Here is a 41,135-nt window from a genome sequence, read left to right on the forward strand (position 1 = left end):
CCCGCGCACTGGCTGGACAGCTGCGCCGGCGACTGAGTCGTACGCACGCCGCCTCGAACCCCTTGTCTCAAGGAGTGTCATGAAACACCGCATCGTCATCGCCGGGACCTGCCTGCTCACGGGGCTTGCCGGTGTGCCCCCCTGCTGGGCGCAGCCGTCGCTGGTGGATGGCGAGGCCTTCGTCCTTCGTTGTGGGGGGATCGGTGCCGACGAGTCCACGCGCATGCGCGCCGAAGTATCGATGTACGCCCTCACCTTGCTGTACGCCACCGCGGGTGGCGTTTATCTTGCCGATGTCCATACACGGGTCGAGGAGCCTCTGGGCGGCCGTAGTGTCGAGGCCCCCTGCGGCCCTGTTGGCCAGGTGAACGTGCCCGAGGCCGGGACCTACCGTGTCATCGCCACCCATGAAGGGGTGCGCCAGGAGCATTGGGTGGAGCTGCGCCCGGGCGGCGGTGCAACCCTGTCCTTGCGCTGGGCGGATTGAGACGCAGGGAAAGTGCAGCCGCTGTGAGTCTGCTTGGGGAGGGTTGTGGCTGCGGCCTTCAGACCCTCGCGGCTGGCGCCGCTCCTACGCAGAACCCCGCGCTGCTGCCCTCGCTGTGGGAGCGGCGCCAGCCGCGAGCCTCCCAAGGCGGCACTCCATGTGGCGCCCTCGATGTCGTGATACGCCACGCGAATGCCGCGTGTTGAGACGCAAGCGCCTTATGCAACGCGTGCCAAGCCGTTAAACTCGCGGTCTTTGTCCAGTTTCAGCCGGAGCCAGCCATGACTGTGCAGCGCGTCCTCACCGGGATCACCACCTCGGGCACCCCCCACCTCGGCAACTACGCCGGCGCCATCAGGCCGGCGATCGCCGCCAGCCGCCACCCGGGCGTGGAGAGCTTCTATTTCCTGGCCGACTATCATGCGCTGATCAAGACGACCGACCCGCTGCGCGTGCAGCGCTCGACCCTGGAGATCGCCGCCACCTGGCTCGCCGCAGGGCTCGACACCGACCGCGTGTGGTTCTACCGCCAGTCGGACATCCCCGAGATCCCCGAGCTCGCCTGGTTGCTCACCTGCATTGCCGGCAAGGGCCTGCTCAACCGCGCCCACGCCTACAAGGCCGCAGTCGACAAGAACACCGCTGATGGCCTGGACCCGGATGCCGGCGTCAACATGGGTCTCTACATGTACCCGGTGCTGATGGCGGCAGACATCCTGATGTTCAAGGCGCATTCCGTTCCGGTCGGCCGCGACCAGATTCAGCACATCGAGATGGCGCGCGACATCGCTGGCAGTTTCAACCACCTCTACGGCGAGCACTTCGTGCTGCCCGAGGCGGCGATCGATGCCTCGGTGGCGACGTTGCCCGGCCTGGACGGGCGCAAGATGAGCAAGAGCTACGACAACACCATCCCGCTGTTCGCGCCCACGGCCGAGCTCAGGAAGCTCGTGTTCTCGATCGTCACCGATTCGCGGGCCCCCGGCGAACCGAAGGACGCTGACGGCTCCGCCCTGTTCGAGCTCTATCAGGCCTTCTCCCGGCCAGAGGAGGCGCGGGCGATGCGCACGGCCTTCGAGGAGGGGATCGCCTGGGGCGAGGCCAAGCAGGCGCTGTTCGACAAGATCGAGGCTACGGTGGCGCCGATGCGTGCGCGCTACGAGGAGCTGATCGCCGACCCGGCACAGATCGAGACGCACCTGCTCGAGGGCGCGGCCAAGGCGCGCGCGATCGCCACCCCCTTCATCGCCGAACTGCGTCACGCCGTCGGCCTGCGCCGGCTCACGACGATGGCCCAGCCCGCCAAGGCCGCCAAGGCCAAGGCGACTACCCAGCCCCAGTTCAAGCAGTACCGCGAGGGCGACGGCCGCTTCCACTTCAAGCTCGTCGCTGCCGACGGCGCCACCCTGGTCGTCAGCGAGGGTTTCGCAACGCCGCGCGAGGCCGGCGCGCTCGTGACCTATCTCAAGCAGGGGGGCGAGTTCGAGGTCGCAGGCGACGGCGTGTTCGTCAGCGGTGAGCGCGTGGCCGCGCTTGTCGGCGGCTGCGCGGCGACCGGACTGCGTGCTGCGCTCGCGAGCTTCGCCGAGTGATACGTAGCGCGGCGGCGCTCGGGTGAGGTGGCTGTCCAGAAGCGGTGGTTTGGTGGCCATGGGCGGTGTGGCGCAGCTGTAACAGTGTGCTTTCCCAGCCTTGAAATCGGGATAATTGGTGCGATGCAATATCCTGCCCCTCAGCCGTGAAGCGCCACCCACCGAAAGCCAACAAAGCCCCTCAGTCCGCACGCGCACCCGCCCTGGCGCCAGCGCCGATGTCGTCCGCGCCGGCGCAGGAACCGGCGCTCGCCGCGCGCCGGCGGCGCCCCTGGCGCTTGTTTGGTGCGGCGGCCTTCCTGCTGCTTGTCGTCGCCCTGGTCGCGGGCGGCATCCTGCTCCGCCACGAACTCGACACCTCCCGCCTGCAGGCGCGCGAGATCGCGCGCTTTGCCGCCCGCCTGGACTACGAACGCATTGCGGGGCCGAGTGAGGCTGTGCTGTATCCGCAGCATGGCCCCTTCGATCAGCGCTTGGGCTACACCGAACTGCCACGCTTCATTGAACGCCTGGGTGCGCGCGGCTTCGCGCTCACCGCACAGACGCGCTTCAGCGATGCCTTGCTCGATTACGTCGGCCAGGGTTTCTTCCCGCCCTATCGCGAGAAGGCGCGCGCCGGGCTCGACGTGCTCGACTGCCGCGGCGACGCGCTGTACGACTTCCGCTATCCCTACCGTGGCTATGCCAGCTTCGAGGCGGTGCCGCCAGTCGTCGCGGAGGCGCTGCTGTTCATCGAGAACCGCGGCCTGCTCGACGAGTCGCGGCCGCTGCTCAATCCGGCGGTGGATTGGGTGCGCTTTGCGCGTGCCGCCCTCGGCCAGCTCGGCCGCATGGTCAGCGCCGACCTCGACGCGCCTGGCGGCAGCACGCTGGCGACGCAGATCGAGAAGTATCGCCACTCGCCCGACGGCATCACCCACGATGCGCGCGAGAAGCTGCGCCAGATGGTGTCGGCCAGTGTGCGCGCCTACCGCGAGGGTGAGCACACCCTGCCGGTGCGCCGCCAGCTCGTGCTCGACTACCTCAACACCGTGCCGCTGTCGGCGGCGCCCGGCCATGGCGAGGTCAACGGCGTGGGCGACGGGTTGTGGGTGTGGTTCGCGAGCGATTTCGAGCGCGTCAATGCGCTGCTGTCCGCGCCTGAGGCGCTCGACGAGCCCGAGACACTGCAAGCCCAGGGCATGGCGCTGCGCCAGATGGTGGCGCTGATGATCGCCCATCGCCGCCCGTCGTGGTACCTGATGGGTGGGCGCGAGGTGCTCACCCGCACCACCGACGCGTACCTGCGCCTGCTCGCCGAGGCCGGCACGATCAGTGCCGCGCTGCGCGACGCGGCGCTGGCGCAGCCCCTGGTGTACCGCGACCTGCGCGCCAACCCACCGCTGCGCCCGGCCAACCCGGGCAAGGGCACGACCGCTGTCCGCGCGCGCCTGGCCGGTATGCTCGGCACCTCGCTGTACAGCCTGGACCGGCTCGATGCCGAGGTGGATACCACGCTGCACGCCGGGCTGCAGCAGGCCGTCAGCGGCTACCTTGGCCGCCTGTCCGAACCGGCCTTCGCGCGCAGCCAGGGCCTGGTTGCCGACCGCATGCTGAACCCCGCCACGCTCGGCGCCGTGCGCTACAGCTTCACCCTGGTCGAGCGCACACCCGGTGGCAACCGCGTACGCGTGCAGACCGATACCACCGACCAGCCCCTCGACATCAACGAAGGCAGCAAGCTCGAGCTTGGCTCCACCGCCAAGCTGCGCGTGCTCACCACCTATCTCGAAATCGTTGCTGAGCTGCATGGCCGCCTGGCCGAGCTCGATGTGCCGGCGTTGCGCCGTGTCGAGGTTGACCGCCAGGACAACCTCACGCGCTGGGCGATCGACTATCTCGCCACGGCCCCAGACCGCAGCCTGCCGCTGATGCTCGAGGCTGCGCTCGAACGCCGCTTCTCGGCCAATCCGGGCGAGGGCTTCTTCACCGGCGGCGGGCGGCATACCTTCGGCAACTTCAACAGCAGCGACAACCTGCGCGAGCCCACCTTGCGCGAAGCGCTGCAGGCCTCGATCAATCTGCCATTCGTACGCCTGATGCGCGAGATCGTGCGCCACACCATGTACCAGGTGCCCGGCAGTACCGCGCGCCTGCTCGAGGACAATGACGACCCGCGCCGCATGGAGTACCTCGCCCGCTTTGCCGATCGCGAGGGGCAGACCTTCCTGCGCCGCTTCTGGCGCAAGTACCAGGGCCGTACGCCGGAGGAAATGCGCACGATGCTGCTCGACGGCCTGCGTCCCACCGCCGAGCGCTTGGCCGCGGTGTACCGCTACCTCGAGCCCGAGGCGCCGCCCGAGGCGCTGGCGACCTTCCTCGCCCAGCGCCTGGGCGATGCCCGCCTCACCGAGGGGCGGGTCGCCCAGCTTTACAGTCGCCATGCGCCCGAGGCCTGGGACCTGCCTGACCGCGGCTACGTCGCCCGTGTCCATCCGCTCGAGCTGTGGCTGGTCGCCCACCGCCTGCACAACCCGGACGGCACCTTCGCCGAGGCCGTGGCCGCAAGCGCCGAAGAGCGCCAGGAGGTGTACCGCTGGCTGTTCCGCACGCGCTCGCGCAGTGCCCAGGACGTGCGCATCTTCACCATGCTCGAGGTCGAGGCCTTCCTCGACATTCATCGCCGCTGGGCGCGGCTGGGCTACCCCTTCGGCCACCTCGTGCCCTCGCTGGCCACCGCGCTCGGCAGCTCGGGCGACCGTCCGGCGGCGCTCGCCGAGCTCATGGGCATCATCGTCAATGATGGTGTGCGGCTGCCGACGCAGCGCATCGACCGCGTGCGCTTCGCCGTCGACACCCCTTACGAGACCGGTTTTGCGGTGCGGCCCTCGGCGGGGGACCAGGTCATGCCGGTGGAAGTCGCCGCGGCCTTGCGCGGCGCACTGTCCGAGGTCGTCGAGGGCGGCACGGCGCGCCGCCTGGCGGGCACCTTCCGCCTCGCCGACGGCAGCGAGCTCGCGCTGGGTGGCAAGACCGGCACCGGCGACAACCGCATCGTCGTCGGCGGCCGTGCTGGTGTGGCGCTCAATCGTACGGCCACCTTCGTCTTCTATCTGGGGCCGCGCCACTTCGGCTCGCTCACCGCCTACGTGATCGGGCCCAACGCGGCATCCTACCGTTTCACGTCGGCGCTGCCGGTGCAGATCCTCAAGTCGATGGCGCCGGTGCTGCTGCCTCACCTGGAGTCTGAGCCCGAACTGGCGTGCGCGCCTGTCGACGATCTGGCCCTGCCGGCTCCTGCCGTGCCTGCGCCCGATGACGCCACGACAGCGGACCGCGTTACGCCCCGCGAAAGCGAGGCGCTGGACGGGGAGGCTTTGCACGATGAGGATGGGCTGCGGGAGGATGACTCGAGCCTGCCCGTCAATGGCGATGACACGGCGCCGCCCGCCGACTACGAGGCGCCCGAGCCCGACCCGCCGACGCTCGCCCCCGAGGGGGACGAGGGTGTGACTGCGGCGCCAGGCCTCACCGATGCCGCCGACTACGAACCCACCCGCCTGCGCGTCGGTCGCATCGGTGGTGCCGAGCTCAGCGCCGCGCCGCAGTCAGCCGGGCTTGCGCCGTCCGGTTCAGCTCCGGCGCCCGCGCCTGCAGGAAGCGCAGGAAGGCTGCAGCGAGGGGGCTGAGGCGCTTGCCGGCAGGGTAGACCACCTGCCATTGCGACATCACCGGTGTGTCGACGACCTGTAGCACGGCGATGCCTTCGTCCGCAGCGTGCGCCAGCGCATGGGCCGACAGCACCGACAGCCCCAGCCCGCCCGCGACGGCCTGCTTCACCGCCTCGTTGCTACCCAGCTCGAGGCGGGGGCGCAGCGCCATGTCGTGCGCAGCGAAGAAGTGTTCCGCCGCCTGCCGCGTGCCCGAACCCTGTTCGCGCAGCACGAATTCCTCATCCTCCAGCGCACGCACGGCGATGTCGATGTGCCCGGCAAGAGCGTGGTGGGTCGGGGCGATCACCACCAGCGGGTTGCTCAGGAAAGGGGTCGCCACCACCACGGGCACCTCCGGCGGCCGGCTCATGATGTAGAGGTCGTCCAGGTTGTCGGCGAGGCGGCGGACCACCGCATCGCGGTTGAGCACCACCAGCGACACCTCGACCGCCGGCCGCTCGCGGCGGAAGTCGCCCAGCAGGCGCGGGATGAAGGTCTCCGCGGTGCTCACCACGGCCAGGCGCAGGCGGCCGACCACGTCGCCGCGCAGTTCGGCGAGCGTCTCGTCGAGGTTTTCCAGTTCCTGCTCGACACGCTGCGCGGCACCCACCACGGCATCGCCCGCTGTGGTCAGGTGCAGGCGGCGTCCGACACGCTCGAACAGGGGCAACCCGACCTGCTCGGACAACTGGCGAAGCTGCCCCGACAGCGTGGGCTGGGTCAGGTGCAGGCGCTGGGCCGCGCGCGTGACGCTGCCTTCGCGCGACACGGCGAGCAGCAGGCGGAGCTGGTGGAGAGTGAGACGCATGGCTGAGGTGACCGGCGCAGTAGCATAGATAAAAGACTATGTTAAACCTAAAAAGATACGATTTTTATCCATGTGTGCACTGCGGCAGAATGTGTCCGCTCGCTGCCTCTCGCCAGGTGAGGCGGGCCGCAGCCCAGATCACCAGGATGCACGCCTAGCGAGCATCTCCACAGGAAGCCACAACATGGTCGATGCCGTACCCTTCTTCTTCGCCCTCGGCGTTGTCGCCTCGCTGGTGCGCAGCGGGCTGCGCCTGCCGGCGGCAGTGTTCGAGACGCTGTCGATCTACCTGCTGCTGGCCATCGGCCTCAAGGGCGGCATGGAGATCGCGCGCTCCGAGAGCGCCACGCTGTGGGTCGATGCGCTGCTCGCGATCGGACTCGGCGCGGTGATCCCGCTCTTCGTCTTCCCGCTCTTTCGCCTGCGCTTCGGTCGCGCTGATTCGGCCTCGCTGGCGGCGCACTACGGCTCGGTAAGCATCGTCACCTTCGCCGTCGGCGCGTCGATCCTCGGCAGCCGCGGCATCGAGGTCGAGGGGCACCTCGCCCTGCTCGCCGCCCTCATGGAGGCGCCGGCGCTGATCGTCGCCACCCTGATGGCGCGTCTCGGCACCCAGGGTGCGGACGGGCGCACGACGACCGCGGCGCTGGTGCACGAGGTCTTCGCCAACAAGAGCGTCGTGCTGCTCGGCGGCGGCATCATCATCGGCTGGGTTGCCGGTCCCCAGGGTCTGGAGCCGATGTCGCCGCTGTTCGTCGATCTGTTCAAGGGCGCGCTCTGCCTGTTCCTGCTCGAGATGGGCCTGATCGCGGCCGACCGCCTGCCCGACCTGAAGAAGGCCGGTCTCTTCCTCGTCGGCTGCGGCCTTGCCCTGCCGCCGGTGCTGGCCCTGGGTGGCTGGGGTGTTGCCCAGCTGATGGGTCTGGGCGTGGGCGGTACGGTGCTGATGATGACGCTGGCCGGCAGCGCCTCGTACATCGCCGCGCCTACCGCAATGCGCATCGCCGTGCCCGAGGCCAACCCGGCACTGGGCGTCGCCGCCGCACTGGCGGTGACCTTCCCCTTCAACCTGCTGGTCGGGATTCCGCTGTATCTGTGGTGGGCGCAGGCGATGGCGTGAGGTCCTCGGCGCCGGTTGCCGACGGCAGGTCCGCAGCAAGGGCCTGTTCGGCGCCGTCCGCGCCGCCCTCGCCCGGATCTCCGTTCCGGTTCTCCGCGGTGGCTGAACGCTCCTCCGGGGCCACCATCTCGAGCACGGTGGGCGAGGTGCGCATCATGGCAGTGAATTGGGCGGGCTCATCGACGATCTCGTCCCGGGTGCGGCGGTACAGCAGCAGGGCGTAGATCGCCAGCGGGACAAAGGCGAGGCCCAGGTGCAGGGGCAGGGCGATGCTGCCGAACACCCCCATCAGGGCGCCGGCGACGGCAGGTCCGACTGCTGCGCCGAGCCCATGCAGGAATAGCACGCCAGTGTTGCCGGCGAGTATCTCGTCCTTGTGCAGGTGGTCGACGAGGTGCGCGACCACGATGGGATAGACGGCGAACGCCGCCCCGCCGAACACGAACAGGCCTGCCAGCGATACATGCTCGAGGTGGCCGAGCAGGGCGACCACGAGCCCGGCCGAGGCTGCGCCGATGGCCGCTACCGCGAGCGCCAGGCGGCGGTCGCCGGCGTCCGAGAAGCGCCCCATCGGCCACTGCAGCAGGGCGCCGCCGATGATCGCCGTGCTCATCAGCAGGCCCACCCCGGCCGCGTCCAGGCCGATGCCTTCGGCGTACAGCGGGGTCAGGCTCCAGAACGCCCCCATCGACAGCCCGGACGACAGCGCGCCGACGAAAGCTGCGGGCGCCGCACGCCAGATCAGGCCCAGGTCGAGCCGCGGTCGGGCGCCGATCTGCGGCTGTGGCAAGCGTGTCATCGTCACCGGCAGCAGCGACAGGCAGACGAAGATGGCCGCCACCGCAAACAGGGTGAACGCCGCCGGCGTGTCCAGGCGCAGCAACTGTTGGGCGCCGGCGAGCGCAGCGAGGTTGACCACCATGTAGATCGCGAACACCTGGCCGCGGCGCTCGGCCGCGGTCTGGTCGTTGAGCCAGCTCTCGATCACGGCATAGAAGCCGACCAGGCCGACGCCGGTCAGCACGCGCAGCCCCATCCATACCCCGGCATCGACAATGAGGGTGTGGAGCAGGATGCAACTCGCCACCGTCGCGCCGAAGAAGGCGAATGCGCGGATGTGGCCCATGCGGCGGATCAGGCGTGGCGCGATGAAGGTGCCGAGAAAGAAGCCCAGGAAGTAGGTCGAGCCGATGAGCCCGAGGGTGTTTGCCGAGAAGCCTTCCAGGCTTCCGCGCAGCGGGATGACCGTGTTGACCAGGCCCGAGCCGAGCAGCAGCAGGGCAATGCCCGACAGCAGGGCGCCGATGGGAACGAGGGTAGGGAGCATGGCAGCACAGGCTCGACTGTCCGCGCCGGATGGGTGCAGTCGCCGGAGCCTGCCGTTTGCATTTGGACAAAATAGTCTACCAGCCTCGCGCGGGTGGCGCTGCCTGTCCGTCCCACAGCATGTCGCGCCAAGCTGATCCCGCATATCAGCTTGGCGCGCTTGCCAAGGCCGGTGCTGCCGAGTCTAATAGCGCCCGAAACCCATTCGACGCGGGGACGACCCCGCCCGCCGTGCGTCCTGCATGGCGACCGTCGATGAACGGCGGGACGACCCGCCCTTCAGGTCTGTCGCCTCAGCGCGGCGGGCCGCAGGATTCCACCGTGTCTGCCAAACCCAAGCTTCGCTCCTTCCGGGACCGCCTGCGTCAGATTGCTTTGTTCGAGGTCGGCGGCCTGCTCCTGATCACCCCGCCCTTTGCCTGGCTGAGCGGCGTGCCGGTGACCGAGTCGATCGGCCTGCTCGCCCTCCTGGCACTCATCGCCGCGATCTGGAACGGGTGCTACAACACGAGCTTCGACTGGGTCGAGGGCCGGCTCACCGGCCGTACCGCAGACCGCCGGCCGTTCCGCCTGCGCTGCGCGCACGCGGTTGGCTTCGAGACCGGACTGCTGATGCTGACCTTGCCGGTGATCATGTGGTGGACCGGCATGGGCTGGCTCGAGGCCCTGATTGCGGACATCGTGCTGGCGATCACCTATACGGTGTATGCGTTGCTGTTCAACCTCGGCTACGACCGTGCCTTCCCCATCCAGCCCACCACCGCACCGCGTGCCGGGGCCGAGGACATGGGCACGGCCGTCGCGGCGGAGCGCTGAGATGGGCGAGGACGTGCGCAACGCCGACCTGGCAGGCCTCAACACTTTCGGCCTGCCGGCGCGCGCTGCGCGCCTCGTCCACGTGCGCAGTGCCGCGCAGCTGAAGGCCCTGATCGCCGAGCCGGCGTGGGCTGCCACACCGCGCCTCGTGCTCGGCAGTGGCAGCAACCTGGTACTCGCCGGTGACTTCGCCGGCACCGTGCTCAAGGTCGAACTCGCCGGCCGCCGCCTGGTGGCCGAGCACGCCGACGCCTGGGTCGTCGAGGCCGGTGCAGGGGAGAACTGGCATGCCTTCGTGCGCTGGACGTTGGAGCACGGCTGGCCGGGGCTGGAGAACCTGTCGCTGATTCCGGGCACGGTAGGCGCGGCGCCGATCCAGAACATCGGCGCCTACGGGCTGGAGCTGGCCGAGCGCTTCGACGCGCTCGATGCCATCGATCTCGACAGCGGTCAGGTGCGTACCTTCAGCCTGGCCGACTGCGGCTTTGCCTACCGTGACAGCGTGTTCAAGCGCGCCCCCGGGCGCTGGCTGGTCAGCGCAGTGCGGTTCCGCCTGCCGCGGCCGTGGCGGGCCGTCACCCGCTATGCGGACGTGATGCAGGAGCTGGGAGAGCGGTCCATTGCCACCCCCGCTGCGCTCGACATCTCCGATGCGGTAGTCGCCATCCGCCGCCGCAAGCTGCCCGATCCCGCGTTGCTCGGCAACGCCGGCAGCTTCTTCAAGAACCCGGTGGTGGATGCGGGGCTGTGCGCGCACTTGCTTGCCGCACACCCCGCAATGCCGCATTACCCGCAAGCCGACGGCAGCGAGAAGCTGGCGGCCGGCTGGTTGATCGAGCAAGCCGGCTGGAAGGGCCGCGACCTCGGGCCGGTCGGCTGCTACGAGCGCCAGGCCCTGGTGCTGGTCAACCGTGGCGGCGCAACCGGGGCCGACGTCGAGCGCATCGCGTGCGCCATCATGGCCGATGTCGAAGCCCGCTTTGGTGTCCGCCTGGAGCCGGAGCCGGTGTTCGTCCGCGCCTAGCCGCCTTCGACCTCTCGCGGCTTGCGCCGCTCCTACAGGGGGAGACGCGCGTTGGGTTTGCTGTAGGAGCGGCGCCAGCCGCGAGCTTTGCAAGGTCCGTCGTGTCTTGCCGGCTGCATTAGAATCCGACCTCGTCCTCAGCTCACCGGAGCCCTCATGTCCCAGTCTGCGCCCGCCGTCCCGCCTGTCATCGTCGCCCTGCGTGCGGCGCTTGGTGCCGACGAGGTGCTGGCGGGCGATGCCAGCCCCCGTCACCTCAAGGACTGGAGCGGCGTCGCCGGCGGCCTGCCGCTCGCCATCCTGCGCCCGCGCAGCACCGACGAATTGTCGCGCATGCTGGCGATCTGCCATGCACACGACCAGGCGGTGGTGCCGCAGGGCGGGCTGTCAGGCCTGTGCGGCGGTGCGGTGCCCGGCGCGGGCGAGGTGGTGGTGTCGCTGGAACGCATGAACCGCATCGAGCGCATCGACATCGACTCCGGTACCGTCACCGTCGAGGCCGGGGCCATCCTGCAGAACGTGCAGGAGGCCTGCCGCGAGGCCGGCGCGCTGCTGGCGGTGGATCTGGGCGCGCGCGGCTCCTGCCAGGTCGGCGGCAACGTCGCCACCAACGCTGGCGGTAACCGCGTGATCCGCTACGGCAACACGCGCGACCTGGTGCTTGGGCTGGAAGTGGTGCTCGCCGACGGCACCGTGCTGAGCATGATGAACCAGATGGTCAAGAACAACGCCGGCATGGACCTCAAGCACCTGTTCATCGGCAGCGAGGGCCTGCTGGGCGTGGTGACGCGCATCGTCTTCAAGCTGCAGCCGCTGCCGCGTGGGGTGAGCACCGCCATCGTCGCGCTCGACGACTACGCCGCCGCGCTGCGCTTCCTGCGTCACGCGCAGCAGAGCCTGTCGGGCCAGGTCAGCGCCTTCGAGATCATGTGGCGCGACTACCTGCAGACCGCGGTCGAGGCCGGGCGGCTGCGTGCGCCGCTGGCGGGTGACTACCCGGTGTATGTGCTCATCGACATGCACTGCGGCCAGCCCGACACCGACGCCCGCCGCTTCGAGGCCATGCTCGAGCAGGCGATCGAGGCGGGCTGGATCCTGGATGCGGCGATCGCCCAGTCGGTGGCCGACGCCGAGGCCTTCTGGGCGATCCGCGACGGCGTTGCCGAAGTGCTGCGCGACTACGCGCCTACGCTCAACTTCGACGTCTCGGTGCCGGTCGCCCACATCGGCGACTGCGCGCAGCGCGTGCGCGCAAACCTCGAGCGTGACTGGCCGCAGCTGAAGGCCTTGTTCTTCGGTCACGTCGGTGACGGCAACCTGCATGTGGTGGTGTGCAAGGTGCCGCAGGACCACGACAGCCTCGAGCGCATCGAAGAGGCGGTGTATGGGGTGGTACGCGACTACGGCGGCTCGATCTCGGCCGAGCACGGCATCGGCCTGCTGAAGAAGCCCTGGCTGGGGTATTCGCGCTCCGCGGCCGAGATCGCGCTCATGCACAGCCTCAAGCAGGCGCTCGACCCCAAGGGGCTGCTCAACCCCGGCAAGGTGCTGTAAGCCGCCAGCCGCGCCTAGATCACATGGCGCGGCTGCTCGATGATGGTCTGGTAGACGAAGCTGCTGATCAGCATGCGCGTTCTAGGTACGTTGTCGCGGAAATCCAGGCCGTAGTAGTACTCGATGCCGTCGGCGTCGATGGCCTGTTCCACATTGCGTATCTCGGCAACGACGGTGAGCTCATTGTCGACATCGTGCAGCTTCAGCGTGAAGCGCAGCACCACGGCAGCGCCCTTGTCGCCTAGTGCGGTCTTGGTGTGCAGCAGCACGCCGGTGGCGCTCATGTTGAGCAGCACGCCGGGCACCGTTTCCGCCCCGGCGGCTTCGGGCCCCGTGTCCGCGGGGAGCTGCGTGCGCACACGTGTTGCCTTGCGGATGATGCTGCCCTGGATCAGGGTGGGGAAGCTGAGGTGCAGGTATTCGAAAGGCAGCCTGCATACGCGCAGCACATGGGCGCGGAATGCGAACGCGCTCTGACGCGAGAACACGCGCACCACCAGCAGGTCGCCTTCGACAAGGCCGATGCGCTTGCCGCCCGCGGTGGGCGTGGTGACGATCAGGCTGGTGTCCTGCATGTAGCCCACCACGCGCACGAAGCTGCGGTGGCCCCCTGTGGCGACAGGGCATTCGACCTGCAGGCGGTCGCCAACCCCCAGGCGCATGTCATCGAAGCTGAAGCCCTTTGCTGCGCGGGGCTCGGCGGCAGTGCCTTCCTGGTCTGCGCCGTCAGTGCCTACGTCGTCGTCTTCTTCTGTTTGTAATCGCATGGGTATGCAGGCCGACCGGGATACGTAGCCGTGGATTCTAGCGTGTGCCGAAGGTGGCAGGGCCGCATGATGCTTGCGTCCGTGCACTATCGCACTGCATGGCCCGATATCGGCGGTGCATGTTCAGTTGATGCTCAGATCCCTGTGACAGGCGCGCAAGGCCCTGCCGAGCATGGCCGTGCGCGTGAGGATGCGGTGGCCGTTGATGCCGAAGATGCGCCGGGCGGCCTCGCGGCCGTCCTCGCCGAGCATGAGTCCGGCGCAACGCACGCCGGACCGGCGCGCCTCGCTGACGGCTACACGTGCATCCTCGACGAGGTGCTGCGGGTCGAACACGTCGATGTCGGCCGGGCTGCCGTCGGACACCACGATCAGGGCCGGCATCGGGCGGCTGCGCAGGAGGGAGGTGGCGTGGCGGATCGCGGCGCCGAGGCGGGTGGATTGGCCGGGCCTCAGGCCCTGCAGGGGGCTGGGGTGGTTGTGGGCGTGCGCCGTGTCGAAGTCGACCAGGCGGTGGTAGCGCACCGCGTGCCGGCCGTCGGAGTCGAACCCGGCCACGGCAATGCGGCCGCGCTGGCGATGCAGGGCCGCGACAAGCGCGCGTGCCGCCTCGCATTCCACGTCCAGAATGCTGCGGCCGTCGTCGAGGCGGTCGGCGGTGGAGGCGGACAGGTCGAGCAGGATGAGCAGGTCCAGCGCCGGCTCGCCGGGACGGTTGCGGCGGAACAGGCGTGGGTCGGGCGCCCGCCCCAGGCGCAGGTCGAGCGCAGCGGCGGTGGCGGCATCCAGATCGAGCTCTTCGCCGTCCCACTGCCGGCGTTGCCGCAGGGCAGGGCGCAGGCGCGGCGCAGTGTGAATGCGCAGTGGCGCGTCGCGGCGGCTGCCGTCGTCGGCGTCCGCAGAGGTGGTGCGTGCCGGCGCCGGGGCGATCTCGGCTACGGTGCACCAGTCGCTGCGGTAGCGCCCGAGGCGGTAATGCCATTCTGCATGGGCGTGCAGGCTGTGCGCGGGCGTTGCGGCCGCAGCTTCGCCTTCGCCGGCGGGGCGGTGCGCCGCCGTCCCCGCCAGCACCCCTTCCTGGCGCACGTGGGTTTCGGCCTGGTGCGCATCCTCGGGGTGCTGCCAGAGGTGGCTGTTGTCGTCGTGCCAGGGCAGCGGCGGCGCGTAGGCCTGCAGGTTTATGCGCACGCGCAACTGGCCAAGGTCGTTGGCGAGCACGGCGGCGATACGGCGGAACACGGCGGGCTGTTCGAGCTCGTCGAGGGCGGCCTCGAACAGCCCGCGTGCCTTGGTTACCCAGGGGTGGTCGTCGGCGAGCCCGGGGTCTATCAGGGCGCGCTGCAGGCGTTCGACCAGGTGCTCGAAGCCGACGCCGTCGGCTGCCGGGTGCCGGGCGAGCAGCGTGCGGAACAGGCGCTCCAGGCCGGGGTGGCTGCGCATGAGCAGGCGGTCGCAGCGGCAGTCCTCGACTGCGGCGGCAATGGCCAGGCCGATGGGCTTGAGCCGGCCGGTGGCCTGGCGGCGCGGCGAATGCAGCAGATGGCCCAGGGCATGGGCGCTTGCCGCCAGGGCAAGGTCGGGGTCCGGGTGGGTGGTGAGCGTGTCCGGCAGCAGCAGCACCTTGCCGTGCAGCACCGGGCGCGGCGGCGGGCCGTCCTGCGGTGGGCGGTCGAGGGTCTGCACGCTCGCCTGGTCGACGCCGAAGGCGTGCAGCAGGTGGCCGAGCGCGCGCAGCCGGGTATCGTCCGGCGCGGGCGCCGGGCAAGGCGGCAGCCGTTCAGAAGGCCGCGTCAAGGATCGCCTCCAGCGCCTGCGCCATGTCGGGTTCGTCGGTGAGGGCGGCCGTCATCGCCATGCGGCAGCTGTCGCGCGGCGGCAGGCCGTCGTGGATGAGGGTGCCGGCGTAGATCAGCATGCGCGTGGAGATGCCCTCTTCCAGCCCGCGCTCACGTAGCCGGCGCGACTTGTGCGCGATGTCGACCAGGCGGGCGGCGAGGCTGCGCTCGATGCCTGACTCATGGGCGACGATGTCGGTCTCGACCGCGGCCTCGGGGTAGTCGAACTCGAGTGCGGCGAAGCGCTGCCGGGTGGAGGGCTTGAGCTGCTTGCCGTGGCTCTGGTAACCGGGGTTGTAGGAGACGACGAGCTGGAAGTCGGGGTGTGCCTTGAGGATCTCGCCCTTCTTGTCGAGCGGCAGGATGCGGCGGCCGTCGGTGAGCGGGTGGATCACCACCGTGGTGTCCTGGCGCGCTTCCACGATCTCGTCCAGGTAGCAGATGGCGCCGTGGCGCACCGCGGTGGTCAGTGGGCCGTCGTGCCAGTGCGTGCCGTCGGCGTCGAGCAGGTAGCGGCCGACGAGGTCGGCGGCGGTCATGTCCTCGTTGCAGGCCAGCGTGATCAGCGGCTTGCCCAGGCGCCAGGCCATGTGTTCGACGAAGCGCGTCTTGCCGCAGCCGGTCGGGCCCTTGAGCATCAGCGGCAGGCGGTGGGCGTAGGCGTGTTCGTAGAGGGCGATCTCGTGGCCGGTGGGGTGGTAGTAGGGCTCGGTGGTGATGCGGTAGGGGCTGAGATCCATGGCGGGAATCCGGGTGAGGCACCGGTGATGCAGTGAGGGCAGGGAGGGGGTGGGCGCGGGCGCTCCCACCCCGTTGGCCCTGGGTCAGCGGTGCGCCGACGGCTGGTTGGGGATGCCCTCGATCGGGCATTCCGGCGTGCCTACGGTGGAACGGGTGATTGCCTCCACCTTCTTGCGCGTGCCTTCCGGGTCGTTGATCCACTCGCCGTAGAAGCTGTAGGGGCAGGCGGCGACGCCGGTGGGTTCCTCGCCGGAGTTGATCTTGCCGGTGTAGCCGCGGTGCAGCAGCTTGAAGAGGTGGTTCTGCGACTGCGCGTTCTTGCGGAAGTCGCGGATCAGGCTGGTGGAGAGCTCGGCGTACTGGATGCCCATCTCCTCCTCGCCGCATTCGCCCAGCGTGCGGCCGTCGAAGCCGACGATGGCCGAGTGGCCGAAGTAGGAATACACGCCGTCGAAGCCGGTGGCGTTGGCCACGGCCACGTAGCAGTTGTTCATCCACGCCATCGCCTTGGCCACCATCACCTGCTGGTCCTTGGCGGGGTACATGTAGCCCTGGCAGCGCACGATCAGTTCGGCGCCCTTCATCGCGCAGTCGCGCCAGATCTCGGGGTAGTTGCCGTCGTCGCAGATGATGAGGCTGATCTTCATCCCCTTCGGGCCGTCGGACACATAGGTGCAGTCGCCCGGATACCAGCCCTCGATCGGCACCCAGGGCATGATCTTGCGGTACTTCTGCACGATCTCGCCCTGGTCGTTCATCAGGATCAGCGTGTTGTAGGGCGCCTTGTTGGGGTGGTCTTCATGGCGCTCGCCGGTCAGCGAGAACACCCCCCACACCTTGGCCTTGCGGCAGGCGGCGGCGAAGATCTCGGTCTCCTCGCCCGGCACCGTGGCGGCGGTGTCGTACATTTCCTTGGCGTCGTACATGATCCCGTGGGTCGAATACTCGGGAAAGATCACCAGGTCCATGCCCGGCAGGCCCTGCTTCATGCCCACCACCATGTCGGCAATCTTGCGCGCGTTGTCCAGCACCTCGGCCTTGGTGTGCAGGCGCGGCATCTTGTAGTTGACCACCGCAACGCCCACGCAATCGGCGCTGCTCGAAATATCTCCGTGTCTCATGGATTGGGTCTCCCGGTGAGGCGGGTTGCAAAGGGTGTGGCCTCATTGTCGGGAGGGTGGTGCGCTGCACAAATACGTTGTTTGACGTATCGGGCGCCAGGGCGGGACGACGCCGTTGAGAGATCTCGTGTCAGCTCGTCCACGGGTTGAAGACCTCGACGGGCAGGCCGGCGAAATCCTTGGTGTTGCGTGTCACCAGTACCAGATCGTGTTCCAGGGCGGTCGCTGCGAGCAGGCTGTCAATCGTGGGCAGCGGTCGTCCGGCTGCAGCGACCAGACGCCCCCAGCGACCGGCCACTGCGCCATTGACGTCGAGGATGCGCCCGGTGAAGAAGGTGGGGAGATCCGTTTCGAGCCAATCGATCAGCGTCTGCTTTCGAACTTCGTCACCCACGCCTTCAATGCCCTTGCGGATCTCGCCGAGCGTCAGCACAGAGAGATGCAGGGTGGTGGGCGGCCGCTGCGAAAACCAGGCGACCACGCCGGGGTCTGGAGACTTGCGCCGCAGTTCGGACAACACGTTGGTGTCGATCAGATAGCTCAAAACGAGACCTCGCGCGTCAGGCTCTGCTCGCGTTCGAGGGCGATGTCGTCTGTTCCGAACAAGGGTGAGCGTCGCATGAAGTCCACCAACGAGTCCTGTGCCTGTGACAACCGATCAAAAGTTTCGCGCGAGATCACCACTGCGACCGACTTGCCGTGCAGGGTGATGTCCTGGGGCTGGGTCTGGGCGCGCTTGACCAGCTCCGACATGCGCGCCTTAGCTTCCTGCATCTGCCAAGTCTGCATTGTTTTGCCTCTCTTTCCGACTAGTATGGTCAGATTTTAGTGGCGGTCCGATCAATACTCAAGTCGCGACGCAGGCGCTTTCCCGGCATGGCCCCAGTAGAGCGGCTCCAGCATCTTCCTCAAGCGTGCCCCCGATCTAGGAGGTGAGTGCCTCCGGACCCTTGCAGATGGTGTCCGGGTCGTTGAATCGCCCGCCGTCGGGGCGCTGTCTGCGGCGGCGTCGTTTGTAGAGTGATGCTCTGGGGCGCAGGCGGAGGGTTGTCGGCCTCAGCCGACCTTGGGTCTGACGCCGACGTCGGGCGGCAATGCGTCGGTCACCGGCCGCTCACCTGTTTTCGGCGGTGAACGACCGCTTCCTGTGTCTGGCTATAGCCGGACCGGACCCTCACCCGTCGGTCGCGGAAGCGAAGCTTATGCGCCTCCTTTCGGAGCAAACCGGCCTGCCGTCTGCGGGCGATCCCGCAGTCGTTCGCGGATACGCCATCGCTTGCACGGGCTCGCCAGAGATCAAGGGGGAAGGCATAGAGACCTTGCATCAGTGATGAGTGTGTAGTATTAATTACACATGCTACATTTTGGTGAACACATAAGACAGGCTCGTGAAGCACTACAGGAGCAGGACCGGACGTTCTCGCTACGCCAGGTTGCTGCTCGCGTGGGTATCGAACCAGCCTACCTTTCCAAGATCGAGCGGGGCATTTTTCAGCCACCGTCAGAGGACGTCATCGTGAAACTGGCCGGGGTCCTAGGAGAAGACAAGGACGTCCTGCTCGCCTTGGCGGGCAAGCTCTCCAGCGACTTGCAGCAAATAATCATTCAGCGGCCCAAGCTCTTCGCGGAACTTCTTCGCCAACTGAGAGAGGTTCCTGATTACGCAATTCTTCGCGTGGTTCGGGAGGTCAGAGACGGACAGTGGTAACAACGTTCAGGAGCGAGGACCATGATCGAATTAAAGAACGACGAGCTTCTCATTCAGTTCCCCGATGTGCATGAGGATGCAGTTTGCCGTGTGGACTTTCAGCGGACGCTGCGCATTCCCGACGACAACCGGGACTATCCCCTGCCGCCAGGTTTGGGGCGCTTTTCAGTAGAGCACGTTGAAGATCACTCATCACGATTGCCTGCCGCATGGGTCGAGCGTGGCGGGGTCCTACTTCCGATGTACCAGGCAGAGGCGCTGTGGATTAACTTTTCCAGTGGGAGCAGTTCCCGACGGAGCATCAGTTATCCGTTCGCAGTAAAAATTGCAGCAGGAAAGATTAACGCGGTGACTGGGGATGAATGGGCCAACGGTCTCGCCAAGGATCCGCAGGACTATCTCGTGGTACCTGACCAACCTTGGCTAGACGGATTCTGCGTCCAGAAGGGTCTAATTAGACAGTTTGTTGCGATGCCCATGGGAGCGGGTTACACGGCGGAAGAACAGATCTCTGGCTTCGCTGCACATGGAGGCATTCAGATCATCGTCTATCCGATGAAGCGAGATCGCTATGAAAAGTTGGTGAATCGGACCACGCCCTTATTCGATCCAGACATTTGCTACAGCCTTGCCGACCCATGCGAGTCGGTATCGATGGGATTGGCGCCCGGCGGCCTGATGCGGCAGGAGATCTATGAAGACAAGTATGGTTACGACGCTTGGGATACGTCCAGATCAAGTCGCTGCTTCATTCATATACTCAACAGCGCCCAGTGGGAGATCGTCACTGGCAAGTCTGTGCCACGAAAGCCACCGTCGGCGGCCGACTATACAAAAGCGGCGTTGCCTTGGTTCGAGTATTACGATGAAAAGCTCTGTCCGCTGAGTGGAGCAAAGAGCCTTGCAGGACTAGATAGTATTGGAGCCAAGAGCGTGAAACTCTCCGAGAAACCACTATCTGAGAATGCGCCTATACCTGAACAGAAAGTTATACAGATCAATTCTCCATCGCATCAGATTAAGGAAGGAAATTGGTAATCGATAACTGGAAGTCGCTTTTGCCTTCCGCAATGTACTGCACTCCCACTCACTCATCAACTCGCTTCACTGCTGACTCTTCAGTCGGAGTTTACGATGCCTGTACTCGAACCCTGGCTAGACTACGCCCTGATCTTTGTAATCCTCTTTTTTCCTCCGACTCTTATTCGGCTCGTCTGGCGTCGCTCGTTACCCAAGGCTACTGCGATCGTCCTGTGCGTTGCCTCATACTTCCCGTATCACATACTCTTCGCCGCGATCGGTGCTTCACCCTACACAAATCTCATAATGCTCGCTACCATCGCGAACTACTTCGTGTACAGATACAAGACTGGAACGGAAGCCCGCAAAGATGCGGTTGCAGCGCGCAGTAAGCTTGGATATGAGGAATAAAGACAACATGCGACTCACCCCTGTCACTTTGCACGCGCGCGGCGACAGCTAATTCAAATGATTAGACGTAAGATATGCAGTAATTGGCCTCAGGAGGTTTGCCATCATGAATGGCGCACAGAGAGTTATCCTGCTAATTGCGGCACTTTTTTTCGTCGCAATGCTACTTTATCCGCCTTATCACCTAATCGCGAAAGAAGTTGTGATCAACCAGGGTTATCGCTGGATTTTCTCGCAGCCAGCGGGCTCAACTGTCAATGTTGGAATGCTAGTCACTCAATGGCTGATAGTGCTTACAGTTACGGGCCTCGCCTTCTTCATCGCCAAGACCGACCCACCGACTTGATAGTCTTCTTGACTTTGAAGTCGACTTAAGATTGGCGACGACCTCTTGAAGGCGAGCCAGACGATGAATGTCAATACGGTGACTGCGGAATCTACCCGCACGATAAGAACCATTGCAACGTGAACCTGGTGAAAGTATCGTCTGGCAGTTCCCAGGGCAATCGCACCGACTTCGCATAAGCAAATGCAATAACGCTTTTACTTTCATGACCTTGCGAGACTCCTGTTCACATTGTCATAAGTTGTGTAGTTTCCTACCTTTTTGGGTATCCCATGAAGGCAGGAAACGTCATGCCGCTGACGCAGGTGTTCGTCTCGATTTCCGACCCGCGCAGCGCGCGGCATGCGCGCCACGTCCTGGCCGAGTTGCTGACGGTGGCGGTGTGCGCGGTGCTCTCGGGTGTCGACGACTTCGTCGACATCGAGTTGTGGGCCGAGGCCAAGATCGACTGGTTGCGAGGCTTCATGAAGCTTGAGCATGGCATCCCGTCTCACGACACGATCGGACGCGTGTTCGGCCTGATCGCGCCCGACGAGTTCGAGTCCGCGTTCCGGCGCTGGGTGGGCATGGTGGTGCCGGCGCTGGCCGGGGATACGGTCGTGGCGATCGACGGCAAGACGAGCCGGCGCTCGGGCGGCAAGAGCAAGACTGACGCCAGTCCGTTGCACCTGGTGAGCGCGTTTGCGGCCGGCATGGGCGTCGTGCTGGGCCAGACGGCGACCGCCGAGAAGTCGAACGAGATCACCGCGATTCCCGAACTGCTTGCCAAGTTGGCGATCGAGGGCTGCGTGGTGACGATCGACGCGATGGGCACCCAGACAAAGATCGCCCGCACGATCCGCGAGCGCGGCGCGCATTACGTGCTGTGTGTGAAGGAGAACCATCCGAACCTGCACGATTCGATCCTGTTTGCCGACATCGATCCGCGAGGGCCGCTGACGCCGAGCTCGACCCATGAGACCACGATCAAGGACCACGGTCGCATCGAGATCCGCCGATGCCGCGCCTACGCCGCGATCGATCGCCTCTACAAGTCCGAGGACTGGCAGGATCTGGCAAGCTTCGCGGTGGTCGAGCGCATTCGCACCGTGGGCGATCACACCAGCACCGAGCGCGTCTTCTACATCAGCAGCCTGCCCGCCGACGCCGAGCGCATCGCTCGGGCCGTACGCAGTCACTGGGAGGTGGAGAATCGGCTTCACTGGTGTCTGGACGTGCAGTTCAACGAGGATCAGTCACGGGTGCGCAGCGGCTATGCCGCCAACAACCTGGCCATCGTTCGCCACATTGTGATGAACCTGCTGCGGCTCAACACGACGCGCAAGGCGAGCATCAAGTCCAAGCGCATGCTGGCGGCGACTATCGACGAATTTCGTGCCGAGTTGCTTGGGGTTATGACATGAAGGTGCGATTGCCCTGTGGCAGTTCCCGCCGCCTCGAAATCAAATCGTGCGGGAACTGCGCAAGGGGCGAACACTTTACCAGTGAAGACTTGAAAGTCGTCCGTACTCGATATCGGCTGCTTCGCACGCCTCCTGGATGACGGTCTCCATAACGGTCTGATTCAGATTCGTCGCAAGCCATACTCCAGCGACGGGCCGGGCGTAGCAAGCTAGGTGGCTGCTGGCAGAGCAGTACAATCCGCTCTTTTCCCTGTGGATGTAGCGACGAGTTCGACACTCGTTGCTTCGGTGGCGGACCTCGTCTAACGCGAGGAATTTCTCCAAGAATGGCGAGTCTTCGTCCGATAAGGATTGAATTGCGATAACTACGCCGCTGATTCTATCCTTTGGCCGGAAAACTTCGTATTGACTCCAGCGTGCTGTAATGCGACGGCGAAGGACAACTCTCAGGGGCCGGTTGTTCAGATTTGTGAATATGCCGTTGATCGTCGGCTTGGTCATTTGATTTACTCCTGTAGTAACGATGTGGCTGTAGTTTTATCATGCAGGGGAATTAAATCAAGGTTAACGCGGGCGTCCTTATTCGGACGACCAAGTAGACTGGTCTGCGTCGCCTTTCGAAGAAGGTCTGCGAGGTAAACGCGGCTGAATGTGGTAAACCGTTGGGTGAAGGCTTTTCTTGCCAGTATCCATTTGGGCTAGATTTTGCCTAATGGAGCTACGTTTGCCGCTCCACGATGAAATGCAAAGCCGGACCCATTGGAAGGGGCGGCGCAAAGCCTTTGCGTGATGAGGTCGCGGTCGTTTATGGAGACGGCACCACACGATAGGAAGAAGCGAACCACTCTGTCTAACAGCAGTATGGGAACCTCAGCAACAGCGCGGCTTCGAGGCACTTCTTGATGCCGCCAATTGGACAAGAGCACGATAGGACACAGACGGAAGGGCGGCAGATCAAGGGTAGCCGCCATTCGAACGGCCGGCCCACCTTCAGGCCGAGCGACAGCAACTGGCCGTGAGCGTGAGTACGAGGCCGTGCCAAGAAGCTGACATTCGATACGCGCGCCAAGCAGGCCAAGGTCCGCTGTCAGCGAAGTCCGGAAACTCACACTGCCGGCCAGGACCTGCCACTGGAATGGAGCTCCGGTAAGCGGACCGTGAGAACTTGCCCTTGGAGGGCCGAGCGATTGCGTCAGGCGAAGGCGTCAGGGCCCTGCATCCAGACGGGAATGTCGCGCTGGCCGTGGAGCACGCGCCAGACATCGATGTGGTCCGGTCGTTCGACGTAGAAGACGAGGTAGGGGTAGGGCGACAGCGTCCAGGCGCGCAGGCCAGGAAGGTCCAACTCATGCCCATAGCGCGGCGAGCCCGTGCCAGGATGGTGGGCGATGTGGGTATAGCTCTGTTCCAGTGCGTCGATGAAGCCGAGCGCAACAGATGAGGAAGCCTCTTCGAGGTAGTAGGCTATCGCGTCGTCGACGTCCTGGTTGGTCTGCTCACGCGGAACGACGGGTTTGACCTTCACCCGTGAGAAACCGGCTTGGCAGCCCTACGTACCCGGTCACGCAGACCTTCGAAGTAAGCGGAATCAGCCGGCGATGCCGGCGCAGCGGCTGCGCCGGCCAGCAGCACTCGACGCAAGCGCTGACGATCCTGATCCTTACGGATCAGTTCGCGAACGTATTCGCTGCTGGTGCTATAGCCCCGTTCGTCCACCTGCTCATCCACGAAGGATTTCAGACTGTCGGGCAAGGAAATGTTCATCGTGCTCATGGGCGCAGATTAGCTGGCTTGGCAAAATTTGCCAAGACGGCGCATCCGACTTGGCCCCGCCAGTCACGCTGCACGACCGCTTCCCTTTCCCCTCAGTGACTAATCATCCACGGCCTCTTCGTCGGAAACGCCTTCGACCCATCGGCCGCCCTGACCGTCGATTTCGACGGTTTCCCGCTGCAACACCCGCACCCCGGCCCGTGCTTGTGGCGCGCCGCGTACTCCGCGCTGGTCATCGGCGCATTGGCTGCGCGTTCGTTGGTGGCGTGGGCGCTGCGGGTGGCGCCGTCCATCGTGGCCAGCGTTGGGGCGCTGAGCATGACGCGGTAGGACGCGGCGCCGCAGTGGGGGCAGGCGCAGGGTTCGTTGCGGGCGCTCATGGGGCGCAGGGCGGAGAAGTCGCCGCAGTCTTCGCAGAAGTATTCGTAGGTCGGCATGGTGGGATCCCGGTGGCGGGGCCCGCCGCGCGGGCTACGGCGGCGGGCGGGCTGCGGTGGAAGGGGCCGCGGTTGATGCGGGCTCAGACCTTGTCGTAGGCGATGGGCATGTCGACGCCGCCGCTGATGAACTTGGTGGGCCCTTCGGCGGTGGGGTTGATGTCGAAGTCGAAGATCTCGGTGGGCAGCCACAGCGTGGCGCAGGCGTTGGGGATGTCGACCACGCCGCTGATGTGGCCCTGCACCGGCGCCGTGCCGAGGATGGAGTAGGCCTGGGCGCCGGAGTAGCCGAACTTCTTCAGGTATTCGATGGCGTTGAGGCAGGCCTGGCGGTAGGCGACGTGCACGTCCAGGTAGTGCTGCTTGCCCTGCTCGTCGACCGAGATGCCTTCGAAGATCACGTAGTCCTTGTAGTTGGGCGTGATCGGGCTGGGCTTGAAGATCGGGTTCTTGATGCCGTACTTGGCCATGCCGCCCTTGATGAGGCTGACCTTCATGTGCACCCAGCCGGCCATCTCGATGGCGCCGCAGAAGGTGATTTCGCCGTCGCCCTGCGAGAAGTGCAGGTCGCCCACCGACAGGCCGGCGCCCTTCACGTACACCGGGAAGAACACGCGCGAGCCGCGCGAGAGGTCCTTGATGTCGCAGTTGCCGCCGTGTTCGCGCGGCGGCACGGTGCGGGCGCCTTCCATCGCGGCCTTGTCGCGGGCCTCGCCCTGGAGTTTGCCCATGTGCGCGGTGGGGGCGCAGGGCGGGTTGGCCAGCGGCGGCACGCGGTCGGGCTGGGTGGCGATGAAGTCGACCTCGCGCTCGTTCCACATGTCGAGCATCTTCTGGTCGGGCAGGCAGCCGATGAGGCCAGGGTGGATGAGGCCGGCGAAGCGCACGCCGGGGATGTGGCGGCTCTTGGTGAACATGCCTTCGAAGTCCCAGATGGACTTCTGCGCATGCGGGAAGTGTTCGGTGAGGAAGCCGCCGCCGTTGTTCTTGGAGAAGAAGCCGTTGAAGCCCCACAGGCTGTCGTCCTTGGCGCCGATGTCGAGCAGGTCGACCACCAGCAGGTCGCCGGGCTCGGCGCCTTCCACGCCCACCGGGCCGGACAGGAAGTGCACGGTGGAGAGGTCCACGTCGCGCACGTCGGCTGCGTCGTCGTCGTTCTTGATGGCGCCGCCGGTCCAGTCGTAGGTCTCGAGGATGAAGTCGTCGCCGGGCTTCACCCAGCACGCCATCGGGATGTCCGGGTGCCAGCGGTTGTGCACCATCTCGTTTTCGTAGGGGGACTGCTTCAGGTCGACCTTGATCAGTGTTTCAGGCATGGCACACCTCTTTTTGGTGGGTTACACGGAGAGGAACTGCTTGATGTGGGCCTCGTCGGTGTCGGCGCGCGCGCTTTCATGGACGAGGCGTCCGCCTTCGATGACGAACAGGCGGTCGGCCACGTCCATCGCGAAGGAGAGGACCTGTTCGGACACGACGATGGTGATCTTGCGGATCTTGCGGATCTCGTTGAGCGCCTTGGCGATGTCCTTGATGATCGAGGGCTGGATGCCCTCGGTGGGCTCGTCGAGCAGCAGTACCTTGGGGTCGGTGACGAGCGCGCGCGCAATCGCCAGCTGCTGCTGCTGGCCGCCCGAGAGGTTGCCACCCTTGCGCTTGCGCATCTCCCACAGCACCGGGAAGAGCGAATAGATCTCGTCCGGCACCCGGCGCGAGCGTGCGTTCTCCAGCCCGGTCTGGATGTTTTCCTCGACGGTGAGGGTGGGGAAGATCATCCGCCCCTGCGGTACGTAGGCGATGCCCTTGGCCACGCGGCGGAAGCTCTCGTCCTTGCCGACTTCAAGGCCGTCGATCTCGACGCTGCCCGACTTCAGCGGCAGCACGCCCATCAGCGACTTGAACAGCGTGGTCTTGCCCATGCCGTTGCGGCCCATGATGGCGACGGCTTCATTGCGTTCGGCGGCGAACGAGATGCCGTGCAGGGCCTCGCTCTGGCCGTAGTTCACGACGAGGTTGGATACCTTGAGCATGGTGTTCTCCGGTGAGACTCAGTGGCCTAGATAGACGTCGATGACCTTGGGATCGGACTGGACCTTGTCCATCGAGCCTTCGGCGAGGATCTTGCCCTGGTGCATCACCGTGACCTTGTGGGCGATGCGGGCGACGAAATCCATGTCGTGCTCGATGACGATCACCGAGCGGTTCTGGCAGATGCGGTTGAGCAGGTCGGCGGTGAGCTCGCGCTCGCGTGCGCTCATGCCGGCGATGGGCTCGTCCAGCATCAGCAGCTCGGGGTCCTGCATCAGCAGCATGCCGATCTCCAGCCACTGCTTCTGGCCGTGGGAGAGCAGGCCGGCCTCGAGGTCGAGGCGGTCGGCCAGCCCGATCATTGCGGCGACCTCGTCGACCTTGGCCTGCACGGCGTCGTCGCACTTGAAACCGAGCGCGCCGAACACGCCGCGGCCACGCGGGAAGGACACCTCCAGGTTCTTGAACACGCTGAGGTTCTCGTAGATGGACGGGGTCTGGAACTTCCGCCCGATGCCGGCGCGCACGATCATGTGCTCGGGCAGCCGGGTCATCTCGGTGTTCTTGAACTTGATGCTGCCGGCCGAGGCCTTGGTCTTGCCGCAGATCAGGTCGAGCAGGGTGGTCTTGCCGGCGCCGTTGGGGCCGATGACCACGCGCAGTTCGCCGCGATCGACATAGAGGTTGAGGTCGTCGATGGCCTTGAAGCCGTCGAAGGACACGGTCAGGCCTTCCACTGCGAGTACGAAGTCGGTATTGCTCATGGTGCTGTGCTCCCTGGTTCGTCAGGCGGACTGGCTGCTGACCTTGGTGCTGATACTGATCTTGCTGGTCGGGCTGGCGGTGCCGGAGGAAGTCGGGCTGGCGATGTTGGCCGTCGTTTCCGCACCGGGTGCAGGCGGTTCCGGGGTCGTGGCAGGCGCCGCCTTGCGCCTCGTCAGCCAGGGCTTGACGTGGCTCTCATACAGGCCGGCCAGACCGTTGGGGAAGGCCATCACCACGCTGATGAACAGTGCCGCCATCAGGAACAGCCACAGGTCGGGGAAGCTCTCGGAGAAGTAGGTCTTGCCGAAATTCACCAGCAGCGCGCCATACACCGCACCGACCAGACTCATGCGCCCGCCCACCGCGGCGAAGATCACCATCTCGATCGAGGGCACGATGCCGACGAAGGACGGCGACATGAAGCCGACCTGCAGCGTGAACATTGCGCCGCCGATTGCCGACAGTGCCGCGGCGAGGCAGAAGGCGAAGACCTTGAACATGGACACGTCGTAGCCCGAGAAGCGCACGCGGTCTTCCTTGTCGCGCATGGCCAGCAGCAGGGTGCCGAGCTTGCTGAGCTGGATCCAGCGGCACAGCATGATCGAGCCGAGCAGCAGGAACACGGTGACGAAGTAGAGCGTGTACTTGGCCTCGTCGGTGCGGATGTCCCAGCCCAACAGGGTGCGCAGGTCCGTCATGCCGTTTACACCGCCGGTGTAGCCTTGCTGGCCGATGATGAGCACGGTCAGGATCAGCGCCACCGCCTGGGTGATGATGGCGAAGTACACCCCGCCCACCCGGCGCTTGAACATGGCGTAGCCGATGATGAAGGCGAGCAGCGTGGGTACCGCGACCACTGCGAACAGCGCAAAGGGCAGGGAGTTGAACGGTTCCCACCACCACGGCAGCTCGGTGAGCTGGTTCCAGTCCATGAAGTCGGGGATGCCCGGCGTGGATTGGATCTTGGTGCTCTCCGGGTCGGACGCCTCGAGCTTCAGGAACATCGCCATCGCGTAGCCGCCGAGGCCGAAGAACACGCCCTGGCCCAGGCTGAGCACGCCGCCGTAGCCCCACAACATCACCAGGCCGATGGCGACGAAGCCGTAGGTCAGGTACTTGCCCACCAGGTTCAGGCGGAAGAGGTCCATCGCCAGCGGGAACACCACCAGCAGCAGGACGGCGAGAATCAGGAGGCTGCCGTAGCCGCCTCGTGTCAGCCAGTGTTTGATTGCATCCATTTTCAGGCTCTCCGAACGGGTATGCGGTTATGCAGCCAGGCTCAGCGACGCACTTTGGCGGCGAACAGGCCTTGCGGTCGCATCATCAGGATGCCGACGATGAGCAGCAGGGTGAGGACCTTGGCCATCGAGCCGGACAGGAAGAACTCCGAGATCGACTGCGTCTGGGCGATGCCGAAGGCCGAGACCACCGTGCCCCACAGGCTGGCCGCACCGCCGAAGGTGACCACCAGGAAGGCGTCGACGATGTACAGCGAGCCGCTCGTCGGCCCGGTCGAGCCGATGGTGGTGAAGGCGGCGCCGGCCACGCCGGCAATGCCGCAGCCGATGGCGAAGGTGAGGCGGTCGGTCTTGCGCGTGTCGATGCCGATGGCGTTGGCCATGGTTCGGTTCGACACCGTGGCGCGCACGCGCAGCCCCCAGCGCGACTTGTACATGGCCAGCAGCACGCCGCCGGTGACGACCAGGGTGAGGCCGAGCACGAACATGCCGTTGATCGGGATGTCGAGGCCCTCGGTGATCTCCCACGACCCCATCAGCCAGTCGGGCAGGGTGGGGCTGACTTCCTTCGGCCCGAACACCGAGCGGAAGGTCTGCTGCATGGCCAGCGACAGGCCCCAGGTGGCGAGCAGGGTGTCGAGCGGGCGCTTGTAGAGGTGGCGTATCAGCGCCCATTCCGCCAGCCAGCCGAAGGCGAAGGCGGCGAGGAAGGCGCACACGATGGCGAGCGGGAAATAGGCCTGCATCAGCCCGGGCGCGTAGGCTTCGGTGAGTGCAGACATCAGGAAGATGGTGTAGGCGCCGATGGTCATGAACTCGCCGTGCGCCATGTTGATGACGCCCATCTGGCCGAAGATGATCGCGAGCCCGAGGCCCATCAGCAGCAGCACTGCGAACAGGCTCAGGCCGGCGAAACCCTGCATCAGGGTGATGTGGAAGATTTCGTCGAATGTCATGACGGACCTCTGGAGGGAAGGTGCGGTGTGGCGCGGGCCTGGCAGGCGGCGCCGGTCACCGGGTACCGGGGCCGCGGCCGGTGCAGGTCGCGACCCCGCGGAGCGGGCTTACTGGTAGCCCTTGGGGAAGGGATCCGGCTCGATCAGCTCGGGCGACTCGGCGACCACCTTGAACTGGCCGTCGGCCTGGCCCATGCCGATGCGCGCCTTGCTCCACAGGTGATGGTTCTCGTGGATCTTCACGAAGCCCTCGGGCGCGGTCGGCAGCTCGATGCCCGGCGATGCGGCCGTGACCTTGGCAACGTCGAAGCTGCCCGCCTTTTCCACCGCGGCCTTCCACAGCCACGGGCCGAGGTAGGCGGCCTGGGTCACGTCGCCGATCACCGCGCGCGGCCCGTACTTGGCCTTGAACGCTTCGACGAAGGCCTTGTTGTTGGGGTTGTCGAGCGACTGGAAGTACTTCATCGAGGCATAGAAGCCTTCGAAGTTTTCGCCGCCGATACCCAGCATCTCGTCCTCGGTCACCGACAGCGTGAGCAGGAACTGGCGGTTGGCGGTGATGCCCGCGGCCTTGAGCTGCTTGTAGAAGGCGACGTTGGAGCCGCCCACCACCGCGGCGAAGATGCAGTCCGGCTTGGCGATCTTGATCTTGTTGATCAGCGAGTTGAAGTTGGTGTTGCCGAGCGGGTAGTACTCCTCGCCGACCACCTTGCCGCCCTGGAAGGCCTCGATGTGCTTGCGCGCGATCTTCATCGAGGTGCGCGGCCAGATGTAGTCGGAGCCGACCAGGAAGAAGGTCTTCGCGCCCTTCTCCTGCTTGGCCCAGTCGAGGCCGTAGAGAATCTGCTGGGTGGCCTCCTGGCCGGTGTAGATGACGTTCTTCGACTGCTCCAGGCCTTCGTAGAAGGTGGGGTAGTAGAGCAGGCCGTTCTCGCGTTCGAACACCGGCAGCACCGCCTTGCGCGAGGCCGAGGTCCAGCATCCGAACACCGCGGCGACCTTGTCGTTGACCAGCAGCTTGCGTGACTTCTCGGCGAAGGTCGGCCAGTCGGAGGCGCCGTCTTCCTTGATGACGCGGATGGTGCGGCCGAGGATGCCGCCCATCTGGTTGATCTGGTCGATGGCCAGCTGCTCGGCCTGGATCGAGCCGGTTTCGGAGATCGCCATGGTGCCGGTGGCCGAGTGCAGCTGACCGACCACGACCTCGGTGTCGGTGATCGCGAGCCCGGTGGTGTTGACCTGGGCGGTCGGCAGTGCGGCAGCGTGGCCCATGCGCGACATCGCAAGGGCAAGCGGGAGGGCGGCGGCGCCGAGCATGAACTTGCGGCGCTGGGAGGATTGCAGGTGCTTGTCGGACATGGATCGCTCCTTGGTCGGTAGGCGTATGGGCAGGGGTAGCGGGTCGTGTCGGGCGGGGCTCGACGTTTCGTCTCGCTGCGGTGCACAAGCTAATGAGCCGGGCCCTGCGTGCGAATACGTCAAACGACGTATAGGGATGCGCAGGGCGGAGGAGGAGGATCAGGTGGCGGGTGCTGCGCTGCAGCATTCAGGGCGCAGGCGGTTTCGATGCACCGTGATGGTGCGCCGCCTGCACGGCCGTGGTGACTGCTGGCGCAGGCGGCGCGCGGCAGCCCTTGTCGCGTCTGTGCATCGCGCGGTCGGGTCCAGTCGGAATGGTCCTTGCTTATAGTCAAGGATGAGCCCTAGCCCCGCCACCGACGCCGCCCCTATCGCGTCCCAGCGCATCATCCACATCCGCCGCGAGTACAACGGCTGGGTGGCCAATGAGACGCTGGAGGACTACGCGTTGCGCTACGCGCCGCAGACCTTCCGCAGGTGGTCGTTCTCGCGCATCTCCAACACCGCGCTCGGGGCGGTGTCCTTCCTGGCGCTCGAGGCCATCGGTGCCACCATCGCGATGAACTGGGGCTTCATCAACATGATGTGGTCGGTCGGGCTGGTCGCGCTGGTGCTCTTCCTCACCGGGCTACCGATTGCCTACTACGCCGCGCGCTACGCGCTCGACATGGACCTGCTGACGCGCGGGGCCGGCTTCGGCTACATCGGTTCGACCGTCACCTCGCTGATCTACGCCTCGTTCACCTTCATCTTCTTCGCCATCGAGGCGGCGATCATGGCGCTCGCGCTCGAGCTCTGGTTCGACATGCCGATCATGTGGGCCTACCTGGTGAGCGCGCTGATCGTGATCCCGTTCGTCACCCACGGCATCACCTGGATCAGCCGCCTGCAGGCGTGGACGCAGCCGGTGTTCGTGGTGCTGTTGCTGGCGCCGTTCTTCTTCGTGCTGGTGTCCGACCCGGCGCTGTATGCGACCTTCACCACCTTCGGCGGGCGCCACGGCAACGACTTCAACCTGCTCGCGGTGGGCGCCGGCTGTGCGGTCGCCTTTGCGCTCATCTGCCAGATCGGCGAGCAGGTGGACTTCCTGCGCTTCCTGCCCCACCCGGTGCCGGGCAACCGGGTGCGCTGGTGGGCCGCGGTGGTGGCCGCCGGGCCAGGCTGGATCATCCCCGGTGCGGTAAAGATGGTGGGCGGCGCCTTCCTGGCCTTCGTCGCCCTGCAGTCGATGATTCCGCCCGAGAAGGCGGTGCAGCCCACCCAGATGTACCTGGCCGGCTTCCAGCACGTGATCGACGACCCGCGCGCGGCGATCATGCTCACTGCGATCTTCGTCATCATCTGCCAGGTCAAGATCAACGTGACCAATGCCTACGCCGGCTCGCTGGCGTGGTCCAACTTCTTCTCGCGCCTCACCCACAGCCATCCGGGGCGGGTGGTGTGGCTGATCTTCAACGTGCTGATCGCGCTCATGTTGATGATGCTGGGCGTGTTCGAGGCGCTCGAGCACGTGCTCAGCGTGTACGCCAACGTCGCCGTGGCCTGGATCGGCGCGGTGGTGGCCGACCTCGTCATCAACAAGCCGCTCGGGCTGTCGCCGCGCGGCATCGAGTTCAAGCGCGCGCACCTGTACGACGTCAATCCGGTGGGGGTGGGGGCGATGCTTGCCGGCTCGGTGCTCGGCATCGTCGCCTTCGGCGGCTCGCTTGGGCCGTTCGCGCAGGCGTTCGCGCCCTTCATATCGCTGCTCACCGCCTTCGCGCTGGCGCCGCTGATCGCCTGGGCCACGCGCGGCCGCTTCTATCTGGCGCGGCCGCGCGAGATGCGCTGGCAGGCCGCCCAGCCGCTGCGCTGCGTGGTGTGCGAGAACCACTTCGAGTCCGAGGACATGGCGCAGTGTCCGGCCTACGGCGGCGCCATCTGCTCGCTGTGCTGCACGCTGGATGCGCGCTGCGGCGACCGCTGCAAGCCCGAGCCCGGGCCGCTGGCGCGGCTCGCGCCCTGGCTTGCGGGCTGGATGCCGTCGTCGATGTCGGCGCGGGTGGCGCGCCGGGTCAGCCAGTTTGCGCTGGTGTTCTTCGTGTCCACCCTGGTGATCGCGGCGGTGGTCGCGCTGGTGTACCAGCAGGAGCTGATCGCCGCCGAGGTGGGTGCGACCGACCTCGGCCTGGCCTTCCTGCGCATCTTCGCGGTGCTCGTCCTGCTCGCTGCGGTGGGGGTGTGGTGGCTGGTGCTGGCCAACGAGAGCCGGCGTGTGGCGCAGGAGGAGTCCGAGCGCCAGAACCAGCTGCTGCTGCGCGAGATCGAGGCCCACCGCGACACCGACGCCAAGCTGCAGCGCGCCAAGGAAGATGCCGAGGCCGCCAACGCGGCCAAGAGTCGCTACGTGCGCGGCATCAGCCACGAGCTGCGCACGCCGCTCAACACCATCCTCGGTTACTCCCAGATCATGCTGCGCGACACCGACCTGCCGCGCCGCCGGCGCGAGGCCATCTCCACCATCCAGCGCAGCGGCGAACACCTGTTGGCCTTGATCGACGGCCTGCTCGACATCGCCAGCATCGAGGCCGGACGCCTGCAGTTCAACCGCCAGGAGTTCCGCTTCGCCGAATTCCTCGCCCATGTCGACAAGACGATCCGCCTCGAGGCCGAGCGCAAGGGGCTGGCGCTCCGTACCGAGTTCGCCGGTCGCATGCCCGAGGTGGTGCAGGGCGACACCAGCCGCCTGCGCCAGGTGCTGATCAACCTGCTGGTCAACGCGGTGCGCTACACCGCGCGCGGCGAGGTGGTGCTCAAGATCACCTACCAGAGCGAGATCGCCGTGTTCGAGATCCGCGACACCGGCTGCGGCATCCCCGAGGCGGACTTGGAGCGTATCTTCGAGCCCTTCGAGCGCGGCACCGGCAACCAGCCGCCGAGCGCGCCAGGCACCGGCCTGGGGCTGACCATCACCCGCCTGCTGGTCGAGCTCGCGGGCGGGCAGCTGACCGTCAGCAGCACGCCGGGCCAAGGCAGCGTATTCCGCGTCAAGCTGCATCTGCCGCGGGTGGCGCATCCGCGCGTGGCGACGCGGCCGGAGCGCGAGATCCTGGGTTACTTCGGCCCGCGCCGCAAGCTGCTGGTGGTGGACGACCAGCCTGCGCAAAGCCATCTGATCGCCGACATGCTGCGCCCGCGCGGCTTTCTGGTCGAGGAGTCGGACCACCCCGACGACGCCCGGCGAAAGCTGGCCGACTTTGCCCCCGACCTGGTGTTCCTGGATGTGTCGATGCCGGTGACCGACGGCTGGACGCTGAGCCGCCAGCTGCGCGATGCCGGCCATGCGGGCCCGATCGTCATGGTGTCGGCGAATGCCTACGAGAACCTGCCCGACCGCCGCAAGGCCGCTGGTTGCGACGACTTCATCGTCAAGCCGGTGCTGGAAACCGAGCTGTTCGCGCGCTTGAGCACCTGGCTGGGGCTGGCGTGGATCTACGCCGAAGCGGCCGGCGCGGCGCCTGCGCCCGCATCGGGCGCTGCGCAGGCGAATGCGCCCGATGCGGTGTTGCCGCCACCTGCCGGCACTGCAGGCGAGCCCGAGGCGGCGTCGGCGCTGTCCGCCCAGGTGCGGGCCGAGCTGCGCGACCTCGCCGAACTGGGCCACCTGCAGGGCCTGGTGCGCCGCCTGGACGAGCTCGAGCGCCGACACCCCGAACTGCATGCCCCGCTGCAGGTGCTGCGCGCGCTCACCCTGGCGTTGCGTTTCGACACCCTCATCCAGACCCTCGATGGAGCCGACGATGACTGCCCCGACGCCATCGCGCCCTGAGCGCGAAGTCATCCTGCTGATCGACGATGCGCCCGATACGGTGCGCATGATCGCCGAAGCGCTGGACGAGGCCGGCTACACCGTCCTGGTTGCCACCGACGGCGCCACTGCGCTGAAGCGGCTCGAGCGCATCACCCCCGACGCCGTACTGCTCGATGCCTGCATGCCCGGCATGGATGGTTTCGAGACCTGCCGCCGGCTCAAGCAGGCCGCAGGCATGGCGACCGTGCCGGTGATCTTCATGACCGGCCTGGCAGAAACCGAACGCCTGGTCGAGGGGCTGTCGGCCGGCGGTGTCGATTACCTGGTCAAGCCGGTGGTGCCGGACGAGCTGGTGGCGCGCCTGCAGGCGCACCTGCGCGTGTCACGGCAGATGAATGCCGCGATGCAGGGGCGCGGCGAGACCTCCGTGCCAGCCGCTCCGGCCTTGCCCAACCCGCTCACGCAGCGCGAGATGGACGTGCTCGGATGGGTCGCCCGCGGCAAGACCAACCGCGATGTGGCCGAGATCCTCGGCATGAGCCCGCGCACGGTTAACAAGCATCTCGAGCACATCTACGAGAAGCTGGGGGTGGAGACGCGAACAGCGGCGGTCGCCCAGTTTGCCAGGCTCGCACGGCCCTGAGAGCTCCGCGACTGCCTGTGGCCGCGCGCGTCACATGTCCGTCAGCGTCATCAGGATGTCGGCGTACCACGCACAGTTCAGGCCGAGGGCCTCGTCAAGCTTGAGATCGCGCGTACCGACGTCGAGGCGGGCCGAATGTACGCCGAGCAACAGCCACGGCAGGTCGCCGTGGCGCGGATCTGCGCTGGTGCAGCGCATCACCACCGGCGCCCCGCTGGTGCCGCGGTGGGTGCGGGCGTCGGTGAGGAAGTAACCCTTGCCCTGAAAGCGCAGTCCGAAGGACGAGGCGATCGCCGCTTGGCGCACCACCGGCATGTGGTGCAGGGTGTCGTGAAAGCCGAGCGGGAAGCCCACGACCAGCAACGAGCTGCCGACCTCGACCTGATCGAAGCGGCCGAGCAGATGAGCCGGCGTGAACGCGCGGTAGGCCGCACCGGCGGGCAGGGCACCCTGCTCCAGCTCGATCGCGGCGACGTCGATCTCTCCAGCAGAGTCCGTGCCCTGGCGCCAGATGCTGCGTCCGTTGCGGTAGAGCGGGATGGAGAAGCCCGTCGAGTGCGCCAGGTTGTTGGCGTCGTCGTGCAGTTCGATCTCGATGCGGTCGGGGAAGTGCTTGCTCGCCTCATCGTGCAGCACGTGGCGGCTGGTGACCAGAAACAGGCGGTGACCGCGTGCGAAGAAGAAACCGCTCGCGTTGGTCAGTGCCACCTGACCGTCGAAGGTGCATACGCGCGCAGCGGTGAGCAAGATCGATTCGATCACTGCCTGCTTCGCGGTCCTCCCCGCGGCCATTCTGGCTGCAGCGTTCACTCAGCCGCCGCGCATCTTGCGCCGGGCTTCGTGGATCTCCTGCGCCTCGACGCTGAGCGTGGCGGTCGGGCGTGCGAGCAGCCGCGGGATGCCGATCGGCTCGCCGCTGTCCTCGCACCAGCCATAGCTGCCGTTGTCGATGCGTGCCAGTGCCTCGTCGATCTTGTGCAGCATCTTGCGCTCGCGGTCGCGCACGCGCAGTTCGAGCGTGTGGTCTTCCTCCAGCGAGGCGCGGTCGGACGGGTCGGGCGTGCTCTCGAACTCCTGCAGGTGCAGGGTGGTGCGGTGAGCCGAGTCGAGCAGCGCGTCGCGTTCCTGGATCAGCTTGTCGCGGAAGAAGGCCAGCTGCCTGGCGCTCATGTATTCCGTTGCCGGCGCGGCCCGCATCTCGGCTTCGGTCGGCAGGGCTTCGGTGGCGGTGAGCGTTTCGTTCATGGTGATTCCCCTCATTCAGAGGCAGGCCCCGAGGGCCGCCATGGTGCGGCGCATGCGGCAAGACCCTTACCATACACGGCAACGCCCGGGTCGGGTTGATGACATGCTCCGGGCGTGGTGAGCATCGGGTTTGCTTATGCGCACTATAAGTGCGGCTCAGGCTTGTCGATGGATGTCCCCGATACATTGGCGCCGCGAACGCTGCGACGGCGCGGACGCCACACCCAGGGAATCATCCGGAGACAGAAAATGACAAGATTCGACACGTGTTTGAAGGCCGTGGGCGCAGCCTGCCTGCTCGCGGCGGTGCCGGCTAGCGGCCAGGCGGCGACCTGGAGCGACACCTTCGTCGGCTACCGCTACGGCACGGAGTTCCGCGAGCCGACGAACACCAGGGCGGTCGAGAAGCATGTGCTGCAGCTCACTCACGCCAGCGGCTACTCGGTCGGGCAGAACTTCATCAACGTCGACATGCTGCAGTCGGACAAGGCCGACCCCGCCAGCGGCAGCACCAACGGTGCGACCGAGTTCTACCTGACCTACCGCCATCAGGTCCATCTGGGCAAGCTGCTGGACAAGCGCTTGGCCTTCGGCCCGGTCAAGGAGGTGGCGATCACCGCCGGGTTCGACCTCAACACCAAGAACACGCGCTTTGCGCCGCGCAAGCGCCTGCTGGTGGTCGGGCCGACGCTCAAGTTCGACGTCCCGGGCTTTCTTGACGTGAGCCTGCTCTACGGCAAGGAGTGGAACCACTGCGGATTGGGCGCGCCGGCCTGCCCACGCAGCGACATCAGCTTCGATCCGCAGTGGATCATCAGCGCGGCCTGGGGCATCCCGTTCAGCGCCGGCTCGGTGCCGTTGAAGTTCCAGGGCTTCATCAACGTCAATAGCGACAAGGGGCGCGACTACGCAGGCGTGAAGACGCGCACCGAGACGCTGATGCGTGCCGCGCTGATGGTCGATGTCGGCCAGATGGCCTGGGGCACGAAGAACACCTTCCTGATGGGCGTCGGTTACGAGTACTGGCGCAACAAGTTTGGCAACCATGCCTACGGCAACGGGGTCGAGAAGCCCGGCATCGACACCGATGCGCCCACCTTCCAGCTGGAGTGGCACTTCTGATCCTGCCCGACGACTGGGCCTGACACGAAGCGGGCGGATGCCGATCACGCGCATCCGCCCGCTTGTCGTTCCGCGAGTCGACGTCTGAGGCGGCTTGCGATTGCGGGATTTCCATCATGGGCAGCACGGCCAGGGCTGGTTAGAATGCCGTCCATGAGTCTGCACGCCCCGGGAGCCGCATTCGGCTGTCCGGTCTGCCTCCACCCCGTTACGCGCCCTTTCATGCATGTGGATGGGCGTGATTACCAGCGCTGTGACGTTTGCGAGGCGACTTTCGTGTTGCCGGCGCAACGCCCCGGTGCAGCGTGCGAGCGCGCCGAGTACCTGCTGCATCGTAACGACCCCGCCGACCCAGGCTATGTGCGTTTTCTGGCGCGGCTGGCGCAGCCGCTGATCGCCCGCCTGGATGCAGGCAGCAAGGGGCTCGACTACGGCTGCGGCCCGGGGCCTGCGCTGGCGGCGCTGCTGGAGCGGGCGGGGCATGCAGTGAGTCTGTACGACCCCTTTTTTGCCGCGCACGAGGCTGCGCTGTCCGCGCAGTACGACTTCATCACGTGTACCGAGGTGGTCGAGCACTTCCACCGCCCGGCGGAGGAGTTCGCCCGCCTCGACGCCATGCTGCGCCCGGGCGGTTGGCTCGGCGTCATGACCTGCTTCCAGACCGACGACGCGCGCTTTGCGCGCTGGCACTACCGTCGCGATCCGACCCATGTGGTGTTCTATCGCGAATCCACCTTCCGCCACCTGGCGGAGCGCTTCGGCTGGCAGTGCGAGGTGCCGGGCAAGGACGTCGTCCTCCTGCGCAAGCCTGGCGCCGCGGCTGTACCGGCCCGCGCCACACCCTTTACCCAGAATCGGCCGGCCACCGCCGACCATTCCGCTTCTTCGGCACACCCTGCCGACTCGCTCCCCACCCCAGAGAAGGGCAAGACCACGCCATGAGCTACGAAACCATCCTTTACCACGTCTCCGACGGCATTGCCGAGATCCGGCTGAATCGTCCGCAGCGCCTCAATGCCGTCACCCAGCAGCTCTACGACGAGCTCAACGATGCACTCAACCGCGCCGAGGCCGACGGCGACGCCCGCGTCGTGCTCATCACCGGCGAGGGCCGCGCCTTCTGCGTCGGCGCCGACCTCAAGGCGCACAAGGCGGGACGCACCGCCTTCGATCGCCGCCAGTACCTCAAGGGCGAGCAGGACGTCTGCCACCGCCTGCTGCACATGAAGACGCCGGTGATCGCCGCGGTCAATGGCTACGCGCTGGGTGCGGGTGCCGAGATCGCGATCGCTTCGGACTTCATGCTGATGGCCGAGAGTGCGCAGATCGGCCTGCCCGAGATATCCATCGGCAACTTCCTCGGTGGTGGCGTGACCTGGCTGTTGCCGCGCCTTGTGGGCTTGGCCAAGGCGCGCGAGCTGGTGTTCCTGGGCGAGCGCATCAAGGGCGACGAGGCGGTGCGCATCGGCCTGGCCAACCGCGTGTTCGCCGACGAGGGTTTCCTCGACGCGGCGCGTGCCTTTGCGCTCAAGGTGGCGAGCAAGGCGCCGTTCTCGATGCAGCTCGCCAAGGAGCAACTCAACCTGTCGGCCGAGCGCACGCTGGATGCCTGCCTTACCGCCGAGCTCGAAGGCATGATGTTCGTCGGCACCACGAAGGACTGGCAGGAAGGTGTGGACGCTTTCGCCGAGAAACGCGCACCCGTCTTCAAGGGGGAATGACACGATGACCGAGAATACGACCCAGAGCATGCCTGTCCACAAGAGCCCGCTGCACGATTTCCTTGCGCCCGATTCGATCGCCATCGTCGGTGCCTCGGCCGACCCCACCAAGCGCGGCTACAAGGCCATGGTCGGCCTCATCAAGGGCAACTACCGCGGCAGGATCTACCCGCTCAACCCCAAGGTGCCCGAGATCCTCGGCGTCCCCACCTATGCCTCGCTCGACGACATTCCCGGCCCGGTAGACCTGGCGCTGATCTGCACCCCGGCGGCGACCCTGCCTGGGTTGCTGGTGGAGTGCGGGCGCAAGGGCGTGAAGGGCGCGGTGATCCTCGCCAGCGGCTTCCGCGAGACCGGGCCCGAAGGCGCGAAGCTCGAGCAGCAGGTGCTCGATGCCGCCCGCGCCGGCGGCGTACGCATCATCGGCCCCAATACCTCGGGCATGTTCAACCTGCACAAGAACGTGAATCTGCTCGACCTGCGCAACGTCAAGGCGGGCGACATCGGCTTTATCTCGCAGTCGGGCAACATGCTGCTCGCGCTGGTGCTCGAGGCGGAGAACAACGGCCACGTCGGCTTCTCGACCTACGTCGGCCCCGGCAACCAGACCGACATCGGCTTCAACGACTACCTGCGCTACCTCGGCGAGGAGGAGAACACCCGCGTCGCCACCTTGTACGTGGAAGGCTTTCGCGACGGCCAGCGCTTCCTGCAGGCGGCACGCGAGATCACGCCGCTGAAGCCGGTGGTGGTGTACAAGTCCGGCGCCACCGAACTCGGCAAGAAGGCCGCCAGTTCGCACACCGGCGCGCTCGCCGGCAGCTACGAGATGACGGTGGATCTGCTCAAGCAGGTGGGCGTCAGCGTGGTGCGCCACTCCGACCAGATCCTGCCGGTGGCCGAAGGCCTGGCGTTGATGCAGCAGGCGCGCGGACGCCGGGTGGCGGTGATCGCCGACGGCGGCGGCCAGGCCACGATCACCTCCGACCGCCTGTCCGACGCCGGGCTGGAACTCGCCGAACTGTCTGCGGCCACGCGCAAGCGCCTGGCGGACATCCTGTTCCCGCAGGCCTCGCTCGCCAATCCGATCGACGTCGCCGGTACGTCGGACGCCGACCCCGAGGTGCTCGCGCGCTGCATGGAGATCGTCGCCGACGATGACAACGTCGACGCGGTCTTCCTGGTCGGCATGTTCGGCGGCTACCACACCCGCTTTGCCGAGTCCCTGCTCGGCGGCGAGATGCGCGCCGCCGAAGCCATGATCGAGCTCGCCCGCCGCAGCGCCAAACCGCTGGTCATCTACAGCCTGTACGCGCCGGTCAAGCCGCCGGCGCTGCGCCGCCTGCACGAGGCCGGGCTGCCGGTGTACTCCTCCATCGAGCATGCGGTGAAGGTGCTGCAGGCGCTGGCCGAGCGCGGCATCTACCTGCAGCACCAGCACGGCCAGCCGCTGCAGGTGGGCGTCACCCCGCTGGAAAGCATGCAGGCCATGTTCGCGCGCGCCCAGAACGAGGGTCGTGACCTCTACGAATTCGAGGCCAAGACCCTGTTGCGCGAGCACGGCATCGCGGTCGCCGAGGAGTTCGTCGCCCACGGCGCCGACGAGCTTGCCGCCGCGGTGGCGAAGTTCGGCACGCAGCCGCTGGCAATGAAGGTGGTGTCGAAGGACATCCTGCACAAGTCGGATGCCGGCGGCGTCAAGCTCAACCTGGTCGGCGAGGCCGCGCTGCGCGAGGCTTACGACCAGATCATGACGAGCTGCCGCGCCTACGATGCCAACGCCGACATCCGCGGCGTGCTGCTGACGCCGATGGCGAAGAAGGGCACGGAGGTCATCGTTGGCGTGGTGCGTGACCCGATCTTCGGCCCGGTGCTGATGTTCGGCCTGGGCGGCATCTTCGTCGAGATCCTGGAGGACGTCGCCTTCCGTGCCATCCCGCTATCGCGCCACGACGCCGAGGCCATGGTCGATCAGCTCAAGGGCCGCAAGATCCTCGCCGGCGTTCGTGGCGAGCCGGGGGTGGACAAGGCGGCACTGGTCGACCTGCTGCTCAAGGTATCGAGCATCGTCAGCGCCTATCCGCAGCTGTCCGAGCTGGATCTCAACCCGGTGATCGCCTATCCCGAGGGCTACGCCGTGGTCGATGCGCGCATCATCACCAACCGCTCGGTAGTGAGCGGCTGAGCGCACGGCCCCTGCCGCATGTCGCCTTCAAACGCTCGCGGCTGGCGCCGCTCCTACGGGGGGCGCCAACGGCGGGTGGCTTTGCTGTAGGAGCGGCGCCAGCCG

Annotated in this window: 37 protein-coding genes (1 of these 37 cut by a window edge); 18 read left to right on the top strand and 19 right to left on the bottom strand. The window is 66.4% G+C overall.

The genetic code is table 11. From position 1 onward, the window contains the following. The 4 genes from C662_RS11070 to C662_RS11085 form a co-directional block, all read left to right on the top strand. A protein-coding gene (locus tag C662_RS11070) for a bifunctional diguanylate cyclase/phosphodiesterase (RefSeq protein WP_002928826.1) crosses the window boundary here: on the top strand, positions 1-36 show its end. The gene continues 2,739 nt to the left of window position 1, outside the view; only the last 36 of its 2,775 coding nucleotides appear in the window; the start codon falls outside the window, past its left edge; it ends in the stop codon at positions 34-36. A 43-nt stretch (positions 37-79) separates the two neighbouring features. Beyond that, the gene (locus C662_RS11075) at positions 80-487 is read left to right on the top strand and encodes a hypothetical protein (RefSeq protein WP_002928827.1); all 408 of its coding nucleotides are present in this window, start codon (positions 80-82) and stop codon (positions 485-487) included. A gap of 281 nt (positions 488-768) precedes the next feature. Then, complete coding sequence (locus tag C662_RS11080) at positions 769-2,079, top strand: tryptophan--tRNA ligase (protein WP_002928828.1); 1,311 nt, start codon at positions 769-771, stop codon at positions 2,077-2,079. Between the two features lie 218 nt (positions 2,080-2,297). Further along, positions 2,298-5,747: a transglycosylase domain-containing protein gene (locus C662_RS11085; protein WP_002928831.1), complete on the top strand. Its 3,450-nt coding sequence runs from the start codon at positions 2,298-2,300 to the stop codon at positions 5,745-5,747. On the opposite strand, the gene C662_RS11090 is transcribed toward C662_RS11085, so the two are convergent. After that, positions 5,650-6,579, bottom strand: coding sequence for a LysR family transcriptional regulator (locus C662_RS11090; protein ID WP_002928834.1), 930 nt, complete (start codon positions 6,577-6,579; stop codon positions 5,650-5,652). The two genes, C662_RS11085 and C662_RS11090, sit on opposite strands and share 98 nt — an antisense overlap. Positions 6,580-6,763: 184 nt before the next feature. On the opposite strand from C662_RS11090, the gene C662_RS11095 reads away from it, so the two are divergent. Beyond that, positions 6,764-7,699: a sodium-dependent bicarbonate transport family permease gene (locus tag C662_RS11095; RefSeq protein ID WP_002928837.1), complete on the top strand. Its 936-nt coding sequence runs from the start codon at positions 6,764-6,766 to the stop codon at positions 7,697-7,699. Here the strand turns inward: C662_RS11095 and C662_RS11100 are convergent. Beyond that, entirely contained in the window at positions 7,644-9,026 is a 1,383-nt protein-coding gene (locus tag C662_RS11100) for an MFS transporter (protein WP_002928839.1), read from the bottom strand. The genes C662_RS11095 and C662_RS11100 overlap by 56 nt on opposite strands. 320 nt (positions 9,027-9,346) lie before the next feature. On the opposite strand from C662_RS11100, the gene C662_RS11105 reads away from it, so the two are divergent. The 3 genes from C662_RS11105 (at position 9,347) to C662_RS11115 (ending at position 12,419) form a co-directional block, all read left to right on the top strand. Continuing rightward, on the top strand, positions 9,347-9,841 hold the full coding sequence (locus C662_RS11105; protein WP_002928841.1) for a PACE efflux transporter: 495 nt from the start codon (positions 9,347-9,349) through the stop codon (positions 9,839-9,841). A gap of 1 nt (position 9,842) precedes the next feature. Further along, the gene (murB, locus tag C662_RS11110) at positions 9,843-10,865 is read left to right on the top strand and encodes a UDP-N-acetylmuramate dehydrogenase (protein ID WP_002928843.1); all 1,023 of its coding nucleotides are present in this window, start codon (positions 9,843-9,845) and stop codon (positions 10,863-10,865) included. Positions 10,866-11,021: 156 nt separating this feature from the next. Next, entirely contained in the window at positions 11,022-12,419 is a 1,398-nt protein-coding gene (locus C662_RS11115; protein ID WP_002928845.1) for an FAD-binding oxidoreductase, read from the top strand. A gap of 14 nt (positions 12,420-12,433) precedes the next feature. Here C662_RS11115 and C662_RS11120 read toward each other — a convergent pair whose 3' ends face one another. The 6 genes from C662_RS11120 to C662_RS11145 form a co-directional block, all read right to left on the bottom strand. Beyond that, the gene (locus C662_RS11120; protein ID WP_002928846.1) at positions 12,434-13,186 is read right to left on the bottom strand and encodes a flagellar brake protein; all 753 of its coding nucleotides are present in this window, start codon (positions 13,184-13,186) and stop codon (positions 12,434-12,436) included. 123 nt (positions 13,187-13,309) lie between these two features. Continuing rightward, positions 13,310-14,980: a nitric oxide reductase activation protein NorD gene (locus C662_RS11125; RefSeq protein ID WP_002928847.1), complete on the bottom strand. Its 1,671-nt coding sequence runs from the start codon at positions 14,978-14,980 to the stop codon at positions 13,310-13,312. Further along, the gene (locus C662_RS11130) at positions 14,964-15,761 is read right to left on the bottom strand and encodes a CbbQ/NirQ/NorQ/GpvN family protein (RefSeq protein ID WP_002928848.1); all 798 of its coding nucleotides are present in this window, start codon (positions 15,759-15,761) and stop codon (positions 14,964-14,966) included. Before C662_RS11130 ends, C662_RS11125 begins: the two co-directional genes overlap by 17 nt. 84 nt (positions 15,762-15,845) lie before the next feature. After that, a complete protein-coding gene (locus C662_RS11135) occupies positions 15,846-16,883 on the bottom strand; it encodes an aliphatic amidase (protein ID WP_002928849.1) in 1,038 nt (345 codons plus the stop codon). Between the two features lie 130 nt (positions 16,884-17,013). Next, a complete protein-coding gene (locus tag C662_RS11140; RefSeq protein WP_002928851.1) occupies positions 17,014-17,427 on the bottom strand; it encodes a type II toxin-antitoxin system VapC family toxin in 414 nt (137 codons plus the stop codon). Beyond that, complete coding sequence (locus C662_RS11145) at positions 17,424-17,672, bottom strand: type II toxin-antitoxin system Phd/YefM family antitoxin (RefSeq protein WP_002928853.1); 249 nt, start codon at positions 17,670-17,672, stop codon at positions 17,424-17,426. The genes C662_RS11140 and C662_RS11145 overlap by 4 nt, the downstream gene beginning before the upstream one ends. 565 nt (positions 17,673-18,237) lie before the next feature. Between C662_RS11145 and C662_RS11150 the strand changes: the two genes are divergently transcribed. The 4 genes from C662_RS11150 to C662_RS11170 all read left to right on the top strand — a co-directional run bounded on the left by C662_RS11150 (position 18,238) and on the right by C662_RS11170 (position 21,771). Next, complete coding sequence (locus C662_RS11150) at positions 18,238-18,591, top strand: helix-turn-helix domain-containing protein (protein ID WP_002928854.1); 354 nt, start codon at positions 18,238-18,240, stop codon at positions 18,589-18,591. A 21-nt stretch (positions 18,592-18,612) separates the two neighbouring features. Next, positions 18,613-19,629, top strand: a complete 1,017-nt coding sequence (locus C662_RS11155; protein WP_002928856.1) for a hypothetical protein — start codon at positions 18,613-18,615, stop codon at positions 19,627-19,629. Between the two features lie 499 nt (positions 19,630-20,128). Continuing rightward, the gene (locus tag C662_RS11165) at positions 20,129-20,368 is read left to right on the top strand and encodes a hypothetical protein (RefSeq protein ID WP_002928860.1); all 240 of its coding nucleotides are present in this window, start codon (positions 20,129-20,131) and stop codon (positions 20,366-20,368) included. Positions 20,369-20,640: 272 nt separating this feature from the next. Next, complete coding sequence (locus C662_RS11170; protein ID WP_083485707.1) at positions 20,641-21,771, top strand: ISAs1-like element ISTha2 family transposase; 1,131 nt, start codon at positions 20,641-20,643, stop codon at positions 21,769-21,771. A gap of 1,192 nt (positions 21,772-22,963) precedes the next feature. On the opposite strand, the gene C662_RS11180 is transcribed toward C662_RS11170, so the two are convergent. From C662_RS11180 to urtA, 9 genes are all read right to left on the bottom strand, one after another. After that, positions 22,964-23,296 carry a type II toxin-antitoxin system RelE/ParE family toxin gene (locus C662_RS11180; protein WP_002928863.1) on the bottom strand — a complete coding sequence of 111 codons (333 nt, stop codon included), beginning with the start codon at positions 23,294-23,296 and terminating at the stop codon, positions 22,964-22,966. Continuing rightward, entirely contained in the window at positions 23,293-23,544 is a 252-nt protein-coding gene (locus tag C662_RS11185) for a type II toxin-antitoxin system ParD family antitoxin (RefSeq protein ID WP_037984486.1), read from the bottom strand. Before C662_RS11185 ends, C662_RS11180 begins: the two co-directional genes overlap by 4 nt. 92 nt (positions 23,545-23,636) lie before the next feature. Continuing rightward, a complete protein-coding gene (locus C662_RS11190) occupies positions 23,637-23,981 on the bottom strand; it encodes an FmdB family zinc ribbon protein (protein WP_002928867.1) in 345 nt (114 codons plus the stop codon). Positions 23,982-24,064: 83 nt separating this feature from the next. Next, the gene (gene fmdA / locus C662_RS11195; RefSeq protein ID WP_002928869.1) at positions 24,065-25,297 is read right to left on the bottom strand and encodes a formamidase; all 1,233 of its coding nucleotides are present in this window, start codon (positions 25,295-25,297) and stop codon (positions 24,065-24,067) included. A 21-nt stretch (positions 25,298-25,318) separates the two neighbouring features. Next, complete coding sequence (gene urtE / locus C662_RS11200; protein WP_002928872.1) at positions 25,319-26,008, bottom strand: urea ABC transporter ATP-binding subunit UrtE; 690 nt, start codon at positions 26,006-26,008, stop codon at positions 25,319-25,321. Between the two features lie 18 nt (positions 26,009-26,026). Next, the gene (gene urtD, locus C662_RS11205; RefSeq protein ID WP_002928874.1) at positions 26,027-26,770 is read right to left on the bottom strand and encodes an urea ABC transporter ATP-binding protein UrtD; all 744 of its coding nucleotides are present in this window, start codon (positions 26,768-26,770) and stop codon (positions 26,027-26,029) included. Positions 26,771-26,791: 21 nt separating this feature from the next. Then, positions 26,792-28,009, bottom strand: a complete 1,218-nt coding sequence (gene urtC, locus C662_RS11210) for an urea ABC transporter permease subunit UrtC (RefSeq protein WP_002928877.1) — start codon at positions 28,007-28,009, stop codon at positions 26,792-26,794. A 41-nt stretch (positions 28,010-28,050) separates the two neighbouring features. Continuing rightward, on the bottom strand, positions 28,051-28,965 hold the full coding sequence (gene urtB / locus C662_RS11215) for an urea ABC transporter permease subunit UrtB (RefSeq protein ID WP_002928878.1): 915 nt from the start codon (positions 28,963-28,965) through the stop codon (positions 28,051-28,053). 108 nt (positions 28,966-29,073) lie between these two features. Next, entirely contained in the window at positions 29,074-30,324 is a 1,251-nt protein-coding gene (urtA, locus tag C662_RS11220; RefSeq protein WP_002928880.1) for an urea ABC transporter substrate-binding protein, read from the bottom strand. Positions 30,325-30,661: 337 nt separating this feature from the next. Between urtA and C662_RS11225 the strand changes: the two genes are divergently transcribed. Both C662_RS11225 and C662_RS11230 read left to right on the top strand, forming a co-directional pair. Then, on the top strand, positions 30,662-34,132 hold the full coding sequence (locus C662_RS11225) for an ATP-binding protein (protein ID WP_002928882.1): 3,471 nt from the start codon (positions 30,662-30,664) through the stop codon (positions 34,130-34,132). Then, positions 34,104-34,757: a response regulator gene (locus C662_RS11230; protein WP_002928884.1), complete on the top strand. Its 654-nt coding sequence runs from the start codon at positions 34,104-34,106 to the stop codon at positions 34,755-34,757. The genes C662_RS11225 and C662_RS11230 overlap by 29 nt, the downstream gene beginning before the upstream one ends. Positions 34,758-34,787: 30 nt before the next feature. On the opposite strand, the gene C662_RS11235 is transcribed toward C662_RS11230, so the two are convergent. Beyond that, positions 34,788-35,519 carry a S1 family peptidase gene (locus C662_RS11235; RefSeq protein WP_002928892.1) on the bottom strand — a complete coding sequence of 244 codons (732 nt, stop codon included), beginning with the start codon at positions 35,517-35,519 and terminating at the stop codon, positions 34,788-34,790. A 48-nt stretch (positions 35,520-35,567) separates the two neighbouring features. After that, on the bottom strand, positions 35,568-36,002 hold the full coding sequence (dksA, locus tag C662_RS11240) for an RNA polymerase-binding protein DksA (RefSeq protein WP_002928894.1): 435 nt from the start codon (positions 36,000-36,002) through the stop codon (positions 35,568-35,570). 249 nt (positions 36,003-36,251) lie between these two features. On the opposite strand from dksA, the gene C662_RS11245 reads away from it, so the two are divergent. From C662_RS11245 to C662_RS11260, 4 genes are all read left to right on the top strand, one after another. Next, the gene (locus C662_RS11245; protein WP_002928895.1) at positions 36,252-37,124 is read left to right on the top strand and encodes an outer membrane protein OmpK; all 873 of its coding nucleotides are present in this window, start codon (positions 36,252-36,254) and stop codon (positions 37,122-37,124) included. 222 nt (positions 37,125-37,346) lie between these two features. Then, the gene (locus C662_RS11250; protein ID WP_002928897.1) at positions 37,347-38,066 is read left to right on the top strand and encodes a class I SAM-dependent methyltransferase; all 720 of its coding nucleotides are present in this window, start codon (positions 37,347-37,349) and stop codon (positions 38,064-38,066) included. Further along, the gene (locus C662_RS11255) at positions 38,063-38,845 is read left to right on the top strand and encodes an enoyl-CoA hydratase/isomerase family protein (protein WP_002928899.1); all 783 of its coding nucleotides are present in this window, start codon (positions 38,063-38,065) and stop codon (positions 38,843-38,845) included. The genes C662_RS11250 and C662_RS11255 overlap by 4 nt, the downstream gene beginning before the upstream one ends. A 4-nt stretch (positions 38,846-38,849) precedes the next feature. Beyond that, positions 38,850-41,030 carry an acetate--CoA ligase family protein gene (locus tag C662_RS11260; RefSeq protein ID WP_002928905.1) on the top strand — a complete coding sequence of 727 codons (2,181 nt, stop codon included), beginning with the start codon at positions 38,850-38,852 and terminating at the stop codon, positions 41,028-41,030. The last annotated feature ends 105 nt before the right edge of the window (positions 41,031-41,135 follow it).

The organism is Thauera sp. 28, assembly GCF_000310145.2.
GTDB classification, from domain to species: Bacteria; Pseudomonadota; Gammaproteobacteria; order Burkholderiales; family Rhodocyclaceae; genus Thauera; species Thauera mechernichensis.

What these genes read in the sequence shown, in the direction of transcription:
- C662_RS11075 (WP_002928827.1), top strand. Translation starts at nt 80, where the DNA reads ATGAAACACCGCATCGTCATCGCCGGGACCTGCCTGCTCACGGGGCTT.
- C662_RS11080 (WP_002928828.1), top strand. Translation starts at nt 769, where the DNA reads ATGACTGTGCAGCGCGTCCTCACCGGGATCACCACCTCGGGCACCCCC.
- C662_RS11085 (WP_002928831.1), top strand. Translation starts at nt 2,298, where the DNA reads ATGTCGTCCGCGCCGGCGCAGGAACCGGCGCTCGCCGCGCGCCGGCGG.
- C662_RS11090 (WP_002928834.1), bottom strand. Translation starts at nt 6,579, where the DNA reads ATGCGTCTCACTCTCCACCAGCTCCGCCTGCTGCTCGCCGTGTCGCGC.
- C662_RS11095 (WP_002928837.1), top strand. Translation starts at nt 6,764, where the DNA reads ATGGTCGATGCCGTACCCTTCTTCTTCGCCCTCGGCGTTGTCGCCTCG.
- C662_RS11100 (WP_002928839.1), bottom strand. Translation starts at nt 9,026, where the DNA reads ATGCTCCCTACCCTCGTTCCCATCGGCGCCCTGCTGTCGGGCATTGCC.
- murB (WP_002928843.1), top strand. Translation starts at nt 9,843, where the DNA reads ATGGGCGAGGACGTGCGCAACGCCGACCTGGCAGGCCTCAACACTTTC.
- C662_RS11115 (WP_002928845.1), top strand. Translation starts at nt 11,022, where the DNA reads ATGTCCCAGTCTGCGCCCGCCGTCCCGCCTGTCATCGTCGCCCTGCGT.
- C662_RS11120 (WP_002928846.1), bottom strand. Translation starts at nt 13,186, where the DNA reads ATGCGATTACAAACAGAAGAAGACGACGACGTAGGCACTGACGGCGCA.
- C662_RS11130 (WP_002928848.1), bottom strand. Translation starts at nt 15,761, where the DNA reads ATGGATCTCAGCCCCTACCGCATCACCACCGAGCCCTACTACCACCCC.
- C662_RS11135 (WP_002928849.1), bottom strand. Translation starts at nt 16,883, where the DNA reads ATGAGACACGGAGATATTTCGAGCAGCGCCGATTGCGTGGGCGTTGCG.
- C662_RS11145 (WP_002928853.1), bottom strand. Translation starts at nt 17,672, where the DNA reads ATGCAGACTTGGCAGATGCAGGAAGCTAAGGCGCGCATGTCGGAGCTG.
- C662_RS11150 (WP_002928854.1), top strand. Translation starts at nt 18,238, where the DNA reads ATGCTACATTTTGGTGAACACATAAGACAGGCTCGTGAAGCACTACAG.
- C662_RS11155 (WP_002928856.1), top strand. Translation starts at nt 18,613, where the DNA reads ATGATCGAATTAAAGAACGACGAGCTTCTCATTCAGTTCCCCGATGTG.
- C662_RS11165 (WP_002928860.1), top strand. Translation starts at nt 20,129, where the DNA reads ATGAATGGCGCACAGAGAGTTATCCTGCTAATTGCGGCACTTTTTTTC.
- C662_RS11170 (WP_083485707.1), top strand. Translation starts at nt 20,641, where the DNA reads ATGAAGGCAGGAAACGTCATGCCGCTGACGCAGGTGTTCGTCTCGATT.
- C662_RS11185 (WP_037984486.1), bottom strand. Translation starts at nt 23,544, where the DNA reads ATGAGCACGATGAACATTTCCTTGCCCGACAGTCTGAAATCCTTCGTG.
- C662_RS11190 (WP_002928867.1), bottom strand. Translation starts at nt 23,981, where the DNA reads ATGCCGACCTACGAATACTTCTGCGAAGACTGCGGCGACTTCTCCGCC.
- fmdA (WP_002928869.1), bottom strand. Translation starts at nt 25,297, where the DNA reads ATGCCTGAAACACTGATCAAGGTCGACCTGAAGCAGTCCCCCTACGAA.
- urtE (WP_002928872.1), bottom strand. Translation starts at nt 26,008, where the DNA reads ATGCTCAAGGTATCCAACCTCGTCGTGAACTACGGCCAGAGCGAGGCC.
- urtD (WP_002928874.1), bottom strand. Translation starts at nt 26,770, where the DNA reads ATGAGCAATACCGACTTCGTACTCGCAGTGGAAGGCCTGACCGTGTCC.
- urtC (WP_002928877.1), bottom strand. Translation starts at nt 28,009, where the DNA reads ATGGATGCAATCAAACACTGGCTGACACGAGGCGGCTACGGCAGCCTC.
- urtB (WP_002928878.1), bottom strand. Translation starts at nt 28,965, where the DNA reads ATGACATTCGACGAAATCTTCCACATCACCCTGATGCAGGGTTTCGCC.
- urtA (WP_002928880.1), bottom strand. Translation starts at nt 30,324, where the DNA reads ATGTCCGACAAGCACCTGCAATCCTCCCAGCGCCGCAAGTTCATGCTC.
- C662_RS11225 (WP_002928882.1), top strand. Translation starts at nt 30,662, where the DNA reads ATGAGCCCTAGCCCCGCCACCGACGCCGCCCCTATCGCGTCCCAGCGC.
- C662_RS11230 (WP_002928884.1), top strand. Translation starts at nt 34,104, where the DNA reads ATGACTGCCCCGACGCCATCGCGCCCTGAGCGCGAAGTCATCCTGCTG.
- dksA (WP_002928894.1), bottom strand. Translation starts at nt 36,002, where the DNA reads ATGAACGAAACGCTCACCGCCACCGAAGCCCTGCCGACCGAAGCCGAG.
- C662_RS11245 (WP_002928895.1), top strand. Translation starts at nt 36,252, where the DNA reads ATGACAAGATTCGACACGTGTTTGAAGGCCGTGGGCGCAGCCTGCCTG.
- C662_RS11250 (WP_002928897.1), top strand. Translation starts at nt 37,347, where the DNA reads ATGCATGTGGATGGGCGTGATTACCAGCGCTGTGACGTTTGCGAGGCG.
- C662_RS11255 (WP_002928899.1), top strand. Translation starts at nt 38,063, where the DNA reads ATGAGCTACGAAACCATCCTTTACCACGTCTCCGACGGCATTGCCGAG.
- C662_RS11260 (WP_002928905.1), top strand. Translation starts at nt 38,850, where the DNA reads ATGACCGAGAATACGACCCAGAGCATGCCTGTCCACAAGAGCCCGCTG.